The sequence below is a fragment of the Pantoea sp. MHSD4 genome, assembly GCF_021043305.1.
Classification (GTDB): domain Bacteria; phylum Pseudomonadota; class Gammaproteobacteria; order Enterobacterales; family Enterobacteriaceae; genus Pantoea; species Pantoea eucalypti.
In genome coordinates this window covers 57,672-114,530 of record NZ_JAJNDH010000010.1, presented here as the reverse complement: position 1 = coordinate 114,530, position 56,859 = coordinate 57,672, and the positions used below count along the sequence as shown (strand labels likewise).

Annotated in this window: 57 protein-coding genes (2 of these 57 running past the window's edge); 19 read left to right on the top strand and 38 right to left on the bottom strand. The window is 52.8% G+C overall.

Going from position 1 to position 56,859, the window contains the following annotated elements; all coding sequences use genetic code 11:
• On the top strand, positions 1-1,694 hold the 3' portion of the coding sequence (gene polA / locus LQK91_RS21230) for a DNA polymerase I (protein ID WP_105100096.1). It extends 1,093 nt beyond the left edge of the window; 1,694 of the gene's 2,787 nt are visible here — the last part of the coding sequence; its start codon lies beyond the left edge, outside the window; it ends in the stop codon at positions 1,692-1,694.
• 416 nt (positions 1,695-2,110) lie between these two features.
• On the opposite strand, the gene yihA is transcribed toward polA, so the two are convergent.
• Positions 2,111-2,746, bottom strand: a complete 636-nt coding sequence (gene yihA / locus LQK91_RS21225; protein ID WP_039660548.1) for a ribosome biogenesis GTP-binding protein YihA/YsxC — start codon at positions 2,744-2,746, stop codon at positions 2,111-2,113.
• Positions 2,747-3,297: 551 nt separating this feature from the next.
• On the opposite strand from yihA, the gene yihI reads away from it, so the two are divergent.
• Positions 3,298-3,822 carry a Der GTPase-activating protein YihI gene (yihI, locus tag LQK91_RS21220; RefSeq protein ID WP_003850736.1) on the top strand — a complete coding sequence of 175 codons (525 nt, stop codon included), beginning with the start codon at positions 3,298-3,300 and terminating at the stop codon, positions 3,820-3,822.
• A 233-nt stretch (positions 3,823-4,055) separates the two neighbouring features.
• On the top strand, positions 4,056-5,429 hold the full coding sequence (gene hemN / locus LQK91_RS21215) for an oxygen-independent coproporphyrinogen III oxidase (RefSeq protein WP_105100098.1): 1,374 nt from the start codon (positions 4,056-4,058) through the stop codon (positions 5,427-5,429).
• Positions 5,430-5,470: 41 nt separating this feature from the next.
• On the opposite strand, the gene glnG is transcribed toward hemN, so the two are convergent.
• The 3 genes from glnG to glnA all read right to left on the bottom strand — a co-directional run bounded on the left by glnG (position 5,471) and on the right by glnA (position 9,485).
• Positions 5,471-6,880: a nitrogen regulation protein NR(I) gene (gene glnG, locus LQK91_RS21210; protein ID WP_008926972.1), complete on the bottom strand. Its 1,410-nt coding sequence runs from the start codon at positions 6,878-6,880 to the stop codon at positions 5,471-5,473.
• A 7-nt stretch (positions 6,881-6,887) separates the two neighbouring features.
• On the bottom strand, positions 6,888-7,937 hold the full coding sequence (gene glnL, locus LQK91_RS21205; protein ID WP_008926971.1) for a nitrogen regulation protein NR(II): 1,050 nt from the start codon (positions 7,935-7,937) through the stop codon (positions 6,888-6,890).
• A 138-nt stretch (positions 7,938-8,075) separates the two neighbouring features.
• Complete coding sequence (gene glnA, locus LQK91_RS21200) at positions 8,076-9,485, bottom strand: glutamate--ammonia ligase (protein ID WP_003850740.1); 1,410 nt, start codon at positions 9,483-9,485, stop codon at positions 8,076-8,078.
• Between the two features lie 438 nt (positions 9,486-9,923).
• Between glnA and typA the strand changes: the two genes are divergently transcribed.
• The 5 genes from typA (at position 9,924) to fabY (ending at position 14,867) form a co-directional block, all read left to right on the top strand.
• Entirely contained in the window at positions 9,924-11,747 is a 1,824-nt protein-coding gene (gene typA / locus LQK91_RS21195; RefSeq protein WP_003850742.1) for a ribosome-dependent GTPase TypA, read from the top strand.
• 209 nt (positions 11,748-11,956) lie between these two features.
• On the top strand, positions 11,957-12,553 hold the full coding sequence (yihX, locus tag LQK91_RS21190; RefSeq protein ID WP_003851357.1) for a glucose-1-phosphatase: 597 nt from the start codon (positions 11,957-11,959) through the stop codon (positions 12,551-12,553).
• Between the two features lie 3 nt (positions 12,554-12,556).
• Positions 12,557-13,429 (top strand): virulence factor BrkB family protein, encoded by an 873-nt coding sequence (locus LQK91_RS21185; protein ID WP_003851355.1) that lies wholly within the window; start codon positions 12,557-12,559, stop codon positions 13,427-13,429.
• Positions 13,426-13,863: a D-aminoacyl-tRNA deacylase gene (gene dtd, locus LQK91_RS21180; protein ID WP_003851353.1), complete on the top strand. Its 438-nt coding sequence runs from the start codon at positions 13,426-13,428 to the stop codon at positions 13,861-13,863. The genes LQK91_RS21185 and dtd overlap by 4 nt, the downstream gene beginning before the upstream one ends.
• Before the next feature lie 56 nt (positions 13,864-13,919).
• Entirely contained in the window at positions 13,920-14,867 is a 948-nt protein-coding gene (gene fabY / locus LQK91_RS21175; RefSeq protein ID WP_003851352.1) for a fatty acid biosynthesis protein FabY, read from the top strand.
• Positions 14,868-14,903: 36 nt separating this feature from the next.
• Here the strand turns inward: fabY and LQK91_RS21170 are convergent, their stop codons facing one another.
• The 7 genes from LQK91_RS21170 to gmk form a co-directional block, all read right to left on the bottom strand.
• Complete coding sequence (locus LQK91_RS21170) at positions 14,904-16,583, bottom strand: AsmA family protein (RefSeq protein WP_008926969.1); 1,680 nt, start codon at positions 16,581-16,583, stop codon at positions 14,904-14,906.
• Positions 16,584-16,701: 118 nt separating this feature from the next.
• The gene (locus LQK91_RS21165) at positions 16,702-18,075 is read right to left on the bottom strand and encodes a nucleobase:cation symporter-2 family protein (protein ID WP_003851350.1); all 1,374 of its coding nucleotides are present in this window, start codon (positions 18,073-18,075) and stop codon (positions 16,702-16,704) included.
• Positions 18,076-18,179: 104 nt separating this feature from the next.
• Positions 18,180-20,258 (bottom strand): ATP-dependent DNA helicase RecG, encoded by a 2,079-nt coding sequence (gene recG / locus LQK91_RS21160; protein WP_105100099.1) that lies wholly within the window; start codon positions 20,256-20,258, stop codon positions 18,180-18,182.
• Entirely contained in the window at positions 20,255-20,953 is a 699-nt protein-coding gene (gene trmH / locus LQK91_RS21155; protein ID WP_003851348.1) for a tRNA (guanosine(18)-2'-O)-methyltransferase TrmH, read from the bottom strand. The genes recG and trmH overlap by 4 nt, the downstream gene beginning before the upstream one ends.
• Before the next feature lie 2 nt (positions 20,954-20,955).
• On the bottom strand, positions 20,956-23,064 hold the full coding sequence (spoT, locus tag LQK91_RS21150) for a bifunctional GTP diphosphokinase/guanosine-3',5'-bis pyrophosphate 3'-pyrophosphohydrolase (protein WP_003851347.1): 2,109 nt from the start codon (positions 23,062-23,064) through the stop codon (positions 20,956-20,958).
• A 20-nt stretch (positions 23,065-23,084) separates the two neighbouring features.
• A complete protein-coding gene (gene rpoZ / locus LQK91_RS21145) occupies positions 23,085-23,360 on the bottom strand; it encodes a DNA-directed RNA polymerase subunit omega (protein ID WP_003851346.1) in 276 nt (91 codons plus the stop codon).
• Positions 23,361-23,414: 54 nt separating this feature from the next.
• Complete coding sequence (gene gmk, locus LQK91_RS21140; RefSeq protein ID WP_033743562.1) at positions 23,415-24,038, bottom strand: guanylate kinase; 624 nt, start codon at positions 24,036-24,038, stop codon at positions 23,415-23,417.
• A gap of 240 nt (positions 24,039-24,278) precedes the next feature.
• Between gmk and ligB the strand changes: the two genes are divergently transcribed.
• On the top strand, positions 24,279-26,030 hold the full coding sequence (ligB, locus tag LQK91_RS21135; protein ID WP_003851344.1) for an NAD-dependent DNA ligase LigB: 1,752 nt from the start codon (positions 24,279-24,281) through the stop codon (positions 26,028-26,030).
• Here the strand turns inward: ligB and LQK91_RS21130 are convergent.
• From LQK91_RS21130 to LQK91_RS21095, 8 genes are all read right to left on the bottom strand, one after another.
• On the bottom strand, positions 25,968-26,585 hold the full coding sequence (locus LQK91_RS21130; protein ID WP_008926964.1) for a trimeric intracellular cation channel family protein: 618 nt from the start codon (positions 26,583-26,585) through the stop codon (positions 25,968-25,970). The two genes, ligB and LQK91_RS21130, sit on opposite strands and share 63 nt — an antisense overlap.
• A gap of 432 nt (positions 26,586-27,017) precedes the next feature.
• A complete protein-coding gene (locus LQK91_RS21125; protein ID WP_003851343.1) occupies positions 27,018-27,662 on the bottom strand; it encodes an oligosaccharide flippase family protein in 645 nt (214 codons plus the stop codon).
• A gap of 82 nt (positions 27,663-27,744) precedes the next feature.
• Complete coding sequence (locus tag LQK91_RS21120) at positions 27,745-28,011, bottom strand: hypothetical protein (RefSeq protein WP_003851342.1); 267 nt, start codon at positions 28,009-28,011, stop codon at positions 27,745-27,747.
• Between the two features lie 433 nt (positions 28,012-28,444).
• Positions 28,445-28,840 carry a hypothetical protein gene (locus LQK91_RS21115; RefSeq protein ID WP_008926961.1) on the bottom strand — a complete coding sequence of 132 codons (396 nt, stop codon included), beginning with the start codon at positions 28,838-28,840 and terminating at the stop codon, positions 28,445-28,447.
• A 136-nt stretch (positions 28,841-28,976) separates the two neighbouring features.
• A complete protein-coding gene (locus LQK91_RS21110; RefSeq protein WP_003851340.1) occupies positions 28,977-30,119 on the bottom strand; it encodes an alanine racemase in 1,143 nt (380 codons plus the stop codon).
• Between the two features lie 234 nt (positions 30,120-30,353).
• Positions 30,354-31,277 carry a kdo(2)-lipid IV(A) palmitoleoyltransferase gene (gene lpxP / locus LQK91_RS21105; RefSeq protein ID WP_003851339.1) on the bottom strand — a complete coding sequence of 308 codons (924 nt, stop codon included), beginning with the start codon at positions 31,275-31,277 and terminating at the stop codon, positions 30,354-30,356.
• Between the two features lie 560 nt (positions 31,278-31,837).
• Positions 31,838-32,326 (bottom strand): DUF943 family protein, encoded by a 489-nt coding sequence (locus LQK91_RS21100; RefSeq protein WP_008926959.1) that lies wholly within the window; start codon positions 32,324-32,326, stop codon positions 31,838-31,840.
• On the bottom strand, positions 32,326-33,138 hold the full coding sequence (locus LQK91_RS21095) for a DUF3289 family protein (protein WP_105100100.1): 813 nt from the start codon (positions 33,136-33,138) through the stop codon (positions 32,326-32,328). Before LQK91_RS21095 ends, LQK91_RS21100 begins: the two co-directional genes overlap by 1 nt.
• 342 nt (positions 33,139-33,480) lie before the next feature.
• On the opposite strand from LQK91_RS21095, the gene LQK91_RS21090 reads away from it, so the two are divergent.
• Positions 33,481-33,888: an H-NS family nucleoid-associated regulatory protein gene (locus LQK91_RS21090; RefSeq protein WP_033762398.1), complete on the top strand. Its 408-nt coding sequence runs from the start codon at positions 33,481-33,483 to the stop codon at positions 33,886-33,888.
• Between the two features lie 49 nt (positions 33,889-33,937).
• Here LQK91_RS21090 and LQK91_RS21085 read toward each other — a convergent pair whose 3' ends face one another.
• Positions 33,938-34,732 (bottom strand): hypothetical protein, encoded by a 795-nt coding sequence (locus LQK91_RS21085; protein ID WP_033762395.1) that lies wholly within the window; start codon positions 34,730-34,732, stop codon positions 33,938-33,940.
• A gap of 163 nt (positions 34,733-34,895) precedes the next feature.
• Between LQK91_RS21085 and LQK91_RS22135 the strand changes: the two genes are divergently transcribed.
• Positions 34,896-35,159, top strand: coding sequence for a DUF6387 family protein (locus tag LQK91_RS22135; protein WP_313904343.1), 264 nt, complete (start codon positions 34,896-34,898; stop codon positions 35,157-35,159).
• 33 nt (positions 35,160-35,192) lie between these two features.
• Positions 35,193-36,313, top strand: a protein-coding gene (locus tag LQK91_RS21075) for an IS3 family transposase (protein WP_105100101.1) whose coding sequence is annotated in 2 segments (ribosomal slippage) — positions 35,193-35,451 and positions 35,451-36,313 — 1,122 coding nt in all. Because the reading frame shifts where the segments join, the coding sequence is not laid out codon by codon here.
• On the opposite strand, the gene LQK91_RS21070 is transcribed toward LQK91_RS21075, so the two are convergent.
• The 3 genes from LQK91_RS21070 to LQK91_RS21065 form a co-directional block, all read right to left on the bottom strand.
• Entirely contained in the window at positions 36,306-36,548 is a 243-nt protein-coding gene (locus LQK91_RS21070) for a hypothetical protein (protein ID WP_231001663.1), read from the bottom strand. The genes LQK91_RS21075 and LQK91_RS21070 overlap by 8 nt on opposite strands.
• The gene (locus tag LQK91_RS22130) at positions 36,548-36,724 is read right to left on the bottom strand and encodes an Arm DNA-binding domain-containing protein (protein ID WP_337028857.1); all 177 of its coding nucleotides are present in this window, start codon (positions 36,722-36,724) and stop codon (positions 36,548-36,550) included. The genes LQK91_RS21070 and LQK91_RS22130 overlap by 1 nt, the downstream gene beginning before the upstream one ends.
• Before the next feature lie 199 nt (positions 36,725-36,923).
• Positions 36,924-37,787, bottom strand: a complete 864-nt coding sequence (locus tag LQK91_RS21065) for a YicC/YloC family endoribonuclease (protein WP_003851337.1) — start codon at positions 37,785-37,787, stop codon at positions 36,924-36,926.
• 156 nt (positions 37,788-37,943) lie between these two features.
• Here LQK91_RS21065 and LQK91_RS21060 point away from each other — a divergent pair, with 156 nt between their 5' ends.
• Positions 37,944-38,369, top strand: coding sequence for a DUF3574 domain-containing protein (locus LQK91_RS21060; protein ID WP_003851336.1), 426 nt, complete (start codon positions 37,944-37,946; stop codon positions 38,367-38,369).
• Positions 38,370-38,407: 38 nt separating this feature from the next.
• Here the strand turns inward: LQK91_RS21060 and LQK91_RS21055 are convergent, their stop codons facing one another.
• Complete coding sequence (locus tag LQK91_RS21055; protein ID WP_003851335.1) at positions 38,408-39,592, bottom strand: NupC/NupG family nucleoside CNT transporter; 1,185 nt, start codon at positions 39,590-39,592, stop codon at positions 38,408-38,410.
• Positions 39,593-39,742: 150 nt separating this feature from the next.
• On the opposite strand from LQK91_RS21055, the gene rph reads away from it, so the two are divergent.
• Positions 39,743-40,459 carry a ribonuclease PH gene (gene rph / locus LQK91_RS21050; RefSeq protein ID WP_003851334.1) on the top strand — a complete coding sequence of 239 codons (717 nt, stop codon included), beginning with the start codon at positions 39,743-39,745 and terminating at the stop codon, positions 40,457-40,459.
• A gap of 49 nt (positions 40,460-40,508) precedes the next feature.
• Positions 40,509-41,150: an orotate phosphoribosyltransferase gene (gene pyrE / locus LQK91_RS21045; protein WP_003851333.1), complete on the top strand. Its 642-nt coding sequence runs from the start codon at positions 40,509-40,511 to the stop codon at positions 41,148-41,150.
• Positions 41,151-41,185: 35 nt separating this feature from the next.
• On the opposite strand, the gene slmA is transcribed toward pyrE, so the two are convergent.
• The 3 genes from slmA to coaBC form a co-directional block, all read right to left on the bottom strand.
• Entirely contained in the window at positions 41,186-41,782 is a 597-nt protein-coding gene (gene slmA / locus LQK91_RS21040) for a nucleoid occlusion factor SlmA (RefSeq protein ID WP_003851331.1), read from the bottom strand.
• A 119-nt stretch (positions 41,783-41,901) separates the two neighbouring features.
• The gene (gene dut / locus LQK91_RS21035; protein WP_003851329.1) at positions 41,902-42,360 is read right to left on the bottom strand and encodes a dUTP diphosphatase; all 459 of its coding nucleotides are present in this window, start codon (positions 42,358-42,360) and stop codon (positions 41,902-41,904) included.
• Positions 42,338-43,558 carry a bifunctional phosphopantothenoylcysteine decarboxylase/phosphopantothenate--cysteine ligase CoaBC gene (gene coaBC / locus LQK91_RS21030; protein ID WP_003851326.1) on the bottom strand — a complete coding sequence of 407 codons (1,221 nt, stop codon included), beginning with the start codon at positions 43,556-43,558 and terminating at the stop codon, positions 42,338-42,340. The genes dut and coaBC overlap by 23 nt, the downstream gene beginning before the upstream one ends.
• A gap of 180 nt (positions 43,559-43,738) precedes the next feature.
• On the opposite strand from coaBC, the gene radC reads away from it, so the two are divergent.
• From radC to mutM, 4 genes are all read left to right on the top strand, one after another.
• Positions 43,739-44,395 (top strand): RadC family protein, encoded by a 657-nt coding sequence (gene radC / locus LQK91_RS21025; protein WP_003851323.1) that lies wholly within the window; start codon positions 43,739-43,741, stop codon positions 44,393-44,395.
• Positions 44,396-44,636: 241 nt separating this feature from the next.
• Positions 44,637-44,873, top strand: a complete 237-nt coding sequence (rpmB, locus tag LQK91_RS21020; RefSeq protein WP_006121249.1) for a 50S ribosomal protein L28 — start codon at positions 44,637-44,639, stop codon at positions 44,871-44,873.
• A 19-nt stretch (positions 44,874-44,892) separates the two neighbouring features.
• A complete protein-coding gene (gene rpmG / locus LQK91_RS21015; protein ID WP_003024094.1) occupies positions 44,893-45,060 on the top strand; it encodes a 50S ribosomal protein L33 in 168 nt (55 codons plus the stop codon).
• 69 nt (positions 45,061-45,129) lie between these two features.
• Positions 45,130-45,939 (top strand): bifunctional DNA-formamidopyrimidine glycosylase/DNA-(apurinic or apyrimidinic site) lyase, encoded by an 810-nt coding sequence (gene mutM, locus LQK91_RS21010; protein WP_003851319.1) that lies wholly within the window; start codon positions 45,130-45,132, stop codon positions 45,937-45,939.
• Here the strand turns inward: mutM and coaD are convergent.
• From coaD to rfaD, 11 genes are all read right to left on the bottom strand, one after another.
• Positions 45,936-46,415, bottom strand: a complete 480-nt coding sequence (coaD, locus tag LQK91_RS21005) for a pantetheine-phosphate adenylyltransferase (protein WP_008926955.1) — start codon at positions 46,413-46,415, stop codon at positions 45,936-45,938. The genes mutM and coaD overlap by 4 nt on opposite strands.
• Positions 46,412-47,188: a glycosyltransferase family 2 protein gene (locus LQK91_RS21000; protein WP_008926954.1), complete on the bottom strand. Its 777-nt coding sequence runs from the start codon at positions 47,186-47,188 to the stop codon at positions 46,412-46,414. Before LQK91_RS21000 ends, coaD begins: the two co-directional genes overlap by 4 nt.
• Entirely contained in the window at positions 47,188-48,462 is a 1,275-nt protein-coding gene (gene waaA / locus LQK91_RS20995) for a lipid IV(A) 3-deoxy-D-manno-octulosonic acid transferase (RefSeq protein WP_003851314.1), read from the bottom strand. Before waaA ends, LQK91_RS21000 begins: the two co-directional genes overlap by 1 nt.
• 92 nt (positions 48,463-48,554) lie before the next feature.
• Complete coding sequence (locus tag LQK91_RS20990) at positions 48,555-49,688, bottom strand: glycosyltransferase family 4 protein (RefSeq protein ID WP_003851312.1); 1,134 nt, start codon at positions 49,686-49,688, stop codon at positions 48,555-48,557.
• A complete protein-coding gene (rfaQ, locus tag LQK91_RS20985; RefSeq protein WP_003851311.1) occupies positions 49,681-50,757 on the bottom strand; it encodes a putative lipopolysaccharide heptosyltransferase III in 1,077 nt (358 codons plus the stop codon). The genes LQK91_RS20990 and rfaQ overlap by 8 nt, the downstream gene beginning before the upstream one ends.
• A gap of 73 nt (positions 50,758-50,830) precedes the next feature.
• Positions 50,831-51,817: a glycosyltransferase gene (locus tag LQK91_RS20980; protein ID WP_225613919.1), complete on the bottom strand. Its 987-nt coding sequence runs from the start codon at positions 51,815-51,817 to the stop codon at positions 50,831-50,833.
• Positions 51,818-52,141: 324 nt separating this feature from the next.
• A complete protein-coding gene (locus LQK91_RS20975) occupies positions 52,142-53,146 on the bottom strand; it encodes a glycosyltransferase family 8 protein (protein WP_105100102.1) in 1,005 nt (334 codons plus the stop codon).
• A 9-nt stretch (positions 53,147-53,155) separates the two neighbouring features.
• Positions 53,156-54,232, bottom strand: a complete 1,077-nt coding sequence (locus LQK91_RS20970; RefSeq protein WP_003851304.1) for a glycosyltransferase family 9 protein — start codon at positions 54,230-54,232, stop codon at positions 53,156-53,158.
• Positions 54,229-55,206, bottom strand: a complete 978-nt coding sequence (gene rfaC, locus LQK91_RS20965; RefSeq protein WP_003851302.1) for a lipopolysaccharide heptosyltransferase RfaC — start codon at positions 55,204-55,206, stop codon at positions 54,229-54,231. The genes LQK91_RS20970 and rfaC overlap by 4 nt, the downstream gene beginning before the upstream one ends.
• On the bottom strand, positions 55,194-56,249 hold the full coding sequence (rfaF, locus tag LQK91_RS20960) for an ADP-heptose--LPS heptosyltransferase RfaF (protein WP_105100103.1): 1,056 nt from the start codon (positions 56,247-56,249) through the stop codon (positions 55,194-55,196). The genes rfaC and rfaF overlap by 13 nt, the downstream gene beginning before the upstream one ends.
• A gap of 17 nt (positions 56,250-56,266) precedes the next feature.
• Positions 56,267-56,859, bottom strand: partial view of an ADP-glyceromanno-heptose 6-epimerase gene (gene rfaD / locus LQK91_RS20955; protein ID WP_010258257.1) — the 3' portion only. Its footprint extends 340 nt past the window's final position; only the last 593 of its 933 coding nucleotides appear in the window; the start codon falls outside the window, past its right edge; its stop codon occupies positions 56,267-56,269.

Here is a 56,859-nt window from a genome sequence, read left to right as displayed (position 1 = left end):
CTAACATCGTGGGTATCAGCTTCGCAGTAGCGCCCGGTGAAGCCGCCTATCTGCCGGTTGCTCATGACTATCTTGATGCGCCTGATCAACTGGATCGTGCAGCCGTTCTGGCACAGCTCAAGCCTCTGCTTGAGGATGAAAACGCCTGGAAAGTGGGCCAGAACCTGAAATACGATCGTGGCGTACTGAAGAACTACGATATTGAACTGGCCGGTATCAAATTCGACACCATGCTTGAGTCCTATATTCTCAACAGCGTGGTGGGTAAACATGACATGGATAGCCTGGCCGCTCGCTGGCTTAACCATAAAACGGTCACCTTCCAGGAGATCGCCGGTAAAGGCAAAAATCAGCTGACGTTCAATCAAATCGCGTTAGAGCAGGCCGCTCATTATGCTGCCGAAGATGCCGATGTGACTCTGCAGTTGCATCTGAAGATGTGGCCAGAGCTGGAGAAAGAAGCGGGCCCGAAAAAAGTGTTCGAACAGATTGAGATGCCGTTACTGACCGTCATCTCCCGGATAGAACGCAATGGCGTGCTAATCGATCAATCGATCCTGGCGCAACACTCCAAAGAGCTGACTGCCCGACTGGCTGAGCTTGAGTTGAAAGCGCATGAGCTGGCGGGAGAGCCTTTTAACCTCTCATCCACCAAACAGCTTCAGGTGATCCTGTTTGAAAAACAGGGCATTAAACCTACAAAGAAAACACCAGGCGGTGCGCCGTCAACCAGCGAAGAGGTGTTAGCTGAGCTGGCACTCGACTATCCACTTCCAAAAGTGATCCTGGAGCATCGCGGTTTATCCAAACTTAAGTCGACTTATACGGATAAATTACCGCTGATGATTAATCCGATAAGCGGGCGCGTGCATACCTCTTATCATCAGGCTGTTACCGCTACCGGACGCTTATCTTCTGCCGATCCGAATCTGCAAAACATCCCGGTGCGTAATGACGAAGGACGCCGGATCCGCCAGGCATTTGTCGCGGCCAAAGGCCATCGCATTGTGGCGGCAGACTATTCACAAATTGAACTGCGTATCATGGCGCATCTCTCTCAGGATAAAGGATTGCTGGACGCGTTTGCCCAGGGCGAAGATATTCACCGTGCCACGGCATCCGAAGTGTTTGGTGTGGCGCTGGATAAGGTCAGCGGCGAACAGCGTCGCAGTGCTAAAGCGATCAACTTTGGTCTGATTTATGGTATGAGCGCCTTTGGCCTGTCGCGTCAGCTGAATATCGGTGCGGGCGAAGCGAAAAAGTATATGGATCTCTACTTTGAACGTTATCCGGGCGTACTGCGCTATATGGAGAACACCCGTCAGCTGGCGGCGAGTAACGGCTATGTTGAAACGCTGGAAGGTCGTCGGCTGTGGCTGCCAGATATTAAATCCAGCAACGCCATTCGCCGGAAAGCCGCAGAACGCGCCGCGATCAATGCGCCAATGCAGGGAACCGCAGCGGATATTATCAAGCGGGCAATGATTGCGGTGGATGAATGGCTTGAACAGCAAAACGACAATGCCGTCAGAATGATCATGCAGGTTCACGATGAACTGGTATTCGAAGTGAAAGCGGAGGCCGTTGAAGAGGCCAGCCAGAAAATCCGTGCGCTAATGGAAGGTAGCGTGCAGCTCGACGTGCCTTTACTGGTTGAAGTCGGAGTGGGTAATAACTGGGATGAAGCCCACTGATTCAGCGTCTGAGGCCGGTTCCGTAAAATGGAATTGGCCGTCATCAGGCATAAGTAAATCGTTTAGTTAACGGGCTCAGCGCGGTCAATGCTGGTACTGAGATAAAGCGTTTTTCTAACTGCTTATCGGCTAAACACTTTTTCCGTCATTTAACTACATTGCAACGTTGTTTTTGTGACGCACGTGGTAAAAAAAGCCTTGTTTGATGTAAGTAAGCAACAAAAAAGCCTTTGTCACGCACAGAAAATCAGGTAAAGTTCGTCGCGTAGGGTACAGAGGTAAGATGTTCTATCTTTCAGACCTTTTACTTCACGTAATCGGATTTGGCTGAATTTAGCCGCCCCAGTCATTCTGTGACTGGGGCGTTTTTTATTGGGCTTTTTGCACCGCCGGTTTCAGCGGCACAGGGCTGCCACTCACTCTTCCGCGTCCTGATCCACCTCTGCCGGTTCAAACGTTGTGAACCAGCTGTCCAGTTTCTGACGAACCTTATCTACGCCGATTTTCTTTAGCGATGAGAAAAGTTCTACCTGCACATCACCCACAAATTCGAGTGCAGCTTCACGCACAACATTAAGCTGTGCTTTACGCGCACCTGAGGCGAGCTTGTCTGCCTTGGTGAGGAGCAACAGCACCGGAATGCCGCTTTCAACGGACCAGTTAATCATCTGTCGATCGAGATCTTTCAGCGGATGACGGATATCCATCAGGATCACCAGGCCTTTCAGCGCCTGACGTTTTTGCAGGTATTCACCTAACGCACGCTGCCACTTCAGCTTCATCTCTTCCGGGACTTCGGCATAACCGTAACCGGGCAGGTCGACCAGACGCTTGCCTTCTTTCACTTCAAACAGGTTAATCAGCTGCGTACGTCCCGGCGTTTTACTGGTACGCGCCAGACCCTTCTGATTGGTTAACGTATTTAGCGCACTCGATTTTCCCGCGTTCGAGCGGCCAGCAAAAGCCACTTCAATTCCGGTATCGGCAGGCAGATGGCGGATATCCGGCGCGCTCATGACAAAGTGGGTAACGTGATAATTCAATTCAGACAAGGTGACACTCCAGAAAACGCATTAAGGCAATGCGGCCGATTATACGCGTTATGGCGCGAAAGTGCTCAACCGCGTCTGATTAGTCAGATTTGTAAGAGATTTGCCATTACCACTGCGAGTTATTTCGCTTTTTACTTTAATTACTAAAAATAAAAAATCTTATTATTTAATATCTTATCTAGAATGGTTCTTTTTTTGAACTAACTATTTGTGGCGCTGACTTGAGGCTTTTACCAGATGGTCTACATTATTGTGCAGTGCACGGCAGCACCCATCAGGATGATGCGCTCAGGGATACCAGGAGGGTAGAGAGCGATGGAATGGAAATGAGTCAGGGATACGCTCAGACAGGGATAAGGAAAAGCTCAGGAGTTGAGCAGGCGCGGGATTGACCGGGATGTTACGAGCCGAAAAGGATTTAAAACATGATTCCTTCTTATGAAGGTATGAAATAAGGCGACAGCTTGAGCTGTCGCCTTTTTTCTTTGTCTGGTTTCTGCTAGATTTCGCCGCAATTGTATACTGAATAAAAAAAGCCGGGACCGAATACTATGAAGCAACCTGCACGAGCTGTTCACGGCAAACCTGCCGCCAAAGCCAAACGCAAATCGCGTGATGATATCAACAACGAAGCACGCGATCGCAAACGTGATAAAAAGCATCGTGGACATGCTTCTGGCAGCCGTGCTAATCCAGCGGCGTCCGATAGCAATGGCGGGAGTCAGGCTAATAACGTGAAAGATCCGCGCATCGGCAGTAAAAAGCCGGTGGCCCTGATCGCTGACGGAAAAACCGCAGCCGTTAAGCCAAAGAAAAGCGTGGAAAAACCTGCAGCTGAGAAAAAAGCACGCCTGACGCCAGAAGAAGAGCTGGCGAAGCTGGAAAATGATGAGCGTCTTGATGCGCTGCTGGATCGACTGGAAAATGGCGAAACCCTGTCGGCTGAAGATCAGGGCTGGCTGGATGCCTCGCTGGACCGTATCGACGAACTGATGGAGCAGTTAGGCATTGTGATGGATGATGCTGAAGATGAGCAGGCTGAAGAAGATATGTACCGTCTGCTGAAGGGCAACTAAGCAAATTTGATCGGCATGCGGTCTCCGCATGCCGCGCTTATCAGGTAAACGACAATGTTTTGGCCTGGATCAATTTTCGCGCTGCTGGCGACATGTTATCTGCTGTGGTTATTGTTTAAACTACGACGCCTGTCGCGGCTGAAGCAACGTTTACGTCGGGTCTCAACCCGCTCACCTTTCATCTCCTCTTCTTCGCGACCTTCTCTCAGACGCCGTCACCGGAAGGAGTGAGCATGCCATCGCAGCAGATTGAGTGGGAGCAGGCGTTAATTGAAAAGTACAATTACGCTGGCCCGCGTTATACCTCTTATCCCACCGCGCTGGAGTTCAGCGAGCAGTACGCGGAAACTGATTTCCAGCGTGCCGTCGCGCGTTATCCTGATCGTCCGCTGTCGCTCTATGTTCATATTCCCTTCTGCCATCGTCTCTGCTACTTCTGCGGCTGCAATAAGATCGTGACGCGTCAGCGCCACAAAGCGGACCGCTATCTGGACGTGCTTGAGCAGGAAATCATTCAGCGCGCGCCGCTGTTTCGCGAGCGTAAAGTCACGCAGCTTCACTGGGGCGGCGGCACGCCAACCTTTCTCGATAATACGCAGATTTCACGGCTGGTGGGTTTACTGAAGCAGCACTTCAGCGTGGCTGAGGACGCCGAAATGTCGATCGAGGTTGATCCGCGGGAAATTGAGCTGGATGTGATTGATCACCTGCGATCGCTGGGGTTCAATCGTCTGAGCATGGGCGTACAGGATTTTAATAAATCGGTGCAGGAACGGGTTAATCGGGTGCAGGATGAAGAGGTGATTTTCGGCCTGATGGCGCGCGCCCGTGAGCAGGGCTTCAGCTCTGTCAGCATCGATCTGATCTATGGCTTACCCCTGCAAACGCCCGCCAGCTTTGCCTGGACGCTGGAGCGGGTACTGGCACTGAGCCCGGACCGGCTTAGTGTATTTAACTATGCGCATCTGCCGTCAATGTTCGCGGCTCAGCGTAAAATTAAAGAGGATGAACTGCCCTCCGCGCAGCAAAAGCTGGATATCCTGCAACAGACCATTGTGACGCTGACTCAGCAGGGCTACCAGTTTATCGGGATGGATCACTTTGCAAAGCCGCAGGATGAGCTGGCCATCGCGCAGCGTGAAGGGCAGTTGCATCGCAATTTCCAGGGATACACGACGCAGGGCGACAGTGACTTACTGGGGCTTGGCGTCTCAGCCATCAGCATGACTGGCGACAGTTATGCGCAGAATCAGAAAGACCTCAACACCTGGTATGCATGTGTGGAACAGCAGGGAAATGGCCTGTGGCGCGGCATCGCCTTAACCGACGATGATTGCCTGCGGCGTGACGTGATTAAAACGCTGATTTGTAACTTCTCGCTGGATTTTGCCGCGACTGAAGCGCGATGGGGCATTCGCTTTAGCGACTATTTTGCTGAGGACATGGCGCTGCTGAAACCGTTAATTGCTGACGGGCTGGTGGTACAAACTGCTAAAGGGCTTGAGGTGACCGGCATTGGCCGGTTACTGATCCGCAATATCTGCATGTGCTTTGATCGCTATCTGCGTCAGAAAGTGCGTCAGCAGCAATTCTCCCGCGTTATATGACGAAACGGGCTGGCATGACATGCCAGCCCGCACCGAAACGCTTATTCCATGCCAAGCTCTTTCAGCTTGCGTGTCAGCGTGTTTCGTCCCCAGCCCAGCAAACGAGCGGCTTCCTGTTTGTGGCCTTGCGTATGACGCAGCGCAGTGGTGAGCAGCGTTCGCTCCATCTCCGGTTGTGCTTCCGACAGCAGATTCTGATGACCGGAACGCAGTGCGCGGTCGGCCCACTGTGCCAGCAGCGTTGCCCAACTGTCAGGCAGCGACTGCACCGGATTTTCCGGGGTGCTGGACTCAAACAGTTCGCTGGGCAGATCCTGAATCAGCACTTCCTGACCCGCAGCCATGACCGTCAGCCAGCGACAGGTGTTTTCCAGCTGACGTACGTTACCGGACCAGTGCAGCCGGGTTAAGGCTGTTTCGGTTTCCGGGTGCAGAATCTTCGCTTCCACACCCAGCTCACGAGCCGCCACCTGCAGGAAATAACGCGCCAGACGTGGGATATCCTCACGACGCTCACGCAGCGGCGGCAGATGCACACGAATCACATTCAGGCGGTGGAACAGGTCCTCACGGAACTTGCCTTCCTGCACACGCAATTCCAGGTTCTGGTGGGTTGCCGCAATAATACGCACATCCACTTTGACGGGTGCATAACCACCGACGCGATAGAACTGACCATCGGCCAGCACGCGCAGCAGTCGGGTCTGCACATCCAGCGGCATATCACCGATCTCATCCAGAAACAGCGTGCCGCCATCCGCCTGCTCAAAACGGCCCTGACGGATCTGGTTCGCGCCGGTAAAGGCCCCTTTCTCGTGACCAAACAGCTCTGACTCAATCAAATCTTTGGGTATTGCAGCCATGTTCAGTGCGATAAAGGGCGCTTTGGTGCGTGGGCTGTGGCGATGTAGCGCATGGGCCACCAGCTCTTTACCGGTTCCGGACTCACCGTTAATCAGCACGCTTATCGAAGAGCGCGATAAGCGCCCGATGATACGAAACACATCCTGCATCGCAGGCGCTTCACCAATAATATCGGTAGTTGGTCCGCTGACCGGCTGATTACGTGGCTGCTGCTGTTCCTGATAGTGGCTGATCGCTCGCTCTACCAGTGCAACGGCTTCGTCAATATCAAACGGCTTAGGCAGGTAATCAAATGCGCCCTGCTGATAGGCGCTGACGGCAGCATCCAGATCCGAATGCGCCGTCATTATGATGACCGGAAGCATGGGATGACGCTGTTTAATCTGCTTCAGTAGCGCCAGGCCATCCATACCGGGCATGCGAATGTCTGACAGTAAAACGTCCGGGGTCTTGGTTGAGAGGGCATCCAGCACCTCGCTTGCGCTGTCAAAAGTCGCGCAGCTCAAACCGGCTCCAGTGAGCGCGCGTTCAAGCACCCAGCGGATGGAGCTATCGTCATCGACGATCCAGACTATCCCTCGTTGCATAGAAACCTCACTGGCGAATAGGCAGGTAAACCGAAAATTCGGTGTGTCCCGGCCAACTGTTAAATTCTATTTTTCCTGAATGTTGATCAATCAGGCTACGGGCGATGGAGAGGCCTAAACCGGTTCCGCCTTCACGTCCGCTGACCATCGGATAAAACAGCGTATCCTGCAGCTGGGCCGGAATGCCGGGGCCATCATCTTCAATATCAATACGTGCTACCAGGCGATAACGCGTGCCGTGCAGCGTGAGCTGGAAAGCGGTGCGGGTGCGGATAATGATGGTGCCGCCATCGTCTCCCAGCGCCTGAAGCGCATTGCGCACCACGTTAAGCAGTACCTGTTCAATCTGATCGGGGTCGTGCGGCAGTTCCGGCAGGCTGGGGTCATAATCCCGTACCAGCGAGACATTCTCCGGCAGCTCCATCGAGACCAGATTAACTACGCGTTCAGCCACCTGATGAATGCTCTGCGTGATGTGCATACCCGGCTGCTGCGGCCCTAACAGACGATCCACCAGATTCCGCAACCGGTCGGCCTGTTCAATAATGACTTTGGTGTATTCGTTCAGCGAGGGATCGGGCAGGGCGCGGGATAAAAGCTGTGCCGCGCCGCGCAACCCTCCCAGCGGATTTTTAATCTCATGAGCCAGACCACGAACCAGATCGCGAGCGGCCACCTGCTGAGCGTGCTGTAACTGCTCCTGACTGAGCCGACGCTGATTATCCATCGGCGCCATTTCCATCAGAATTAAGCCATCGGGTAATCGCTGGGCGGTCAGCGACATAATGTGCGCGCGACCATCAACGACCAGCGTAACCTCACTGTCAGTGAATCCCTGGCCAGCCTCAAGACTCTCGCGCATCACCTCAATATTCAGCGAAAAGTAGCCGGTCAATTCCGGTAACGGCGTGCCGAACAGCTTGCGTGAGCTTTGCGCCAGTAATTGCTGCGCCGCCGGGTTGGCGTAATGGATAACCAGATCGTTATCCACCAACAAAATACTGTTGATTAAAGCATTGAGAATCTGCCCTGCATCGGGCAGAGAGCCAGTTGCCATAAAACGTACCTCTGCACCAATCAGGTGCATTTTAGTCTTAAAGCCGTAAGGAGGGCGAATGAACGGTAAATTCGCGGAGAAAAAAGCCCATCCGAAGATGGGCTAAAAGTTTCCACGGCAACAAAATCGTTTGACCAGTTAAACGCTGTAGTAAAGCTCGAACTCAACCGGGTGTGGCGTCATGCGAACGCGATCCATCTCTGCTTTACGCAGTTCGATGTAAGCATCGATCGATTCGTCAGTGAATACACCGCCGCGGGTCAGGAACTCGCGATCTTCGTTCAGTGAATTCAGCGCTTCTTCCAGAGAGCCCGCAACTTTTGGAATCTCAGCTTCTTCTTCCGGTGGCAGGTCATACAGGTTCTTGTCCATCGCATCACCAGGATGGATTTTGTTGATGATGCCATCCAGGCCAGCCATCAGCAGTGCGGTGAACGCCAGGTATGGGTTAGCCGCTGGGTCCGGGAAGCGCGCTTCGATACGACGGGCTTTCGGGCTGGCAACCACCGGAATACGGATTGACGCTGAACGGTTACGGGCAGAGTAAGCCAGCATAACCGGTGCTTCATAACCCGGAACCAGACGCTTGTAAGAGTTCGTGGTCGGGTTCGCCAGTGCGTTAATTGCTTTAGCGTGCTTGATGATGCCGCCGATGTAGAACAGCGCCATTTCAGACAGGCCGCCGTACTTATCGCCGGCAAACAGGTTCTGGCCACCTTTAGAGAGTGACATATGGCAGTGCATGCCTGAACCGTTGTCGCCAAACATTGGCTTCGGCATAAAGGTCGCGGTTTTGCCGTAAGCATGAGCAACGTTATGGACGACATATTTGTAGATCTGAATTTCGTCAGCTTTTTTGGTCATGGTATTGAAGCGGGTAGCCACTTCGTTCTGACCCGCAGTCGCCACTTCGTGGTGATGCGCTTCAACAACCAGGCCCATCTGCTCCATGGTCAGACACATGGCAGAACGGATGTCCTGTGATGAGTCGACTGGTGGAACCGGGAAGTAGCCGCCTTTCAGACCTGGACGGTGACCTTTGTTACCGCCTTCGTACTCTTTACCGGTGTTCCATGCCGCTTCGATATCGTCGATAGCCACATGTGAACCGGAAGTCGATGAACCGAAACGGATGTCATCGAACAGGAAGAATTCTGGTTCTGGTCCAAACAGCACGGTATCCGCGATGCCGGAAGAGCGCAGGTAATCTTCAGCGCGTTTTGCGATAGAACGTGGATCGCGGTCGTAGCCCTGCATAGTGCCTGGCTCAAGGATGTCACAACGGATAATGAGCGTAGAATCTTCGAAGAAAGGATCCATGACTGCCGTGGTAGCGTCAGGCATCAGCACCATGTCTGATTCGTTAATGCCTTTCCAGCCGCCAATAGACGAACCATCGAACATTTTGCCTTCTTCGAAGAAGTCAGCGTTAACCTGGTGAGCAGGGATAGTAACGTGCTGTTCTTTACCTTTGGTATCGGTAAAACGCAGGTCAACAAACTTAACTTCATGCTCGTTCATCATCGAGAGAACGTGTTCAGCGGACATACTCAACTCTCCTGGAAATGGTCTTTCATTATCTACATGGCGAGGAAACGTCGTTTCCGGAATTCGCAGCGGGAAAACAACTCCCTGACTACCCGCTTCCGGCACGCTCTTCAACCGACATCTGACTGGCGATTACGCTTGATTTAGATAAAGCGAATTCTGTGCCAACTTTTCTGATGCTGCTTAAATCGCCTTGTGATGCACCTTTTTGTCATAAAGCACCTGCACCAGGATGGTCCTGGTGCACTAAAGTGGTGCTTTATGATGATTTATTGGCACTGTTTTGGTGCATAAGACCAACTTAGTGCATTTTCTGCACCGGGAACAGGGCAAATTTGCACCTATCTAATAAACTTTCAGTGAAAAGTGTGATGGTGTTCAGTCTTCCGCTTAATCAGTGTACAATAACGCGCTATTTCTAATGCCTGAGGCAAAGCTGTGATCGAAAATTTGCGTAACATCGCCATCATCGCGCACGTTGACCATGGAAAGACCACCCTGGTTGACAAACTGCTGCAACAATCCGGTACTTTTGATGCCCGTACCGAAGCAACAGAGCGCGTGATGGACTCCAATGATTTGGAGAAAGAGCGTGGGATTACCATCCTCGCAAAAAACACCGCCATTAAGTGGAATGACTACCGTATCAACATCGTTGATACCCCAGGACACGCCGACTTCGGTGGTGAAGTTGAGCGCGTCATGTCCATGGTGGACTCGGTGCTGCTGGTTGTAGATGCGATGGATGGCCCTATGCCGCAAACCCGCTTCGTGACCAAAAAAGCGTTCGCGCATGGTCTGAAGCCGATTGTGGTTATCAACAAAGTAGATCGCCCTGGTGCGCGTCCGGATTGGGTTGTGGATCAGGTATTTGACCTGTTCGTTAACCTGGATGCGACTGACGAGCAGCTCGACTTCCCTATCATTTTCGCCTCTGCGCTGAATGGTATCGCGGGTCTTGAGCACACCGACATGGCTGACGATATGACCCCGCTGTATCAGGCAATCGTTGACCACGTTGCGCCTCCGCAGGTTGAGGCTGATGCGCCACTGCAGATGCAGATCTCTCAGCTGGACTACAACAACTACCTGGGCGTGATCGGCATTGGCCGCATCAAGCGCGGTAAAGTTAAGCCGAACCAGCAAGTCACTATCGTTGATAGCGAAGGCAAAACCCGTAACGGTAAAGTCGGTAAAGTCCTGACTCACCTGGGTCTTGAGCGTATCGACAGCGATCTGGCTGAAGCGGGCGATATCATTGCTATCACCGGTCTGGGCGAGCTGAACATCTCTGACACCATCTGTGATCCACAGAATGTGCAGGCGCTGCCAGCACTGAGCGTTGATGAGCCAACCGTAACCATGTTCTTTAACGTCAACACCTCACCGTTCTGCGGTAAAGAAGGTAAGTACGTGACTTCACGTCAGATCCTTGAGCGTCTGAACAAAGAACTGGTTCACAACGTGGCTCTGCGCGTTGAAGAAACCGAAGATTCTGATGCGTTCCGCGTGTCAGGTCGTGGTGAGCTTCACCTGTCAGTTCTGATCGAAAACATGCGTCGTGAAGGTTTCGAACTGGCGGTATCCCGTCCGAAAGTTATCTTCCGCGAGATCGATGGCCGTAAACAAGAGCCATTCGAGAACGTTACGCTGGATATCGAAGAGACGCATCAGGGTTCCGTTATGCAAGCCATGGGTGAGCGTAAAGGCGATCTGAAAAACATGGATCCGGATGGCAAAGGCCGCGTACGTCTCGACTACGTGATTCCTAGCCGTGGCCTGATTGGCTTCCGTAACGAATTCATGACGATGACTTCCGGTACCGGTCTGCTCTACTCTACCTTCAGCCACTACGACGATATCCGTCCAGGCGAAGTGGGCCAGCGTCAGAACGGCGTTCTGATCTCTAACGGTCAGGGCAAAGCTGTAGCGTTCGCTCTGTTCGGTCTGCAGGATCGCGGTAAGCTGTTCCTGGGTCATGGTGCAGAAGTCTATGAAGGCCAGATCATCGGTATTCACAGCCGTTCTAACGACCTGACCGTAAACTGTCTGACTGGTAAGAAGCTGACCAACATGCGTGCTTCAGGTACTGATGAAGCAACGACACTGGTACCACCGCAGAAAATGACGCTGGAACAGGCGATCGAGTTCATCGATGATGACGAACTGGTCGAAGTGACTCCACTGTCAGTGCGTATCCGTAAGCGTCACCTGACTGAAAACGACCGTAAACGTGCTTCACGTGGTCCTAAAGACGCATAATTGCGCCTTTAAAGAATAAAAAGCCCCGCATGCGGGGCTTTTTTTTGCCTGAAATTCGGATTTACTCAGCCGGACCAGCGAATATTTGTGCGAATGATGTCGCGCTTTACTCACCTTCTGGCGTTTACGCTTTTCTCTCAGCCCGTGCCTGTTCAGCCTGCACTTTTGCCGCTAGAGTGAATACTCCAGGGAACAGAAGGAGACACACCATGCTGTATATCTTTGATTTGGGCAATGTGATTATTGATATCGACTTCAACCGCGTGCTGGGTGTCTGGAGTGACTTTAGTCGTGTACCGCTGGCTTCGCTACAAGGCCATTTCCAGATGGACGAAGCGTTTGAGCAACACGAACGTGGCGAGATCAGTGATGAAGATTTCGCACTGGCGCTGTGCGAAAAGCTGGAGATCGCACTGAGCTATGAGCAGTTTGCGGCTGGCTGGCAGGCGGTCTTCGTTGACGTGCGTCCGGAAACCCTGGCGCTAATGAACCGGCTGCGGCTGGAAGGTCATCGGGTGGTAATCCTCTCTAACACGAACAAGCTGCATTGCGAATTCTGGCCAACGCAGTATCCGGACGTGCAGCAGGCAGCGGATAAAATCTACCTGTCACAGGAGATAGGTATGCGCAAACCGGAAGCGCGGATTTATCAGCATGTGCTGGATGCAGAAGGTGTGACTGCCGATCAGGCGGTGTTCTTTGATGATAATCCAGAGAACATTGAGGCGGCCCGTGCCCTGGGTATTGAAAGTGTACTGGTTACTGACAGTAAAACGGTACCCAACTGGTTTGCGGGTCTACAGTAACTCATGATGTCACGTAAATTTCGCCCCAGGCTGCATGCATTCTGGTTGTGGCTCAGGCTGTTATGGAAACGCATTGATGAGGATGGCATGACGACCCAGGCCGGTAATCTGGCTTATGTCTCATTACTGGCGTTAGTGCCGCTTATTGCAGTGGTCTTTGCCCTGTTTGCGGCGTTTCCGGTTTTCTCTGACATCAGCGTGCAGTTAAAACAGTTTGTCTTCAACAATCTGATGCCTGCTGCAGGTAACACGTTGCAACGCTATCTTGAACAGTTTGTTGCTAACGTAAACCGGATGACGGCGGTCGGGGCAGTCGGTCTTATCGTGACCGCCTTACTGCTGATGCATTCGGTCGATACGGCGTTAAACACCATCTGGCGCAGCAACAAAAAGCGACCGATGGTTTACTCCTTTGCCGTCTACTGGATGATCCTGACGCTCGGTCCGCTGCTGGCCGGTGCCAGCCTGGCAATCAGCTCTTATCTGCTTTCCCTGCGCTGGATTAATGCCACTGGCGTAACCAGTCTGGTCGATCAGATGCTGCGCATTTTCCCGCTTCTGCTGTCGTGGTTCGCCTTCTGGTTACTCTACAGCATTGTTCCCACCCAACGGGTGCCACCGCGTGATGCGCTGATTGGCGCGCTGGTTGCCGGGGCGTTGTTTGAGCTGGGTAAAAAGGGCTTTGCGCTCTATGTTACTATGTTCCCTTCATATCAGTTGATCTACGGCGTACTGGCCGTGATCCCCATTCTGTTTCTCTGGGTCTACTGGACCTGGTGTATTGTGTTGCTGGGCGCTGAAATAACCGTCGCGTTAGCTGACTATCGGCAGTTGAAGCAGCAACACCAACAAGAAGAGCAACGCGAGGAAACATGATTGCATTGATTCAGCGCGTGCAGCGCGCCAGCGTCAGCGTCGATCAGGAAGTGACCGGTGAAATTGGCGCGGGTTTACTGGTTCTGCTGGGCGTAGAAAAAGGCGATGACAACGCGCGAGCGGAACGTCTCGCAGAACGTGTACTGGGCTATCGCATCTTTAGCGATGAGCAGGGCAAGATGAACCTGAGTGTCCGCCAGGCGGGCGGAAGTGTGCTGGTGGTGTCGCAGTTTACGCTGGCCGCGGATACGCAAAAAGGGATGCGCCCCTCGTTTTCGGGTGGCGCTGAACCTGCTGAAGCCGAACGTCTGTATGAATACTTCAGCGACTGCTGTCGCCAGCAGGGGATTACTACGGCGAATGGCCGTTTTGCTGCAGATATGCAGGTCTCGCTGGTGAATGATGGTCCTGTGACGTTCTGGTTGCAGGTGTGAGATCGTCAGCTGAGCGGCAGGGAACAGGCCATACATCCGAGCGGGAGAAACATTACATGTATCACCTTCGCGTGCCACAGACGGCGGAAGAGCTGGATATCTATTATCAGTTCCGCTGGGAGATGTTACGTAAACCTCTGCGTCAACCGCAGGGGTCAGAACGTGACGCCTGGGATGCCCTGGCACATCATCAGATGGTGGTTGATGAACAGGGAAATCCGGTCGCTATCGGCCGTCTCTACATTAATGCCGACAATGAGGCCGCTATCCGCTTCATGGCCGTTCATCCTTCGGTGCAGGGTAAAGGGCTGGGAACGCTAATGGCGATGACGCTGGAGTCGGTAGCGCGTCAGGAAGGAGCTAAACGGGTAACCTGTAGTGCCCGCGAAGATGCTGTCGCATTCTTCGCTAAGCTCGGCTACGTCAACCAGGGCGAGATTACCGCGCCCCAGACGACGCCGGTTCGCCACTTTCTGATGATCAAGCCTGTCGTTACGCTCGATGATATCCTGCATCGTGCCGACTGGTGCGGACAGCTGCAGCAGGCCTGGTATGATCATATTCCGCTCAGCGAGAAGATGGGTGTCCGTATTCTGCAGTTTACCGGGCAGAAATTTATCACCACCATGCCGGAAGCGGGCAATCAGAATCCACATCAGACGTTGTTTGCTGGCAGTCTGTTCTCGCTGGCCACGCTGACCGGCTGGGGATTGATCTGGTTACTGCTGCGCGAGCGCCATCTGGGCGGCACCATTATTCTGGCGGATGCGCACATTCGCTACAGCCACCCGATTAGTGGCCGGCCTGGCGCGATTGCTGACCTCGGCTCATTAAGCGGCGATCTCGACCGTCTGGCGCGCGGACGTAAAGCACGTGTGCAGCTTGAAGTTGAGCTTTTTGGCGACGATGAGTGTGGCGCTGTGTTTGAGGGGGTCTATATTGTTCTGCCTGCCGATCCTGACGGGCCGCTGGAAGAGGGCGGTTCCGGCGCACGTATAAACTAATCATAAGGGCCGCCTCCGCGGCCCTTATTGATCCTGTTAACGCACCTGACCGGCCTGCATTGTCTGCTGTAACTGTTGACTGTCCGTCGTCACCGACAGAGTGCCATTCACGGTCGGGCGCAGTGGCTGGCCTGCGGGTAATGCACCGCTTAGTTGCAGCTGCATATTACTGTCACCGGTTAACGGCAATACGGGCCATCCCCAGTTCTGCAACACATTCACCGGCACTGCCCGACCCGTCAGTTGCAGTGTCAGAGGACGCGCTGGCTGCTGACCTACGGTGGCGGTTCCTTCGAGCAGGCCCTTGTTACTGAACGCACTCAGTTCAGTAACCTGAATCTGCTGCGGGTCAGCACTTAGCGCAATCGACGGATGACGCAGATCGGTGCGGTTAAAGGTCGACTCTGCCGCGTTCAGGCTGAGCTTACCCGACCAGATCCCCCACTGATGCTGCTGAGCCAGCAGCAGGTTTTCGCCAGCGCCATCCAGTGAAGTCAGCTGGAAGGGAAACGCCGGATTAATATCGATAATCAGGTTACGGTTAGAGGTGAAACGCGTTACCTCTACACTCTCCAGCCACGCGGGCAGTGTCGCCTGCCAGCGGTCACGCCAGTCCTGCGGCAGCGTGTATTCCAGTCCGGCAACGGCCAGATTTTTCAGCGTCAGGCGCTTATTGCTGCGCGACCAGTCACCGTCAGCCCGAATCACCCCGTTCGCCCAGCGTGAACTGAATTGTGTCAGCGCCACACCCTGCGGTGAGAAATCCAGGTTAAGGATAGGGTCATTAAGCTCGAATCCACCGTCGATAAAATTGCTGGCATTCAGCGCCAGTGAACCGTCGTTACTCTGCCAGTCATCTCCCTGCCAGTTAACGTTTCTCAGCGTCAGATCCAGATCTGTCACCGCCCAGTCAGGCCCCTGCAGACGGGCATCGGTCATGTCGAGGCGGGTAATGGCAATTGACGGAACAACCTGCAGGCTATGCAGGAAATCTTTCAGGCTGCTGGTAGTCTGCAGACGGATGTCGTTCAGTCGCAGCTGATTAATTTTCCAGTTGCCCTGGGCATCGCGCTCACCGTTACCGGTCATGGAGCCACGCGCCAGGTCGGCACCAATATTGTCAAAGCGCATCCGACCCTGGGAAACACTGCCCTGAATCAGGACGTTTTCACCCGGCACATTATTCAGCGTCATGCTGCCTGCGCTCATCTGGAAGCGGGCATCGCGACCCAGCATATCCAGCCCCGTGGGCTTCCACGGCAGGATGCCGCCATTAACCTGCTGAGCAAACAGCGGTAACGCGCTCTTGGGACTGTCGATACGCATATTATTGAGTTGCAGGCGATCGGCCTGAATCGGCAGCGTGCTGCCCTGCGCCAGATTAGCCAGATTCACTTCCCCATCGCGCAGCTCAAGGCTGCTGAAATGCAGCGGATCGCTGAACTGAATCAGCGCCAGGCCGAGATCAACCCGTTTCGCGACCAGCACCGCAGGCTGACCATCGTGACCAAAGCTGAAGTCATCCAGAATGATATGAGAGGGAGAAGAGAAATTGTGTTCAATTTTACTCAGGGAGAGATGCCATTCGGTTTTGTCGCTCACCCAACGGCTAAACCAGCCTGCACCCCACTGTGTCTGCAGCAGTACATAGATCACGACCAGGGTAAAAAGCAGCAGTAAAAGTAAGGTGAGGAAAAACTTTCCAATAAATTTCATAGCATCCTTCCCGAGTTAAATCCGGTGAGAGGTTGTTATGCCTGAATTACCGTTACAGCTCAACAGCCTGGATGTAAATCCGAATAATTAGCAGGCAGGCCGAAGCCTGCCTGTGGCCTTACTTCTCTGGCGGAAAAATCAGGTTGAGCACGATTGCGGTAATACCGCCTGCGGCAATGCCGGAAGAGAGCAGCGTTTTCAGCCAGTCGGGGGCAAACTGCAGGATCAGTGGCTGCTGAGACACGCCCAGACCCACCGCCAGCGACAGCGCAATAATCATGATGGCGCGACGATTAAGCGGCTCGCGTGACACGATGCGAACACCTGAGGCGGCAATGGTGCCGAACATCACAATGGTTGCGCCGCCGAGTACCGGCTCAGGAATCATCTGCACCAGACCGCTGACCGCCGGGAACAGCCCCAGCACAATCAGCATCAGTGCGACAACAAAGCCCACGTAGCGGCTGGCCACGCCGGTCAACTGAATCACACCGTTGTTCTGACCGAAGCAGGAGTTAGGGAAGGTGTTAAACAGCGCGGAGACAAAGGAGTTGAGGCCATTTGCCAGCACGCCGCCTTTCAGGCGTTTCATATAGAGCGGGCCGCTGACCGGCTGTTCCGACACATCCGAGGTGGCAGTGATATCGCCGATGGTCTCCAGGGAGGTCACCATAAACACCAGCATCAGCGGGATGAGCAGATTCCAGTCGAAGCCCAGCCCGTAATAGAGCGGGGTCGGCACCACGATCAGCGGCTGATCAGCAGGGATGCCCGCTGCCGGCAGCATGCCCATCGCCCAGGCCAGCAGATAGCCCACGGCCATCGCAATCACCAGGGAGGCGACGCGCAAATAGGGGTTTTTCTGCCGGTTAAGCAGCACGATCACCAGTAGCACGGCGCCAGCCAGCATCAGATTCTTTGGTGCGCCAAAGGTATGGTCACTCATCGCGCTAAAACCGCCGCCAATCGAGGTCAGTCCTACCTGAATCAGCGACAGCCCAATAATCATCACCACGATACCGGAAACCAGCGGCGTGATAATCCGGCGAGCCAGATGCAATACGCGTGACAGCACCATTTCGGTACAGGAGGCCACCATCAGCGTGCCAAATAGCGCCGCCATCATGGTGGGCACGTCAGCGCCGCCATTCTTCAGCGCCATCCCGCCCATGATCAAAGGCGTCACAAAGTTAAAGCTGGTGCCCTGAATCGACAGCAGACCCGAACCCACCGGTCCCCAGGTTTTGATTTGCAGCAGCGATGCCACACCTGAAGCAAACAACGACATGCTGATAACGTGCCGGGTATCTTCTGCGGGCAGGCCCAGCGCCTGACAGATCAGAATGGCGGGCGTGATGACCGCGACAAACATCGCCAGCAGATGCTGACCAGCGGCAAACAGCGTTTGCGGCAGAGGTGGACGATCTTCAAGACGATAAATCAGTTCGCTTTGCGTGGCGGAAGGCTGGTCTGGCTGAGGATTGGTGGACATCTTCTGTTCTTCCCAAAAAATAATGTGGCGATTGTAATCATCCGCCGGGCAAAAGCAATCGTTTGCCCGGCACGGATATAAAAGCCGACTTGATGGGATCTCATTCAGACGTTGGTAAAACGGGTGTTCTCTGGCAGCCAGCGTTCAATCAGAGCGCTGGCCTGCTCGGGATAGTGCTGGTGGATGTGGCGCGCCACACGCTGAACTTCGGGCACCATCGCCGCATCGCGCAGCAGGTCGGCCACTTTAAATTCGGCGTTGCCGGTCTGACGTGTGCCCAGCAGTTCACCCGGTCCGCGAATCTCCAGATCGAACTGGGCAATAACAAAGCCGTCATTACTGTCGCGTAGTACCTGTAAACGCTTCTGCGCCGTCTTGCTCAGCGGCGCTTTATAGAGCAGTACGCAGTGTGATGCCACGGCACCACGACCCACACGGCCTCGCAACTGATGCAGCTGTGCCAGCCCTAACCGCTCAGGGTTTTCGATAATCATCAGGCTGGCATTCGGCACGTCCACGCCGACCTCAATGACGGTCGTCGCTACCAGCAGCTGGAGTTCATTCGCTTTAAACGCCTGCATGACCGCCTGTTTTTCAGCGGGTTTCATGCGGCCATGCACCAGTCCGATATTTAAGTCGGGCAGCGCGGTTTTCAGGGATTCCCAGCTGGCTTCTGCCGCCTGTGCTTCCAGCAGCTCTGACTCTTCAACCAGCGTGCAGACCCAGTAGGCCTGACGTCCCTCCCGGCAGGCATGCTCAACCCGCGCCACAATCTCCTCGCGTCGCGTATCGGGGATGGCCACGGTGGTCACCGGAGTACGTCCCGGCGGCAGTTCGTCGATGGTTGAGGTATCGAGATCGGCATACGCGGTCATCGCCAGGGTGCGCGGTATCGGTGTGGCGGTCATGATCAGCTGATGCGGATGGAAACCCTGCATCTCACCTTTTTCCCACAAGGCCAGTCGCTGGTGAACGCCGAAGCGGTGCTGCTCATCAATAATGACCAGCGCCAGACCATTGAACTGCACCTGCTCCTGAAACAGAGCGTGTGTGCCCACGACCATTGCCACCTGACCGCTGGCTATCGCCTCCTGCTGTGCCTGGCGGGCTTTGCCTTTCTGTTTTCCGGCCAGCCAGCCGACTTCAATCCCCAGCGGCGCAAACCACTGGCGGAAGTTACTGGCGTGCTGTTCAGCCAGCAGTTCGGTCGGTGCCATCAGCGCAACCTGCTTGCCATGGGCGATAACGTTCAGCGCAGAGAGCGCAGCCACCAGTGTCTTACCCGAGCCGACGTCGCCCTGCACCAGCCGCATCATCGGGAAATCATTGGCCAGATCTTTCTCTATCTCCGCCACCACGCGCTTTTGCGCATTGGTCGGCGAGAAAGGCAGCGCGGCCAGCAGCTGGTCACTGAGATTGTGTCGCGGCGGCATCGGTAACGCGTAATAGCGCTGAGCGCCTGCGCGCACTGCCAGCATGCTGAGATTATGCGCCAGCAGCTCTTCAAGAATTAATCTGCGTTGTGCCGGATGACGGCCACTTTCCAGCTCGCTGAGCCGGAGATCGGGCGGCGGACGATGCAGTGTGCGCAGCGCATCTGGCAGGCTGATTAAGCCGCCGCTTAACTCCTTCGGCAACAGCTCGGCAATCGGGCAGCTTTCCAGCAGCGTCAGCGCCTGGTCAGTGAGATTACGCAGCGTGGCCTGTCGAATGCCTTCGGTCGTGGGATAAACCGGTGTTAAGGTCTCTTCCAGCGTCACATTGCTCTGCTCGCCCTGGATGCGGTACTCGGGGTGAATAATCTCAGCGCCGCGCTGACCGCGCTTAATTTCACCATAAGCGGTAACACGCCGTCCCGGCGACAGATTGTTCTTCATCCCGGCATTAAAATTGAAGAAGCGCATTGTCAGCACGCCACTGCCATCGCTGATCTGACACACCATCATCCGGCGACGACCAAAAGTGATATCTGTGTGCAGCACTTCGCCTTCTACTGTGGCCCAGATACCGGGAAGCAGATCATTGATAGCATAGAGTTGGGTGCGGTCTTCGTAGCGCAGCGGAAGATGAAGCAGGAGATCCTGAACGGTGTGCAGGTCAATTTTGGCCAGTTTTGCTGCCTGGCTGGCACCGACGCCGGTCAGTGTACTGAGCGGAATGGCATCCAGCAGACGGCCTTTCATCGTCTTTTACCGGTCGACTGCATGGTTGCCCACCAGCTGGGATCGGCGTCGACTTCGCCCTGCGCATTGATGCGCGGATAGGGTAGACCTTTCTGCTTTGCGACCCGCGCGAGCACCGGGAATCCGCCTTCGAACAGCAGGCGTTGCTGCTCATCCTCGTCCAGCAGGCTGTAATCGCGCAGGTAAAGACCGGCGTTCTGCCGCTGTCGCTGGGCTTCATAGAGGATAAGCGCGCAGGCGACCGAGACATTCAGCGACTGCACCATACCCACCATGGGGATCACGATCTGACGATCAGCCAGCGCCAGCGCTTCTTCGGTGATGCCGGTTTTTTCCTGCCCCATCAGAATGCAGGTGGGAAGGGTATAATCGATCTCACGAAAATCCACCGCATCGGCGGAGAGATGGGTCGCTAAAACCTGCATCTTCTGCTGTTTGAGCTGTTTTACGGCATCGCCGATGGTGGGATGGGTGACCACTTTCACCCAGCTGTTGCTGCCGGCAGACGCGGAAGCCTGCGTGCGCATCCGCTGGCTCGGCCAGACGGCATGCACTTCGTGGATGCCAACGGCGTCGGCCGTGCGGATCACCGCTGAAACATTGTGTGGTTTATGCACCTGCTCCATGCAGACCGTCAGGTCGTGCTGGCGCAGTGCCAGCATCGCCTGAATCCGGGCAAAACGTTGATCGTTCATGCCTAATTACGGTTACGGTGGACTTTGATCACATCCGGCATCACGCGAATTTTACGCATGATATTCGCCAGATGAACGCGGTCACGTGCGGTGAGGCGGATAAAGGCGCTATAGACGCGACCATCACGCTCTTCGGTATTCAGGCTCTGAATATTCGAACCCGCCGTGTTGATGGCCGCCGTCAGATTAGCCAGCGCGCCCTGATGGTTAAACATGTCGACTTTGATTTCTGCTACGAACTCCTGCTCGGTGACTTTATCCCACTCGACCGGCATGAATTTTTCTGGCTCTTTCTGGTAGCCACGAATGTTCCGGCAGGATTCATGATGCACCACCAGCCCTTTGCCAGGACTGACATGGGCAACAATCGGGTCACCAGGAATCGGTCGGCAGCATTTGGCGAAGGTAATCAACACGCCATCTGCGCCTTTAATCGGCAGTTTACCGCGCTTGCTGGTGCTGGTGATGGCCTTGCTGTCAGCCTGCAGCAGGTTCTTCGCCACCACCACGCTCATCGCATTACCGAGGCCAATTTCCGCCAGCAGATCATCAAGGGAAGTCAGCTTCATGCGGTCCAGTTCCTGTCTGATATTCTCAGCCGGGATTTCAGCCAGTTTACGGCTACCGCCCAGCGCATGGCTGAGCAGGCGGCGACCCAGATTAACCGAGTCTTCGCGCTTGAGGTTCTTCAGGAGCTGACGAATTTTGGCGCGGGCTTTGGAACTGACGACAAAATTGAGCCAGGCGGCGTTTGGACGAGCGCCTGGCGCGGTGATGATCTCAATCGTCTGACCGCTGGTCAGGGTTTGCGACAGCGGATAAGGCTGGCGGTCAACGCGTGCGCCGACGCAGGCGTGGCCGATATCGGTGTGCACCGCATAGGCGAAATCTACCGGCGTCGCGCCGGTTGGCAACTCAACAATGCGGCCTTCAGGCGTAAAGACGTAGATCTCATCAGGGAAAAGATCGGACTTCACGCTTTCAATAAATTCAAATGAACTGCCCGCACTCTGCTGCAGCTCGAGCAGGCTTTGCAACCAGCGCTGCGCGCGAATCTGTGCAGTGGTGCCACTTTCGCCCGCCTGTTTATAAGCCCAGTGCGCAGCGACTCCCATTTCTGCCATCTGATCCATATCCTCAGTGCGAATCTGCACTTCAACCGGCACGCCGTGCGGGCCGATCATGGAGGTATGGAGCGACTGATAGCCGTTGGCTTTGGGGATGGCGATATAATCTTTAACGCGGCCCGGACGCGGCTTATATAAGCTGTGCATCTGGCCCAGAACGCGATAGCAGGTATCCAGATCTTTCACGATGACGCGAAAGGCATAGATATCCATGATCGAGTGAAAACGCTGCTCTTTCAGCGTCATTTTGCGGTAAATCGAGTAAAGATGCTTTTCGCGACCGCTGACGCGGCAGGGAATGCCCGCTTCCTGTAAACGGCCATCAATCTCAGAAAGAATCTTCTGGATCATCTCTTTACGATTACCACGCGCAGCTTTCACCACCTCTTTAATCACCCGATAACGGTTCGGGTAAAGTGCTTCAAAACCGAGCTCTTCCAGCTCTGTTTTAAGGTGATGAATACCCAGGCGGTGTGCCAGCGGACTATAAATCTCTAACGTTTCCAGCGCGATGCGGCGACGTTTGTCCGGGCGTAAAGACCCAAGGGTGCGCATATTATGGGTGCGGTCAGCCAGCTTGATGAGAATGACGCGGATATCCTGCACCATCGCCATAATCATCTTGCGGAAGTTCTCAGCCTGCGCTTCTTTCTTATCGCGGAATTTCAGCTTATCCAGCTTTGAAACGCCTTCGACCAGCTCCGCCACGCTTTTACCGAACAGCTGTTCCATATCCTGGTAAGTGGCGGGCGTATCTTCGATCACGTCATGCAGCAGCGCGGCCATGAGCGTTTCATGGTCGAGCTTCATTTCCGCCAGAATACAGGCCACGGCAACCGGATGGGTGATATAAGGCTCACCACTGGAGCGTGTCTGTCCCTCGTGGGCATCACGTGCGACAAGGTAGGCTTGCTGGAGGCGCTTGATCTGCTCCTCTGGCAAGTATTTTTCAATCAGTTGATTGAGACTTTCAAACAGATACAAGGGCGACCTGCAGGTGGCTGTTAACGACGACCTTCAGCGATAGCGGTAACGGCCTGTAACTCAGCGGCTTCCTGCTCTTGCTGTTCCTGACGATCACGCACATCTAAAATCTGATTGGTGACCAAACCTTCTTCGATTTCGCGCAGGGCGATAACGGTAGGTTTATCGTTCTCTTCCGGAACCAGCGGATCTTTGCCGCCAACCTGCATCTGACGTGCACGACGTGCAGCGACCAACACCAGGTCAAAACGATTACCAACTTTTTCTACTGCGTCCTGAACGGTTACGCGTGCCATAGGTGTGCTACTCCACAGATGAAGAAATGACTGCGCATCATACTGAAACTGTATTCAGACTGCCAACAGTTTGCTGATTAAAGCATCGTGACGCGCCTTCTGACGCGCCATACGCAGACGTTCTGCGCGAATAATGGTTTTCAGATCGGACAGCGCCAGATCAAAATCATCATTCACAATTAAATAGTCATACTCGGCGTAGTGGCTCATTTCCGCTACTGCCTGAGCCATGCGACGTGTGATCACCTCTTCGCTGTCCTGACCACGACCGCGCAGACGGCGATCGAGCTCTTCTTTCGAAGGCGGCAAAACAAAGATGCTGCGTGCGCCAGGCATTTTAGCGCGGATTTGCTGCGCGCCCTGCCAGTCGATGTCGAGGAACACGTCAACGCCGGTTGCCAGCACCTGCTCAATGGCATGGCGTGACGTACCGTAGTAGTTGTCAAAAACCCGGGCATGTTCGAGGAAAGCATCTTCCGCGATCATCTGCTCAAATTCATGTTTCTCAACAAAAAAGTAATGTTCGCCATGGGTTTCACCCGGGCGCATACCGCGCGTCGTGTGCGAAACAGAGACCTGCGTGTCATACAACGGCTGGGTCTTTAACAGTGCCTGAATCAGGCTGGATTTCCCTGCACCGCTGGGAGCCGAAACAATATAGAGCGTGCCTTGAGCCATGGTTTTCTTGAATTGATTAAAAGCGGAGTCGATTTCCTGCACAGTATACACAGCTTCCCGTTGCCACGCAGCGTTTGCGCAGCGAGAACACCCAATCTTTTGCGCCTCTGCGCGCAAATCTCTGTCGGGCAGCTGTAATGGTTCACGGATTACCCTGGCATCTCTTCCGGAACGAAACCTCGCCTCTGGCTGACGCTAATGCATTGCTGTTGAATGCCACAAAACGTCAGAGGAAAGAGTATGAAAGGATTCGGCTGGCCGCTATCTGCGATTATTCTGTGGTTCGCCCTATGGCCTGCGCACAGTGCCGTTTGTCCGGTCTGGACACCCGTACGGGCGACTGAAGAGATTGGCCGTTTGCAACAGCAACTGCAACACTGGGATGACGCTTACTATCGCCAGGGGCAGAGTCCGGTGACTGACACGGATTACGATGCGCTGCAGCAGCGGCTTGTTACCTGGCAACACTGCTTTAGCGCTTCTCAGCCCACTTATTCCCCGCAACTGCCTGGCAAGGGTGAGCACCTGCATCCAATCGCCCATACTGGCGTAAAAAAGATGCGCGACAAGCTGGCACTGGCTTACTGGATGCAGGGGCGACGCGATCTCTGGGTGCAGCCAAAAGTTGATGGCATCGCCGTTTCACTGGTGTATCGCCATGGCAGGCTGGTCTCGTTGTTAAGTCGTGGCGATGGATTGCGCGGTGAAGAGTGGCTGGCTAAAGCCGCCTGGATCCCGGCAATTCCGCTGCATATCGAGACCCCTCTCGACGAGGTTGTACTGCAGGGCGAGCTGTTTTTGTTGATGAACGGTCATCAGCAGGCGATTGATGGCGGCAAAAATGCGCGCTCACTGGTGGCCGGCGCGATGATGAGCAGGCAGCGGACTCCGCTGCTGGATTCGCTCGGTGTTTTCATCTGGGCATGGCCAGATGGTCCCGCCACAATGACGGAGCGCCATGAGCAACTCAGCCGCTGGGGGCTGGGCATTGCAGCAGAATGGAGCCACAACGTTAAAGATGAAGAGGACGTAGCCATCTGGCGTGAGCGCTGGTTTCATGCTGCGCTGCCTTTTGTCACAGACGGCGTGGTGGTTCATCAGAGTCTGCGGCCTGCAGGCAAAAACTGGCTGCCAGGCGAGGGTATATGGGCGGTTGCCTGGAAATATCAGCCTCCTGAAGTCAGTGCTGAAGTGCTCTCCGTCGATTTCCCCATTGGCCGAACCGGAAAAATAGCGGCGGTACTTAATCTTCAGCCAGTGCAACTGGATGATAAAACGGTCAGGCGGGTTAATGTCGGATCGCTACGTCGCTGGCAGGAGAGCGATATCGTCGCGGGCGATGTGGTCACGCTGAGTCTGGCGGGTCAGGGAATTCCCAGGCTGGAGCGGGTCATCTGGCGCGTGGCAGAGCGACATTATCCTCAGCCTCCCGAGGCGTCGCGTTATACGCCATTGAGTTGTTATACCTTCAGCGCTGAGTGCCAGAAGCAGTTACTGGCGAAATTACGCTGGCTCAGCCAGAAAACGGTGCTGAATATTCCTGGGGTTGAGCGCAGCACCTGGCTGCGCTTACTGGAAAGCGGCAGTATGACGCATCTGTTCGGCTGGCTGACGTTAACACCAGAACAGATTGCCGCCGCGACGGATCTCTCTCCGGAACGTGCGGAGCAGCTCTGGCACAGCTTTAATCTCACTCGTCAGCAACCGTTTCGTCGATGGGTGAAGGCCCTTGGTGTTTCATTGCCGCAAAAGGCCCTGAATGCGCTGCCCGATCAGCAGTGGGAGAGCGTAATGCGGCGGGATGTTATGGCCTGGCAAACTCTGCCGGGCGTTGGTGCGGGGCTGGCAACGCGCCTGGCTGAGCAGTTTCAGGATGCCCGTCTGCAGGCCCTCATCGCGTTCCTGCAACAGCAGGGTATTCCTGCGTCCTCAATGCTCGGGGTGGGGATAGTTGAAAATCGGCAAACCGAGACGGAAGCGCAGCGCCAGTAAACGGGCAAAAAAGCCGAACAGCAGGGTAATGATAATCACCGCTTCATGCGCCAGCGTGGTTTTCAGCAGCAGGATATACATCCAGCCCGAGGCGAAAGCGATACCGGCGTACAGCTCTTTCTGAAACACCAGCGGAATGCGATTACAGAACATGTCACGCAGTACGCCGCCAAAGACACCTGTAATCACTGCGCTTATCGCGGCAATAATCATGGCGTGTCCGGAATCAAGTGCAACCTGCGCGCCGATAATCGAAAAGACCACCAGACCTAATGCATCCAGCACCAGAAAAACTTTGCGCAGGTGGGTCATCAGGGGCGCCAGGAATGTGGTGACAACCGCCGCAGCCGCCACAATCATGATGTATTCGGGATTTTTCACCCAACCCAGCGGATAGTGACCCAACAGGATATCGCGCACCGAGCCACCACCGATTGCGGTCACTGACGCAATAATAATGACCCCGAACAGATCCATTTTGCGACGACCCGCCGCCAGCGCACCTGTCATGGCTTCAGCAGTAATACCAATAATGTAGAGAACGGTCAGTAACATAGCAGACTCCAGTAAGACGGCGGCAAGGCTACAGCATTGCTTAACAGGCGGCGACAGAGATTTCAGGCGGTCGGCGTCCGGGATTTGCGCAGTGTATACCAGTCCGGCCCGGCATCAGCATAGAAAGACTTTTCAGTGCAAAACCGGTGATGAATGCTGGTGAAGGTTAAGATGAGATAATGTGCAGAGGAGTTGCGCGGGCCTGGCTGGTGTTAACTGACTCAGAACCAGCAGGAGATTTACAACCCATAACGGCCAGAAATTTGCAGATCAGACATTGGTCTGTAAAGGAGATAGAAAGAACGGGATGCTGCAGCTAAAGAAAGGAGTAAAAATATATCGACAGGATTAACAAAAAGAAAGGCGTGCTGGTTAACAGCACGCCAACGCATCGTTTCGGATGCTCAGAGCCCACCATACAGACTTATTTTATTATTTGTTTCTTGCGCGAATTTTAGCAAAAGCATTCAGACTAAAGTGATATTCCGGCTGGAACCATGAACGACCATAGTAGCAGTAAATCAGCATGCGAATGGAAGCCATCGCAAGGTAACCCCAGATCGCACATAATACAGAAGGTGTCAGCCAGACGGTAAATAAGGTGACTGCAAGTCCGGCTAATACTGAGGACGTTTCAGCAAAAGCAATGCGTGTATATTGCTTTTCACGCTGTAATACCGCACGGTAATGCTGACCCTGAGGGATGATAATAAACACCACTGAGACCATCTGCAGCATGAGAGCCAGTTCGGGCTGATTAAACAGGCTGTTCAGCAGGTGACTGCCCGTAAATAAAAGACCAAACACCGCGACACCCATCAACATATTACCCCAGTAAATGGTTGAGAGGTCATTGATTGAGAGCATACAGCGACGGATCAGTGTATTTGAGAAGCCGCGATCGGCCAGAGTATCAATAAACAGTAAGGCAATTATGGCAATCGCCAGCAGGTTAAGCTCATTCGCCTGCAGAATCTGCGCCAGCAACGAGAGTTGCAACACGCCAATGCCAATAATTTTGATTGAAGAGAGCAGAGACCATTTTGCGCTATTAAGACTGCTTTCACGTATTGCCATAATATACTCGTTAGAGTTCATCAACTCTGTGAGAATTAAATAATTGTGTAACGGCAAGAAGAGGTTGCTGTGACACCGTTAGTTAGTGCAATTTTTCCGGCCGAAGTCCTGAAATACCTCTCCAGGCTTGCCATGTTATTATTGATTCAATCAAATGATGCTCAGATAAAAAATAGATATCCCTGGTAAATTCCCTGTTTCGTGTCATGGCGGAATCCCCTGCAGTTAACAGAAATTCCGCCAGATCACGAATAAATCCTTTTGTATTTTTATATTCTCCTGCCAGCATCCTTGCGGCAATCTCAACGAATTCTTTTTCTGATAACAAAGGATAGGTTGAGCGGTCCATGACTTTTTCCTGCTTTATCATTATGGGTATTGCTGTGTGTGGAATGATTTATACATTGTTTTATTTAATTTAACACCATAAGAAAAGTCTGATTGCACGACCGCAGAAATAAATGGTTTCACTTTATGCATGATAAATATTAAATCTTCAGGAGAGCAGTGATAAACAATTGTTGATGATTAATGTATGTCTCTAAGGCAGAAGGTCATCAGGGGAGACAGAGAAGCCTGAAATCCGGGAAGATCAGCTATGTGAAAGCGGGTTAAGCCAGGAATTTTCCTGGCGGAGATGCTTAAGCAGGGTTGGTGGTAAATGTGTATCGGGGATGAGTAATCAGATAAGCGCTTTATGCTTTAATGTCAGAAGTTTTTCTATTTTTTTTCGTTAGCGACCAGCGATAAGTACAGAGAAAAACGTACGCTAAGTCCTTGATTTACTGTGTCAGAAGCTGATTGAGTTTCTCCAGATCATTGCTAACCCATTCAATATCCTGCTTAAATCTCTCATCTGAAGTAAATGGCTGGCGATAAACCGTAACCATTACCTCGGCACCCTGTTCATTAGCGATCACGCGCATCGGCACATAGATCTCCTTTCCTGAGCCGTTATCAATCCAGTGATCCATTACGCCAAACGGATTGTATGGTGAGAACCTGAGCTTCACATTGCCCAGGGGGCCTTTAGCACGCCAGCGATGTCCATCGGGTTCTAATGCACTGTGCGTTAACCCGGATGCCCATTTTGCGAAAAATTCCGGCTTCCAGATAGTTTCATAAAGATCTAACCAGTGACGTGGGATCGTCAGGCTCAGCGTGCGAGAGGAGAGCATGTAACCTCCAATGGATAAGCGAAAAAGGCATTAAAGCATGGGGCCAGACTTGTTAAAACGGTGTAACAGTAGAAGTGTGGTGTTGACAGGGTTTCGTACAAAAGGCAGACAACGGATGAGGCTGTCTGCCGCAGAATCAGATGAAGTTGCCACGCGCAGAAACGGCATGATCTTCGCTATGACCACTGGCGTGGCGCAGAACAAAGCCATCCGACTGCGCCATCACTGCGCAACTGTGATTCGGGAAGATACGCAGCAGCGTGCCGACTTCAGGGCGGCGATCCTGAAACAGCAGAAAACCGTGCTCCTCGGATAACTTCGTCACTTCATAGGTATTGCCCGCTTCGTCTGCTGCAACACCAAAGCCGCTGGCATTGGTGCCGTGCGGCCCTTTATCCGAACTCAGCATTTTTGATCCGGCGTCAACAATGGCGAAATGATCGTTTACCGCCACAACGCGGGTAATGACGCTCATTGCCAGTTGATCGACGTGGCTTAACCCAAGGCGGCAGGCAGTAAGATCCAACAGTGCATAGTTACCGGGCCGGATTTCATTAATGCAGGGCGCAATCTCTGCTGCCAGCGCAGTAGGAGTTGACCCCACTGAGAGAGGGCAGTCGGTAAAACCCGCAGCCTGCAGTTTTGCCTGAACGCGCTGCATCAATGCCGTTTCCTGGCGGGCGACCTCCGCAATGGCTGCGGCATGACCCGCACCATAAGCGTGACCGGCATGTGACACTAATCCGGCAAAGCGTAATCCCTTGTCCTGTAATGCCTGGGCAATCAGCACGGCGTCATCTGTATCGGGATTGACGCCAATGCGATGTAACCCAACATCCACTTTAATCGCCACCGCCAGCTCGCACCCTGGCTGATGCTGGCAGGCCTCAGCGATCGCCGCCACGCCCTGCAGGCTGTCCGCAATCAGGGTGAGTCTGACCTGATGAAGCACGGCGAGGCGCAGTAATTCAGCCACGCTTTGCGGATGTACAACCGGATAGGCTAACAACAGATCGCGTATACCACCCCGAATAAAACTGATGCCTTCGCTGGGTTTTGAGACGGTGATCCCCTGCGCGCCAGACTCAATCTGTCGCCGGGCAATCCAGACGCTTTTATGCGTTTTGATATGCGGACGCAACGCGACGCCAGCCGCACGGGCTTTGCGCTGCATATGCTGCAGGTTGCATTCCAGGCGTGCTGCATCCACTTCAATGTAAGGTGTGAGGCGATCGTCAATCAGCGGACGCTGCCACTGCTGTGTGTCATTGATATCCATAAGGTGTCCGTTAATAACGAGATAAGAAGATTCATCATTCCCTAATAATCTCTCTGATACCAGCCTGCTTACCGCAGAACAGGCATGTTGAGCAGCAGAAACAAGAGCCATTGCTATAACGCGAGAGGCATGATGAGGAGAGGGGGATCGGGAAAGAGGAAAGGGAGGAACAAAAGGAGTGAACCCGGAGATTAAAACAAAAAAGCAGGCACGCGGCCTGCTTTATCAGTTTACTCAGATATAGAGTGACTGTTCACCCGGCGGACGGGTTTTGAATCGGCGATGTAGCCAGAGGTACTGTTCGGGTGCACGCAGGATCTGATTTTCGATCACTTTATTCATGTAAGCGGCAGCAGCAGCCTCATCGGTATGAGGATAATTTTCCAGCATCGGTTCGATGATTAAATGGTAGCCATCATTTCCTGGATTACGAATCAGCATAATCGGTACCATCGCTGGCTTCGCCAGACGCGACAGAACAAAAGTCCCGTTGGTAGTGGCAGCTTTTTCCACCGCAAACAGTGGCGCAAAGGTGCTGCCTTTAGGGCCGTAATCCTGGTCTGGTGCAAACCAGACCGATTCACCCTGTTTCAGAGCATGAACCATACCGCGCAGATCACGACGGTCAATCATCGCTTTATTAGAACGCATGCGGCCTTTGGTCTGCACATACTCCATCGCCTGATTATTGTGCGGGCGATACATCGCCATCATCGGCTGACAGAGTCCACTGATGCGTCCGCCCAGCTCCAGCGACATGAAATGTACGCCAATCAGCATCACACCGCGCTTTTCGTTCTGCGCAGCGTGAAGATTATCCATACCTGAAACGTTAAACAGGCGTTTTACTGCCCGGTCAGACCAGAACCAGGCAATACCGGTTTCAGCCAGGGCCATGCCTAGCGATGCGAAGTTACCAGCGATCATGTGTTCAATTTTTTCTTCACTGATACCCGGGAAGCAGAGTTCGATGTTACGACGGGTAATACGCTCGCGGCGCTGCAGGAAATGGCGAGAGATTTTGCCGGCACCGGCACCGAGACGCATGAGAACAGGATAAGGAAGCTGGACCAGCAGCCAGAGTACGCCAAGGCCAAACCAGGTAAACCAATAACGCGGATGCAGCAGCGAACTGCTAAATTTTCCGGTGTTTTTCATTAACAACCTTCATGGAAGTTGAGGGGGGTATCGCATAAAGAGCACTTCCATGAGTCTTAAAGCGGTACGGCTGTATTGAATTCGACCGATACTTTATCAAAAAGTGCCTTCAAAAAAAGGGAAACTCCGTGATTCACAGGATTGATCTGTTTCATGGAGACAGTGCGTCGGGAACGTAAAAAGAATTAAATCCAGAAAAATTATTTTAAAATCAGCAATTTAAAAAGAAATCATCCTAAATGCAAAGCATGATTAAAGTGTGTTCCGGAAGTGTCTGGAAATGAACGTTTATCAATCTTTACGTGATAATGAAGCCGCAGGTGGGAGTCAAAAGCCACATAGGGAGGTGAAACCCGAAAGATAATGCCTGAAAAATGAACAAAGCGCCATTGCTGACGCTTTATAACTGACCTGCCGGGCGGGAAATTACTCGATATTCTGAATCTGTATGTTGATTGTATTTATATTGTTTATGATGATCATATACTTAAGTTTATTTTTCAGGCTATTTTATATTTTACCCCCCAATCCACTCCCCGTTGAGAGAAGTGACCATTTGGTCAGCTCACAGGCTTTATGGTTGTCGTAAATCGCTCACCTTTGACCAGTTCACCAGAAGGTTTTCGATAGTATGACTCGCCATCAAGTCGGTAGTAAGTATATCCATCCTTTGTTTTAGTGATGTCCATCATCCAGTTTGACTTGTCTATACAATTCTCATCTGATTTCATGTCATCAAAGCACAGTAAGTAATCAGTATCATGGTCTGGAAAAGCACCTGAATTCTTGGGGGCGAGTTTTTGATACTTACCATTAAAGTCCCAGATTGAAACATTGTAAGTTTCACGGGAAGAAATGGTTTTGACTCCATTATTATCCCACCACTTTATTTTGTCACTATCAGAGAAAGGGATGTTTTTAACCAAAAAATCTTTTCTGGTATCAGAGTCATGAATTGCAAGCACTTTTGGAGAATTAAAGAAGTTAACATAGAATAATGCTAACATTATCAATGCCACAATAAAAACTGTAGTCTTTTTGAATCTCATTAATTTCTCCTGCTATTTATTTGAAATTCAGCTTTCATATTAGTTAAGAAAGGTTTAAAAGCGAAGTGTTCCCATCTTTGAAGGACAAACCAAATACGAAATGCTCTGATAAAATGAAATTTAGGATTCATGATGTCAGTTTTATCGAGACCGAAATGGTCTTGCCCTGTAAATGTTATTTTTGCTACATAACCACTGTCAGTTATATCGATCTGATTTATCTGTATGTTTGTAGCATGAATATCATGTATCGACATTCCTAATCCATTGAAACTATCAGTCCATCTATTGAACTTAGGAAGTATGGAATTTCTTATTGCTGGTGTTATTAACTCTATATCTGAGTCTGATAAGCTTTTTTGTCCGGTAACGATGATCTTATCTAATGAAGACTTAATTACAGTCAATGGAGACAGTGGAGAAGATTGCCCGCAGATAATTAGATTTTTATATGCACTATCAAGGAAAGGGCTGGAATAACTTTTTCCATTCCCGTGATAGAGATGCTTTACAAGATTGTTGAATATTTGGTGCTGCCCAAGATAATATGCAGGCATAGAAACACGAAGAAACTCATTGAAAAGAAGTTCAGCCATTTCTGTTCTGGATTTTGGGCGGGTATCCCGGAAAGAGTTGAATATAGATACTTCTTTTCCAGTCCAGGGATCAACCACATCAGAAACATCATCCAAACCCAAATCGCTTCTTAGTTGCTTTTCACTAAGGTCTCCACACTTCATATCATCAGTGCTGTAATCATTGAACCTGTGCCGTGTCTGATAAACGGTAAAGGGGAACTTCAATGCTGACATAATAATTTCCTTATGAAATGATTCAGACTGAAAATCCATACTTATTGCATTCTTACAGATGATATCATTGAAGATGATAATGTAATCAGAGCCGTCTAATCATAAACTTCTTGATAAAAAAATGGAAGGTGAATAATAATATACTTATTATAATCAATGATTTATACGGTTTTGTGAAAAGGTGGAACTGTGAGGTGATTGGTATGCTTATTGCTTAAATATCAAGCATTGAGAGTTATGCCTTGATCTTGTGATGCTTGAAAATTGGCTGAATCTGTAGTGTAAAATGAGAATGTATCATATCGGAAGCAATCTTATTTTTAATCACAGGAATGATTAGTCATGAGTGAATCTCTAAGAAATCTCAACAACATACGCACTCTTCGGGCACAAGCTCGTGAAACCCCATTAGAATTACTTGAAGAGATGCTTGCGAAACTCGCCACAGTTGTAGAAGAACTCCGAGATGAGCAAGATTATGTTCGCAAGGAACAGGAGGAGAAACAAGCCAAACTTAAAGCTATCCATGCTCAGCTCTTCGAAGATGGTATTGATCCTCAGGAACTTTTAAATGGACGTTCTTCTAAGAATGGAACTCGTGCTAAGTCTGTTAGAAAAGCTCGTCCTGCAAAATATCAGTATACTGACGAGCAAGGTAATCAGAGAACGTGGACGGGGCAGGGAAGAACTCCAATAATTATCTCGGATGCTATTGCAGGTGGGAAAAAACTAAAAGATTTTGAGATTTAAAAACATTTAACCCAGCCTAAAGAATAGCTATCAATAGGCTGGTTATAACTTAGTTAAGCAGTTTTGCTAACCAATTTCTCTTATATCTTGAACTAATCTCATTTTCTAAGACAGAATTGTAACTGTTATACAAACCATAATAACTATTATTCACTTTGTTTTCAATATTAGCTTGGAAAGCGAAAGAGGATAGTAATGGTTTGAAAACCGTATTTATAGCATCCTCTGTCTTTTTAGATGAAGAAAACCTTTCATCAGTTAGATCACCTGCGATAAAAAACTCATTGATTATTTCAGAGACATTTACACCAGAAAGAGCGGTCTTAACTTCATTACCTTTTTGCTGAGATTCAGCATCGAGTTTGGTGAGAGATTCGCTCAACTTATTATTGAATTTATGAAATTGATCTACAGTTCCTGTTACCAGGGCTATATTAATGAAATCTTGATACATTTCCTGTCTACAAGTAAGAAGTTCTTTATGGTGCTTTTCAGAATTATCATTATATTCAGAAGTCTTTTTGAGCAAAGCAACCAAATATGATTTATATTCTTCTGTCAGCCTCGGGCCTGAACCATCTTTAAAAGCATTATATCTGCTAATTAATTCATTATAAAGACCAATTTTTTGAACATAATCATTAGAGAGGGATTTAGATATACCACTACACTGTCTTTCCTTGTTTATTAAAGGTGAATAATACTCCTTCATGATATCTGCTCTAAAGTTCAGATCGCTTTTATAAGATTCAAGTATGATTCCAAAAACTAAAGTTCCTAACACTAAAGGGATAAGGCCTAAAAATAATGTTTTAAAAAAAGATTCGTTGAGGGGCTTACTCATATATCCATCCTTAATATGTTAAACGCAATACGCACTAAAAAATCATAAGTTTATATGAACGAATAGGTTTGCTCAATCTTTAAAAAATGCATTAAATTCAATAGTTTGTGTTTATTTGGTTATTTATTTTGCCATTTAACTCAGTATATATTAAGTTTGGCTTATGTATAAATTGTTATACATTATCTGGATGTTAATGCTAAAAAGATTAATAACAGAGAACAAAGCTGATCTTCTTATTATATTTTGGACCTTTCGACAAAGTTTTTTAAGGTATGACATCATGAAGAACTGGACCACAGAACATACGAAGGAAATTAAGGAATGGTTTTCCGTTGGAAACTATGAAGTATTTAAAGATCTGACCCTGAAGGCTTACTATCATGAACTGACCTGCTCCCCGTTGATTAACACACCGCGATGTTAGTAATGTCTTCATCAGTCACATGAGGACATTCCCATGAAGAAGCGATTTTCCGACGAACAGATCATCAGTATTCTCCGCGAGGCCGAAGCCGGGGTTTCAGCCCGGGAACTCTGCCGTAAGCATGCTATTTCAGACGCCACCTTTTACACCTGGCGCAAGAAGTTTGGCGGCATGGAAGTCCCCGAAGTGAAGCGGCTCAGGTCACTTGAAGAGGAGAACGCCCGCCTTAAGAAGCTGCTCGCTGAAGCCATGCTGGATAAGGAGGCGCTTCACGTGGCTCTGGGCCGAAAGTTCTGACGACGGACCAGAAACGGGAAGCCGTGGAAGCCATGTGTGAGACAACGGGTCTGTCGCAACGCCGTGCCTGCAGGCTGGCCGATCTGTCACTTTCAACCTGCCGTTATTCGGCTCAGCGCCCGGCTGCTGACGCGCAGCTGTCTTTACGTATCACAGAGCTGGCACTTGAACGCCGCCGATTTGGTTACCGGCGCATCTGGCAGTTATTGCGTCGGGAGGGCTTTCACGTCAACCACAAGCGGGTTTACCGCATCTATCACCTTAACGGTCTGGGTGTAAAACGCAGGCGGCACCGTAAGGGGCTGGCGACTGAACGGCTTCCGCTTCTGCGCCCGGATGCGCCGAACCTGACATGGTCGATGGATTTTGTCATGGATTCACTTGCCAGCGGCCGCCGGATTAAGTGCCTGACCTGCGTGGATGATTTCACGAAGGAGTGCCTGACGATCACCACGGCATTCGGGATTACAGGCGTTCAGGTGACACGTATTCTGGACAGCATTGCGCTGTTTCGTGGCTATCCTGCAACGATAAGAACCGATCAGGGCCCGGAATTTACCTGCCGCGCGCTCGATCAATGGGCCTTTGAACATGGCGTTGAGCTGTGCTTAATCCAGCCGGGCAAGCCAACGCAGAATGGATTTATTGAGAGTTTCAACGGTCGCTTTCGGGATGAATGCCTGAATGAACACTGGTTCAGCGATATTCTTCATGCCCGGAAAATCATTAATGACTGGCGGCAGGACTATAACGAGTCCAGACCTCATTCATCGCTTAAATACCAGACGCCGGCTGAATTTGCAGCAAGCTGGAGAAATGGAAAATTAGAAGGTAAACAAACCGACATTACTAACTGAGCGTTGTATCTAATACTGGGGGCAGGTCAGGAGCAATGTCTTTTCGGTAAACCCTTTCAGGTATGCCCGGATATTTTAATCTTTTAACAAGATCTTTATGCCAGTCTTCAAACAGCTCATTCACTGTAGTCAGTTCTTCAGGTCTGTTTAGCTTCCTTTCTGCGATAGGATCATCTCCAGCCAGAACCTTTTTGCGAACATCTTCTGCAAGACTACGGGCTTCTGCGAGTGACACTATAGAAACCTTGCTAAAGTGATTTCTCGTCTTTTTGAGTGTGCTGTGTATCTCAGCATCCAGTAAGGTTCACCTTTTGAGGGGATCTTCAGGTATAAGCCTCGCTCATCTCCAAACTTACCAACACCGCCTGCTTTTATCAGAGACTGAACGGCTTTTGCTGTTAGTGAACCCATATACCTGACCTGTCGTTTTTAGTGGGGGGTATCTGGTTATAGACTGTTATATTTTTCTAGTAAAGCAAAAGTACTCCCCATTTTACCCCCCATTATTTCGTGGATTTAAGCGGAGAAGCATCTTCATCAGTGGAATTTTACTTCCATAAAAAAGCCCATTTAACATGGGCTTATGGCTTTATATGGATGAGGGTGGAAATTATTCGATGTTCTGAATCTGCTCGCGCATCTGTTCAATCAGCACTTTCAGTTCGATCGCGGAAGTGGTGATCTCGGCGTTGATCGACTTTGATGCCAGCGTATTCGATTCCCGATTGAACTCCTGCATCATGAAATCGAGACGGCGCCCTACAGCCTCTTTCTTTTTCAGGATGTTGTAGGTCTCTTTAACGTGTGCATCCAGACGATCCAGCTCTTCGGACACATCAACACGCTGCGCCATCATCACCAGCTCCTGCTCAAGGCGATTGTTTTCCAGCTGGACTTCAGCATCTTCCAGTTTGGCGACCAGGCGTTCACGCTGCCATTTGATCACGTCAGGCATCTGCGCGCGCACTTTGCTGACTTCCTGCGAAACGCCTTCCAGACGCTGTTCAATCATCGCTTTCAGCGCGGTGCCTTCGCTTTCGCGCGCCGCAATGAAATCGTCCAGCGCGCCATCCAGTGCCTGTAACAATTGTGTGTTGATGGCATCCAGATCCTGCTCCTGCGCAGACATCACGCCCGGCCAGCGAAGAATATCCAGCGGATTAATCGCGCCTTCGTCGCTCTGCATTTTTACCCAGTTAGCAGCCTGCACCAGCTGTTTCGCCAGCGTTTCATTCAGCATCAGTTCGCCCTGAGCGCTGGGATCGGCATCATAACGCAGGTTGCACTCAATTTTACCGCGCGTCAGACGCTGGCGAATGCGCTCGCGGATAACCGGCTCCAGCCCACGAAACTGTTCAGGCAAACGGATGTAAGTTTCCAGATAACGCTGGTTAACAGAACGCAGCTCCCAGGCTGCGCTGCCCCATTCGCCTTTGGCTTCGCTGCGGGCATAAGCGGTCATACTGCGGATCATAAGCGGTACTCAATTTACGGAAAGATGGGTGAAGTATAGCGAGGCGAGCCACGCCATAACAGGCATAAGCGTCTTACAGGAAAATAACGAACTATTTCCGCTTTCAGCGGCAGCCACATATGATGACCACTGGTCACCTATGAGGATAACTGATTTATGTCCCGCGTTATTGCATTCCCTGTTGTAATGGCTCTGCTGCTGGTGGGTTGCCAGACGCGCCACGCGCCGCCGACTAAACCGCACCCCATCTGTGCCGGTGGCGACATGATGATGCAGACCACGTTGTGGTTCGGACTCAGCAAGCCAGATGGCGGCAGTGTGAGTTCACTCGACTGGATGAACTTCGTGGATAATGAAGTCACGCCACGTTTCAAAGCGGGACTGTCGGTCTATGACGCCAAAGGTCAATGGCTGGGCGAGAACGGTCAACTGGCAAGAGAGAACAGTAAAGCGTTGATGCTGATCCACGGTATCGATCCCGCGACCAATCATGATATTGAGGCGTTACGTACCCTCTATAAAAAACGGTTTGGTCAGGAGTCGGTTATGCGGGTAGATGCACCCGTCTGTGTCGGGTTCTAGGGCGAAAGCGGGCGGCGAAGCTGCCGCCCGCTAAATAGTCAGATAAACAGACCGGCAAAGGCCGCAGAGAGCAGGCTGACCAGTGTGGAGCCATAGACCAGCTTCCAGCCAAAGCGGGAAACCACATTTCCCTGTTTCTCGTTCAGGCCTTTTATTGCGCCCGCCACAATGCCGATCGAGGCAAAGTTAGCAAAAGAGACCAGGAACACCGACAGAATACCCAGCCCGCGCGCACTCATGCCCGCCGCGACTTTCTGCAGTTCAATCATCGCCACAAACTCATTCGCGACCAGCTTAGTCGCCATGATGCCTGCCGCCTGCAGGGCATCGGCTTTCGGAATCCCAATCAGCCAGGCCAGAGGATAGAACAGATAGCCGAGCAGCTGCTGGAAGCTGTAGCCAAACACCGCCGCAAACAGCGCGTTAACGGCAGCAATCAGAGCAATAAAGCCAATCAGCATCGCCAGAATAATCATCGCCACTTTGAAGCCTGCCAGGATGTACTCACCCAGCATCTCGAAGAAGCTCTGCTCTTCATGCAGCTTTTCCAGCGCGATAGGCTGCTCATCCCGGCTTTCCATCGGGTTGATGATCGACAGGATAATAAAGGTGCTGAACATGTTAAGCAGCAGTGCAGCAACCACATACTTCGGTTCAATCATCGACATATAAGCACCGACAATCGACAGCGAAACGGTGGACATCGCGGTCGCTGCCATGGTGTAGAGCCGGCGCGGTGGGATATCACCCAGAATCCCTTTATAGGCGATAAAGTTTTCTGACTGACCGAGGATCAGTGTGCTGACGGCGTTGAATGACTCCAGCTTGCCCATGCCGTTAATCTTCGACAGCAGCGTTCCGAAAACACGAATCAGTAGCGGCAGGATGCGCCAGTGCTGCAATATGCCAATGAGTGCCGAAATAAAGACAATCGGACAGAGCACACCAAGGAAGATAAACGCCAGCCCCTGTTTGCTCATTCCGCCAAAAACGAACTCCGTGCCCTGCGCCGCAAACCCCAGCAACGTCTCAAAGAAACCGGCAAACGATCCGACCAGTGCCAGCCCTCCGGCGGAGTGAAGGAAGAACCAACCCAGCGCGGCTTCCACCACAATCAGTTGAATAATAAAGCGCAGACGAATCTGTTTACGGTCATGACTGACCAGCAGCGCAAGGGCGAAAATCACCACCAGCGCCAGCAGGAAATGAAGAATGGCGGCCATATGTCTTTTTTATCAGAGAGAAAGGAAAGCGCATTTAGCCACAGCTGGCCGGAAATTTCATCTGATGCCTGCTTCAGGCAGGCGCAAGAGACAGCGGGCAAGGAAGTCCGTATAATGCGCAGCCAATCATTAGCAAGCCGGAGAATACCCATGCGTCCAGCAGGCCGTAGCGCACAACAGGTGCGTCCAGTCACATTGACCCGCAATTACACCAAACACGCAGAGGGTTCCGTTCTGGTGGAATTCGGCGAAACGAAAGTGCTTTGCACTGCCTCCGTAGACGAAGGGGTTCCGCGTTTCCTTAAAGGCCAGGGCCAGGGTTGGGTCACAGCCGAATATGGCATGCTGCCGCGTTCGACCCACAGCCGTATGGCGCGTGAAGCCGCAAAAGGTAAACAGGGTGGCCGTACGCTGGAGATTCAGCGTCTGATTGCCCGTTCACTGCGCGCCGCGGTTGATCTTAAAGCGCTGGGTGAATTTACCATTACGCTCGATTGTGACGTAATCCAGGCCGATGGCGGCACCCGCACCGCATCAATCACTGGCGCCTGTGTGGCTCTGGCTGATGCGCTGAACAAGCTGGTAGCCAGCGGCAAACTGAAAGCAAACCCGATGAAGGGTATGGTCGCCGCGATTTCAGTGGGCATCGTCAAAGGCGAAGCCCTGTGCGATCTGGAGTATGTTGAAGACTCAGCCGCAGAAACTGACATGAATGTCGTGATGATGGAAGATGGCCGCATGATCGAGGTGCAGGGCACCGCCGAGGGCGAACCCTTCAGCCATGAAGAGCTGCTGACGCTACTGGCGCTGGCGCGCGGCGGAATTGAGGAACTGATTCAGGCGCAGAAAGCAGCGCTGGAAAATTGATGTAACAGGCGACCTCAGAGTCGCCTTTTCTTTATTTGAGGAGTGAGAGATGAAAGCCTGGCAGCGTCAGTTTATTGAATTCGCCCTGAACAAGCAGGTGCTGAAGTTCGGTGAGTTCACTTTGAAGTCCGGGCGTAAAAGCCCCTATTTCTTTAATGCCGGTCTGTTTAACAGCGGACGGGATTTAGCGCTGCTGGGACGCTTCTACGCGCAGGCGCTGGTGGATGGCGCTGTTGATTTCGATCTGCTGTTTGGTCCGGCCTATAAAGGCATTCCGATTGCTACCACCACGGCAGTGGCGCTGGCTGATCATCATGACCGCGATGTGCCTTACTGCTTTAACCGTAAAGAAGCCAAAGATCACGGTGAAGGTGGCCTGCTGGTAGGCAGTCCGCTGCAGGGCAAAGTGATGCTGGTGGACGACGTGATCACAGCGGGCACGGCGATTCGTGAGTCGATGGATATTATCGGCGCGCACAACGCCACCCTGGCAGGTGTGCTGGTTTCGCTAGATCGTCAGGAGCGTGGACGCGGAGAGATGTCGGCAATCCAGGAAGTGGAACGTGATTACGGCTGTAAAGTGACCGCGATTATTACCCTGGCAGACCTGATTTCCTGGCTGGAGGAGAAGCCTGAGATGGCCGATCACCTGGCTCAGGTCCGTGCTTATCAGAAAGCGTACGGGATTTAACAGAGGCGGGCGCAATGCCCGCCTTCTTTGACGCTTTACGTTAGCTGAGCAGCCATGAGTGGCCAGCGGACCTCAAAGTCTGCGGTAGGACTGAAACGAAACTCAGAACGGACATACCGCGACAGCAAACCTTCACAGAAAGCCAGCAACTGACTTGCCAGCAATGCTTCATCAGCCTGAAAAGCCTCGCCCTCACGCATTTTCCGCTCACGCATGACCTGTCGCAGTTGCACTTCAATCCGCTCAAACAGTTGATTGATACGTCCCTGCAGTCGGTCCTGCTCAAACATCAGAGCATGGCCGGTCAGTATGCGCGTCAGTCCCGGATTACGCTCACCAAATCCCAGAATCAATTGCACGATCAGACGCAGACGCGTCATGGTCTCTTTTTCATCCTTGAGGATCAGATTGATGCGGGTAATCAGACTGTCTTCGATAAACTCAATCAGACTATCGAACATGCGTGTCTTGCTGGGGAAGTGACGATACAGCGCCGCTTCGGAAACACCCACTGTGGCTGCCAGTTTGGCTGTGGTGATACGCTGACTGCCATCGCCCGACTCCAGCATCTGCGCCAGCGCCTGCAAAATCTCTTCGCGACGATTCCGCTTCGCGACTTTTTTTTCTGCCATGACCTTAAAGACCCCTGAAATTCACCTAAATACAGGCAACACCTACGCATCTGCCACAGGAACGCGTCCTGCAGCGATGAGGAAAAATAACGGGCGTAAGTGAAAGTCGGTAATGCGGGTTACTGGCGACCGGAGTGGCCGAAGCCGCCTTCGCCGCGCTGGCTGGCGTCGAAATCTTCAACCAGATTAAATTCAGCCTGGACTACCGGTACAAACACCAGTTGTGCCATGCGATCGCCGGGCTGCAGCGAGAAACTTTCCTGACCACGATTCCACACCGATACCATCAGCTGTCCCTGATAGTCCGAATCAATCAGACCCACCAGGTTGCCCAGCACGATGCCATGCTTATGGCCAAGGCCCGAGCGCGGCAGGATTACAGCGGCCAGATCGGGATCAGCGATATGAATCGCCAGGCCGGTCGGAACCAGCGTCGTGGTGCCTGGTGCGATGTCGAGAACATCATCAATGCAGGCGCGTAAATCTAACCCAGCGGAACCTGAAGTGGCATAGGTCGGCAGTGGAAACGCTTTGCCGACGCGCGCATCCAGAATTTTAACGTCTATTTTTTTCATCATAACGGCTGACAATCTCGTCTATTAATTGTTGGCCAAGGAGAGACTTATCGCTGAGCGGTAAGCGTTTTTCTCCATCCTGCCAAAAAAGGTGAAGAGCATTGGTGTCGCTATTAAACCCCTGTCCGGCTTTAGCGACATCGTTAGCGCAGATCAGATCCAGATTCTTGCGCACCCGTTTTTGCCGGGCGTATTCTTCCACATTCTGTGTTTCAGCAGCAAATCCAACGACGAATGGCCGGTTTTCCTGAAGCGCAGCGACGCCGGCAACAATATCGGGATTCTTTACCAGGTTCAGCGTGACGTTATCATCGCCGCCCTGTTTCTTGATTTTATCGGCCGCAATATCGGCTGCCCGGTAGTCTGCCACGGCTGCGCTTGCAATGAAAATATGTTGTTTATCTATCTCACTCATCACAGCGGCCTGCATCTCCAGCGCGCTGGTAACATCAACGCGTCGCACACCCGCAGGTGCAGGCAGGCTGACCGGGCCGCTGACCAGCGTGACCTGAGCACCACGTCGGGCAGCCGCAGCGGCAATCGCAAAGCCCATTTTACCGGAGCTGTGATTCGTGATGTAGCGCACCGGATCCAGCGCCTCTCGGGTCGGGCCGGCGGTAATCATAATGTTGAGATGTTGCAGATCGTTGACGGGCGTAGCCCACAGCAGCGCATGGTCAACAATCGCCAGCGGGTCCAGCATCCGGCCTGGCCCGACGTCGCCACAGGCCTGGCTGCCGCTGTCCGGCCCCCAAATCAGCACGCCCCGCGCGTGGAGCGTCTGAAGGTTTTGCTGGGTCACCGCTGCGCGATACATCTGCTGATTCATGGCTGGCACGACCGCCACGGGTGAGGCCGTGGCCAACACGGCAGTGGTCACCAGATCGTTTGCCATGCCAGCAGTCACACGGGCAATCAGATCGGCAGTGGCCGGAGCCAGCACAATCAGGTCGGCCCATTTTGCCAGTTCAATATGACCCATCGCCGCTTCTGCAGCGGGATCAAGCAGATCGTCAAACACCGGATAGCCGGAGACGGCTTGCAGGCTGAGCGGAGTGATAAACGCTTTGGCACCTTCCGTCATCATCACGCGCACATCAGCGCCGCGATCGCGCAGGCGCCGCACCAGCTCAGGTGCTTTATACGCTGCGATACCGCCGCTCACGCCAAGAAGAATTTTTTTACCGGCTAATCCCATCATGATGTTGGCCTCACTAAGCTCTCTGCCGCTCGCGGCGGCGAATGCACGGACTTTATCACAAAAGCGTGGATGCGCCTTTTCACCGACTGCGTTTGCGAGCCGTCTCGTAGATTGCCGTTCCATTGATAGCCGCACTCTGCAGGATGAGCCATTCTGAGGCGCATCTCAGGGAGAGCGAAAATGAAAATCAAGGGACCACGGGAAAAACTCCAGAAACTGGGCGCAAACTCGCTCACCGATACCGAATTGCTGGCCATTTTTCTCCGCACCGGATCGCCAGGGCAGAACGTCCTTGAACTGGCCGGAGAGATGCTGGAGGGGTTTGGCTCGCTTTATCTGCTCATGACATCAGACAAAGCGGCATTCGGTGAAGTCAAAGGTATCGGCGATGCCAAGCTGGCGCAACTTCACGCGGTTGCCGAACTGGCGAAGCGATTTTTCGCCAGCAAACTGGTTCGCGAAAGCGCCATGGAGAACCCACAAATCACGCGCCAGTATCTGCAAAGTTTGCTGGCTCATCAGGAGCGTGAGATCTTTATGGCCCTGTTTCTGGATAACCAGCATCGGGTGCTACGGGCACAAAATATGTTCTCGGGTTCTATTAATAGTGTGGAAGTTCATCCTCGTGAGATCGTTCGGGAGGCGCTGAAACTCAACGCAGCTGCTCTGATACTGGCGCATAATCACCCGTCGGGCATGGCCGAACCGAGTCGCGCAGACCGCGAAGTGACCCACAAAGTCAGTGAGGCCTGCCAGCTATTCGATATACGCTTGCTCGATCATCTGGTGATTGGGCATGGCGAATATGTCTCCTTTGCCGAGCGGGGATGGCTCTGATAGCGGGAAATTTCGCGCCAGGTGGCGGCTTTTTGCCCGATCATTCGGGATCTTTATCTGTTCGGGACTTGAGCACTTGGGCTGAGCGGCGTATACTACGCCACCTTTGAGAATCTCGGGTTTGGCGGTTAGGCCAGCTTAGCGGGTTCCATGGAATTCGCCTGGCGGGCTGCAAGCCTGACGAGGCGGCCCAAACCTAATTTTTAAAGCTCGAGCTGATTTGATTTTTGGAGATATTGACATGTCACGAGTCTGCCAGGTAACTGGAAAGCGTCCGGTGACGGGTAACAACCGTTCCCACGCAATGAACGCGACGAAACGCCGTTTCCTTCCGAACCTGCACTCACACCGTTTTTGGGTTGAGAGCGAGAAGCGCTTCGTTACTCTGCGTGTATCTGTTAAAGGTATGCGTATTATTGATAAAAAGGGCATTGATACGGTGTTAGCCGATATGCGTGCCCGTGGTGAGAAGTACTAAGGTACTAAGGAACTGAATCATGGCTAAAGGTATTCGTGAGAAGATCAAGCTGGTTTCCTCTGCTGGTACAGGTCACTTCTATACCACCACGAAGAACAAACGTACTAAACCAGAGAAGCTGGAACTGAAAAAGTTCGATCCGGTTGTACGTCAGCATGTGCTCTACAAAGAAGCTAAAATTAAGTAATTTTAGTGTTCTGCTAAAAACCCGGCTCCGGCCGGGTTTTTTGTTTGTGTAAAACGCTGAGGAGAGGCTATGCCAGAGTTGCCAGAGGTTGAAACCAGCCGCCGCGGTATCGAACCGCATTTGGTCGGTGAAACCATCCTTCACGCCGTGGTGCGTAATTCACGTTTGCGCTGGCCCGTTTCGCAGGAGATCCTGGCGCTGAGCGATCAGCCGGTTCTCAGCGTGCAGCGCCGGGCGAAATATCTGCTGCTGGAGCTGCCGCATGGCTGGATTATTATCCACCTTGGCATGTCCGGCAGTCTGCGCGTGCTGTCAGAAGAGTTGCCAGCCGCGAAGCATGATCATGTTGATTTAGTGATGAGCAACGGCAAAGTGCTGCGCTACACCGACCCGCGCCGCTTTGGTGCCTGGCTCTGGAGCAGCGATCTGGCGGGCAGTAGTGTGCTGGCCCATCTCGGGCCGGAGCCACTCAGCGAGCAGTTTGATGGGGCTTACCTGTTTGATAAGTCACGCGGCAAGCGGACGCTCATTAAGCAATGGCTGATGGATAACAAAGTGGTGGTGGGCGTGGGCAACATTTATGCCAGTGAGTCACTGTTTACCGCCGGGATCGTTCCCGATCGTGCTGCCGGAAGCCTGTCTCAGGCCGAATCAGAACTGCTGGTGAATACCATCAAAGCGGTGCTGCTTCGTTCGATTGAGCAGGGCGGAACCACGCTGCGTGACTTCTTACAGACAGACGGTAAGCCGGGCTACTTTGCACAGCAGTTGCAGGTCTATGGCCGGGCGGGTGAACCCTGTCGGGCATGCGGTACGCCGATTGTCAGCGGCAGGCATGGGCAACGCAGCACTTACTGGTGCCCGAACTGTCAGCATTAAGCCAGTTTAGCCAGCAATGCCTGATGCACTGGCGCGGGCAGAAAGGCGCTAACATCGCCTTTGTGACGCGCCACCTCTTTGACCAGTGAAGACGAGATAAACGAGAAGCCTTCAGACGGCATCAGGAAAACGCTCTCCAGTGTTGGCAGCAGGTGACGATTCATCTGCGCCAGCTGCATTTCATATTCAAAATCTGACACCGCTCGCAATCCACGAATCAGCACGTTCGCCTGCTGGTCACGGGCGAAATTCGCCATCAGGTCGCTGAACCCGACCACCTCAACGTTAGGCAGATGGGCCACCACTTCACCGGTCAGCGCCACGCGTTCATCCAGACTAAACATCGGTTTTTTGCTGGGGCTAGCGGCAACAGCCAGAATAACCTCGTCAAACATCTGTGCTGCCCGCGTCACGATGTCGACATGGCCAAGCGTCACAGGATCAAATGTACCGGGATAGATGGCTTTCGTGGTCATACTCGCCCTTTTGCCGAAGCGTGATTCAGCGCCCAGAGGGCTGAATATTTATTGAAGGTATATTGCGCGTTGACCACCGCCAGAATCCAGCCCTGCCTGCCGTCGAGAAAACCGGCACGCAGCAGCAGCGTTTTTACAAATGCGCCCAGCGTGTGGCTGAATACAGAAAAGAGGCCGCAGCGCTTACCGCGCTGATGGCGTTCTGTGGCCCAGGCTTCAGCATAGGCCAGTTGCTTGCGCTGAAAGGCGATTAAATCGCGGCAGGTCAGATGTTCCAGATCGCCAGGCAATGCCACTACCGGCGCGCCGTCACTCTGCAGGGATTCATGCACCAGATTGTCATTGTAGCGGAAGGTGCGGGGATAGAGGCGCATCACGCGATCGGGATACCAGCCACTGTGGCGCATAAAGCGACCGAGAAACAGGTTGCTGCGGCCCAGGCTATAAACCGTGCGGCTGGGTGGGGCAACCAGCACCTGCTCAATTGCAGCACGCAGTTCGGGTGAAACGCGCTCATCTGCATCGATCATCAAAATCATGTCGCCGGTAGCATAGCCCTGCGCGCGCTGGCGCTGGATACCATAACCCTGCCAGTTATCACTGTGATAGACCTGCGCCCCGGCCCGGGTGGCGATGTTGACGGTGTCATCCCTGCTGCCAGAGTCCAGCACGATAATTTCATCGGCCCAGCTGACCGAGGCCAGGCAGTCAGGCAGCAGTTCCGCTTCATTTTTGGCGATCATCACTACGGAAAGACGTTGGCGTACTGACATTAGTGAGTCCGGGGTGGCAGATGCGGTTCGAGTAACTGTAGCAAACGCTGGAGCGCACCCTGATTCTGGTGCAACACGTCTACCGCATGGCGTCCGTAATAACGGCGGTAATCATCATCCTGCAAAAGATTAGTGACTTCTTTTTCCAGCGAAATCACGTCGGTGACCGTAATCAATCCCTGGCCTTCCTGCAGCTTGCTGCAGATATCTTTGAAGTTCCAGATATGGGGCCCCATCAGAACCGGAAGTGCATGGGCAGCAGGTTCGAGCGGATTGTGTCCGCCCCGTTCAACCAGGCTGCCACCGACCAGAGCCAGATCGGCAATGCCGTAGAGCAGCATCAGTTCGCCCATGGAGTCGCCGATGACCACCTGCGTTGAGCCGGAAGGGATCTCGCCGCTGCTGCGCAGGATAAAACTAAAGCCGCGTTCCTGCGTCAGTTCGCGGGCATCGTTGAAGCGCTCGGGATGGCGGGGAACCAGAATCAGCAGCAGATCCGGAAAGGTCTGCAGCAGGCGGCGATGAGCATCCAGCACAATGGCCTCTTCGCCTTCGTGTGTGCTGGTGGCTATCCACACCGGTCTGCGCGGCGCCCACTGACGACGAAGCGTCACCGCTCTGGCGGCCAGTTCTGGCGTGACGGAAATATCAAACTTCAGACTGCCGGTAATGGCCAGTTGTGAACGTTTCAGGCCCAGGCTCAGGAAGCGGTCGCCATCTTCAGTGTTCTGCGCGGCGATTAGCGTAATGCTCTGCAACAGGCGTCGCATAAACTTACCCAGCTTGCGGTAGCCTTTGGCGGATCGGGCCGAGAGGCGGGCATTGGCAATCACCAGCGGAATATTACGCTGGTGCAGAATGCGGATAATGTTCGGCCATAGCTCGGTTTCCATGATGATCACCAGCCGTGGATTGACCGTATCAAGAAAACGATTAATTGAACCCGGCAGATCATAAGGCAGATAGACGTGATGTACATCTTTACCGAAAGCAGATTGCGCACGTTCAGAGCCGGTCGGCGTCATCGTGGTAACGGTAATCGGCAGAGTCGGGTAACGATGACGAAGTGCGCGCACCAGCGGGATCGCGGCAAGGGTTTCCCCCACAGAGACCGAGTGCAGCACAATGCCGTCAGGCTTCACTTTGCCGACACAATAGCCATAGCGTTCTGCCCAACGTTTGCGATAGGCAGGCGCTTTACGACCGCGCAGCCACAGGCGCAGCCAAATGAGTGGCTGAATTAAGTAGAGCAAGGCGGTGTAAATGGTCGTCATAGTTACCGTTACAGCAGGTTCGCGTCTAAAAACAGATTAAAATCAGATGACGGCATGTTATCAGAAACCCCGCATGCACTCATCCCACATTGTCAGTTGCTACCCAGTACCTGCTGATAAAGCGAAGTCAGTGACTGCGCCAGTCGTTGTGGGCCATAAGGTTCAATTTTACGCCGTGCTGCCTCACCCATTCGTGAATCCAGGGAAAGTGGCGGTATTGTATTAACAGCCTGATTTAACCCCCTGATATCCAATGCATCGCAGACGAAGCCTTCCTGACCAGCGGTAATAAATTCTGCGCCACCACAGCCGGTGCTGGTAATCACGGGCAAGCCGCAGGCCATCGCCTCGAGCACCACATTCGGGAACGGGTCGTAGAGCGTAGGCAGCAGAAGGCCATCCGCCGCGTGATAATAGGGTTGTACATCCTGCTGTACGCCGACAAAGCGCAGTCGGTCCAGACAGTTAAGCTGATTTGCCAACTGCTGATAACGTTGCAGCTGCTTATCCTGACCCACCACAATCAGATAGCGATCGCTGGCGGCCAGCGCCTGTATGGCCGCTTTCAGCCCTTTACGCTCAAAGCCGGAGCCGACATAAATCAGTACGGTAGCGGCATCGGGCAGCCCCAGTTGCTGACGGATCGCGCGACGAGCTGTTTCCGTGGCGGGCTGGAAACGGCTGGCGTCGATAGCGTTATGAATAACGTGGATTTTTCCGGCGTCGAGCGGGAAACAGCGCAGAATATCGCGCTTTACCATTTCTGAATTACAGATCACCGCTTTTAGCGTCGGAGAGGTAAACATTTCGGCTTCCGCCTGCAGCACATAGCGATGATAGGGACTAAGCGTTGCGCTCAGCCGTTGCCATGATGAGACGATGCGGGCGCGCTGTTCCAGCCAGACGCGATGCACACCATCACCCGCGCGGAAAATGTCACAGCCTGCGATACGCTCATGGCTTTGCACAATATCGAACTTTTCCCGCTCCCAGCAGGCGCGGGCTGCACGGGCAAAACCGCGCTCACGGGATACCCGTCCCAACTTTGAAGGATTACAGATATGCAGATGCCAGTCAGGATTGGGCGTGCCTTGCCAGCTGCGGGTAATGATATTGAGATCGAGCTGTTCGCTGCCCAGCGCTTCCAGCGCGCGTGAGATAAAGCGCTCAGCACCGCCATCCGGGCGATATTTCTGCCGGACAATCGCCAGCCGTAACTTACTCATTCAGGTAGCTCCTCGCTGCCGCGACCACATCCTTTACCGGAATGGCCGAGAGATAACGCTTGTCAGTTTTGGTGTCGATAGAATCGGGCGAGGGCAGCGGGCCATAATCGCCCGCCCAGATAACATGATTGTTGTCGCCCCATGGCCGCCAGTGCTGCAGCTTGGTCGGACCAAACAGCGCAATACAGGGGGTTTCAAGTGCGGCAGCCATGTGCATCGGTGCGGAGTCGACACCAATAAACAGCCGGGCGTGATCGATTAGCGCCGCCAGTTGCGGCAGCGTGAACTGACCCGCCAGCGAAACCACATCCTGCGATACACAGAGCGCCCTGATACGGTTAATCATCGCCAGCTCCTGCTTGTCCGGCCCGGCGGTAAGCACCACTTTGCGGCCCGGCTGCGCCAGTTGATCAAGCGTGGCGGCAACGCTCTCCTCTTCCCAGCATTTAAAGCCCCAGCGTGAGGTCGGCTGCACCACAATATAGGGTGCGGTGACATGATGTTCCGCCAGTCTGGCCTGCACAATTTGCTGGTCAGCGTCGCTGTAGTGCATTGAGACGCGTGCGTGATCACTGCTAATGCCGAGAGGTGCCAGTGCAGACATATTCTGCTCAACGGTATGCAGTTTGCTGTGATTATGTGTCGGGACCAGCCGGTTATGACACCATCTCCACAGCACGTTATCACGTTTTTTATAGGCAAAACCGATGCGAACGGGTGCCGCAGAGAGCCGCGTCATCTGAGCAGCGCGCCACTGATCGGCCAGATTTATCACCAGATCATAATGAGCGGCACGCACGGCGCGAATTAATGCACGCTCATGGCCCAGCTTACGCCAGGTGCCCTCCTGCTTCCATTTGCGATCGATGACGTGCAAATGGCGGATAGCCGGATGCGCTTCCAGCATCGGACGCGTCTCTTTATAGAGCAACACGTCAATGCTGGCCTGCGGATAACGCTCATGAAGCGCATTGATGACGGGCGTTGTGAGCAGCATGTCACCATGATGGCGCAGCTTAATCAGTAATATATTTTTTGGAGAGAAGTTTGCTGGAATCAGGCTGGCCATAAACAAGAGTTCTCAGAATTCAGTGAGCCGATTGTAGGGCAAACCCTTTTTAGGATAAAGCCAGCCTCAAAGGTTATTTATTACGCCAGCGATAGAGTCGTGCCAGCCATAACAGCAACTGATACCACTGCTTAATGCCTCTGGCATTACGTAACATGCGCAGGTGTGTCCGGGTTGTGAACAGGTCGGCAATGATCGCCTGGCGTGCGCGGGGGTCAGGCTCGCGTCTCACACTGTGACAAACGCTGAGCGCTTCATGGGTCACCTGATAGTGAAATGACGGGTAGATCTTCACGCGGTCACGATAACGATGGTTAAGCTCTTCCAGCAGTCGCGCAATCTTCAGGTAGTGACGCTGATATTCAACGTTGCGCTCGCCAGTGCGTTTGCGATTGCTGATGGAGGCGTCATGCATATAGTAGCGATAGAGTACGGCTTCGGTATACCGCACGCGTTTTGCCAGCAACATAAACTCGGTGGTCCAGGGAATATCCTGATGGTGCAAACCCGGTTCGAACTGCAACTGATGCTGCTCAATCAGTTCCCGGCGATAGATTCCCAGCCAGACCACATGCATATACCGATGGGTTTTCAGCGCGGTATTGAGCCAGTCGGCCCCACTCAGCACCGGTGTGCTGCGCAAACGATCCAGCGGAATCAGCGGTTTTACTCGCTGGCTATGTTTGAAAAACCACTCGGCGTTGCACTGTGCCGCATCCAGATTGTCCGCTTCCGCCAGCGTCACCAGCGTCTGATACATATCGGGCTGCATGGTGTCATCCGCATCAGGAAAGGTGACATATTTCCCGCGGGCTATCGCCAGCCCGGCGTTGCGGGCACGCGATACACCGCCATTTTCCTGATGAATCACACGAATATGAGCATGCTGCTGTGCATACTGGTCGGCACGCTCGCCAGAGCCATCGGTGGAACCGTCATCGACAATTATGATTTCCAGCGCAGTCAGCGTCTGCGCCAGTAGCGCCTGCATGAACTCATCAAACATGCTGCCCGCGTTATACATCGGGGTAATGATACTCAGCAGAGGAGACGTACTCATGACAATATCTGCACCGGCGTTATATTCACTGCGAAAGGGCGTTGCCTCGTCATAAATCATTTCCAAATCAGCAGAATGAAATCAGGGAATGCATGATTATAAAACGGTGTGGCTTCCCTGCTTTACTAAAAACCACGCCCGACAACAATAATGCGCTATATGCGCTTTTTTTACGCAATGAGGCCTTAAAGGTAAACAGATTATTATGCCGGTGTTCATTTGGCTTTTTATAAATGGTCGTGGCAAACAGCAGGTGGGATAAATGACGGGAAAGTCAGGCGCTGCAATAACAGCGCCCGAATCAATCTGATAAACCTGAGTGCGCTACTGTTCGCTCTGCTTAAAGAACTTGAGACTGACATACTTCATCATCCAGCCCATGCTTTCGGCATACTGCTTCTGATGCCACTTAATGCGGGCAAATCGCTTTATCTGTTTATAGTTGTCAGGCAAATCAAGCGGTTGTTCAGACCAGGGTGAGCGCTGGTAATAGCCGTAGTAGCGCCGGGCAAGGTCGCTGCCGGCCCACGCATGCCAGGGTTTGCATTTCCCGGTGTAGTGAATCATCACCGTGTCAGTGGGCACAGTAGAGTGGTCCCAGACTTTATTGGCGATGATGTCGTAAATCTGGTTATAACGGTCCGGCAGGATCAGAATCTCATCCTGAAGCACGATATTCAGCGCATCCTGATCGGGAAAGCCAAATTCAGCGCCCCGCGACACCAGCACGTCGGTAATACGCGCAGAGGTCTGCCTTTCGAGCCAGCGCGGAATATTGATCAGCATAAAGCCGGAGTTGAAATAGTGATGATGCTTCAGCCCGAGCTTCGCGCACTGATTCTGCCGCGCTCGCGGCGTGTCATTACAGGCCGCCAGCGTGTAATCCGTGAGATCCAGGGTAAACAGGGGAGAGTAATCGCCCACCACCAGGGTATCCGCATCAATATAGATCACCCGATCGCTGTAGCTCGCCACGGTTTCAGGGATCAGGAAGCGGTAGTGAATACTTTTGGGATAACGTCCGACGGAAGGCAGCTGCTCAACCCAGGCACTGCTAAAAATATGCAGTGTGATCGCCAGACGGTGGCCCGCGGCCAGCGAGCGCAGTTTTTCCACATCCTCATCGCGAAGCGAGTCTGAGAAAACATGGGCATGGAAAGCCGTATCGGGATGATGGCTGAGAAGTGAAAACAACGTAATGCCCAGGCCGCGCGCGTAGGCATGGTTAATGCCAAACGCAACGTGAACCGGATTATCATCCGTGTCAGCAAGCGTGTTAACCAGCAGCTGACTTTGCTGAACGGCCTCAGTAAGAGGGGTAATTGCCATTACGCTTCACTATTCCAGATTATGAGTAATAAACGTTTGTATTCTAGTCAGTTTATCATGATCCAGCTCGAATAATTTTTCAGCGGGTTGCTCAAACCTATAAGGAGCGGAAAAAATGAACGACGATGCAGCAATATTTTCCGGTCCTATAAACAGTGCATTATGGACCGGACGCTGTTCTCTGATATCACATGGCCCATAAAGCACGATCACCGGGATCTGCTGCGCATCCGCAATATAGGCATTGCCAGAGTCAGAGCAGATGTAGAAATCCATTTGAGAAATGGCCCAGGGAACCTCTTCCAGCTTTAGCTCACCAATCAGACTGACAATATTCTCTTTTGGGCCGGTCAGGCTCAGTAACTCATCCAGCCATGGCTGCTCGGCTGGCGGGCCAAACACATAAAAGGTGCAGGGCAGGTCAGACAGCGACGTCATCAGCTGCTGCCAGATGCTGGCAGGAATCGTCTTGGCCTTGTTACCGGCAGAAATACTGATGCCTATTTTAATGCCGCTGCGTGGATTCAGCAGCGCAGCGGGCGGCGCAGGCGGCTGCCAGAGTGGCGAGGTCGCATGTTTGGGAAAATCGGTATAGCGATAGTCGCGGTTAATCAGCTTCAGGTAACTGTCGAGCGTTAAATCTGTCTTCGCGTGGTCGACAATGCCGCTGGCGCTGCGATAGAAGGTTTTATGGTAGGACTTACGCACATAGGTGCGCAGAAACTGCTTGTTCGGTGCGTTGCATAACGCGGCAAAGAACAGGTTTACGCTATTTGGCTGCACCAGATAAACGTTGTCATAGCGGTTCATCAGGGTGAACGCGAGCTTCAGTTTGGTAAAAAAGCTGCGCTTTGCGTCTTCAATCAGAAAATAGCGGCTGACTGTGTCATCGTGACGCGCCAGCGGCTCCACCGCTTTGCTGATCAACAGCTCAGACTGACCCAGCGCGCGCAGCATCGGGGTGATATTGATAAAATCACCGATCTTCGCCGTCTGGATGATTAAGCTGCGACCCGTTGGCCGGTAGAACAGCCGCATAATCGCCCGGAAAGGCAGCAGCAGCAGGTAGATCAACACATAGTTCATGGCGTGTTTTCCGTAATAACGGCCTGCAGTTTTTCTGCCACCGAGTCAGCGGTCAGCTCCGCCAGACGATGATTCGGGGCGCTCAGAGCCTGTTGGTTCTGCCCGTAACCGCCAATCAGGCCGGGATCGGTCGGGCCATACAGCGTCAGATTGGGACGATCCAGTGCCGCCGTCAGATGGCTCAATCCGGTATCTACCGAGACCACCGCCCGCGCGCCTGCCAGCTGCTGGGCTATCGCGTCCAGCGTCAGCTTAGGCAGCACATCGACATGTCCGAATCCTTCTGCAAGCCGCAGTGCACGTTGATGCTCATGCTCAGCACCCCAGGGCAGTTTCACCCGCAGACCGCTCGGCTGCATCAGTTCAATCAGCTGTCGCCAGTGTGATTCCGGCCAGTGCTTGTTGTCACGGGTTGTAGCATGCAGAAAGACCAGGTAATGCTGTGCGTCAGCGGGCAGATGATGCAGGAAGTGCCCGGCAATTGCGTAGTCACCCTGGTGTTGCGGCTTTTCATAGCCCAGGCTTTTGGCGAAGAGTTCGCGCGTTCGCTCAACCGCGTGCTGCCGTTTACTCACCTCATGGCGGACGTCATACCACCAGCTGGCAAACGGCTCACGCGCGCTGCGGCTGTCCTGTCCATGCTTCACCCCTTTCGATAAACGGGTGACCAGTGCGGCACTCTTGATCAGCCCCTGCGCATCAATCACGACATCATACTCACGTGACTGTAACTCGCGCTTAAACTGCACGCGCTCTTCACGCTGCTGACTGCCAAACCAGTGTTTGCGCCAGCGGCGAATCGCGACCGGTAACACCTTATCGACGGCGGGATGCCAGCCAGGGATCTGCGCAAAATTCTCTTCCACCACCCAGTCGAAACGGATGCCGGGAATAGCATGCATTGCATCGGTCAGAGCAGGGAGCGAATGCAGAACATCGCCCATGGAAGAGGTTTTAACAATCAGGACGTGCATGGCACCTCCTGTGGCACGAGCAGTTCGCTCAGCGTCTGATGTACGCGCTCAGGCTGGATATCGATCAGGCTCTGGTGATAACCCTGTTCGGCATCGCCTTTGCGCACTTTGTGATAGCCAGTAATCAGGCGAATAATGCGCGCCTGACGTGCCAGCGGCGGCGTGAAGTCAGGGCTGCTGGGGCCATAGAGCGCGACGAGTGGACGATCCAGCGCCGCGGCAATATGCATCAGTCCGGAGTCGTTGCTGACCACAGCACGGCATTGCGCCAGCAGAATGACCGCCTGTTCCAGCTGGGTTTCGCCTGCCAGATTACGGCAATGGCCGCGCGCCGCTTCAGGCAGCGCAGCGATAATCTCTTCACCTGTCGGGCGATCTTTAGCAGAGCCGAACAGCACGATCTGGAAGCCGTCAGCAATCAACTGGCTCGCCAGCGTGGCGTAATGATAGTGTGGCCAGCGTTTGGCCGGACCAAATTCAGCGCCCGGACAAAAACCGATAATCGGACGGGGCGCCGCAAGCTGAAACTGTGCAGCCGTTTCAATCTTTTCCTGCTCTTCAACCTGCAATTTCGGCCATAACAGCGGCTGTGGCAGTTGCGCCGCCGAGGCAACAGGCGTGTCGTAGCCCAGCGCAACGTAGCGCTCAACCATCAGCGGAAAGGCGGCTTTATCCAGCACCCGCAAATCGTTCAGCAGGCCATAACGCATTTCACCGCGCCAGCCGACGCGGCGTTTTATTCCGGCGAAGAAGGGGACCAGCGCCGACTTAAAGGAGTTAGGCAGCACATAAGCACGGTCGTAGTGACTGGCGCGCAGCACTTTTCCCAGACGGCGACGCTCACCAATTTCCAGTGCGCCATGCCCTAGCGGCATCGCCAGCGCCTGATTCACCTCCGGCATGCGTGAAAGCAACGGACGGCACCACGCAGGTGCCATCACGTCGATCACTGCATCCGGATGTTCGGCCTTGAGTGTGCGATAGAGACTTTGCGACATCATCATATCGCCGACCCATGACGGGCCGATTACCAGAATTTTCATCGCCGGAGCAGCTTCCTTTATGCGTTGCGGTTCAGCCAGACCATATAGTCAGCAACGCCCTGGGCCACTGTTTTAAATGGCTTGTCGTAACCCGCGGCGCGTAGCTTAGTGAGATCGGCCTGGGTATAAGCCTGATAACGTCCTTTGAGTTTTTCCGGGAACGGAATGTACTCAATCTGGCCTTTCTGATGGAATTTCAGGACCGCATCAGCCACTTCCTGGAAGGATTCGGCGCGGCCTGTGCCACAGTTGTAAATTCCGGAGACGCCATTTTCCCAGCACCACAGGTTCACTTCCGCCACATCATCAACGTGAATGAAGTCACGTTTAAAGCCGTCACTGCCTTCAAACAGTTTTGGATTTTCATCGTTGCTGATCTGCGTGTTCAGATGGAAAGCCACACTTGCCATGCTGCCTTTATGGCCTTCACGCGGTCCGTAGACGTTGAAATAGCGGAAGCCGCACACCGGCGAATTCGCTTCCGGCAGCATCTGGCGGACATAGTGGTCGAACAGCATTTTGGAGTAGCCATAGACATTCAGTGGCTGCTCATACTGGCGCTCTTCAATGAAATTCTCGTTGCGTCCGCCGTAGGTCGCAGCAGAAGAGG

Bases quoted from the DNA above. Each gene is read 5' to 3' on its own strand.
- LQK91_RS21000 (WP_008926954.1), bottom strand. From the start codon at position 47,188: ATGTCAGTACGCCAACGTCTTTCCGTAGTGATGATCGCCAAAAATGAA.
- LQK91_RS22135 (WP_313904343.1), top strand. From the start codon at position 34,896: ATGTATAAATTGTTATACATTATCTGGATGTTAATGCTAAAAAGATTA.
- LQK91_RS20975 (WP_105100102.1), bottom strand. From the start codon at position 53,146: ATGGCAATTACCCCTCTTACTGAGGCCGTTCAGCAAAGTCAGCTGCTG.
- rfaC (WP_003851302.1), bottom strand. From the start codon at position 55,206: ATGCACGTCCTGATTGTTAAAACCTCTTCCATGGGCGATGTTCTGCAT.
- LQK91_RS21055 (WP_003851335.1), bottom strand. From the start codon at position 39,592: ATGGCCGCCATTCTTCATTTCCTGCTGGCGCTGGTGGTGATTTTCGCC.
- LQK91_RS20980 (WP_225613919.1), bottom strand. From the start codon at position 51,817: ATGAGTACGTCTCCTCTGCTGAGTATCATTACCCCGATGTATAACGCG.
- gmk (WP_033743562.1), bottom strand. From the start codon at position 24,038: ATGGCTCAAGGCACGCTCTATATTGTTTCGGCTCCCAGCGGTGCAGGG.
- LQK91_RS21065 (WP_003851337.1), bottom strand. From the start codon at position 37,787: ATGATCCGCAGTATGACCGCTTATGCCCGCAGCGAAGCCAAAGGCGAA.
- recG (WP_105100099.1), bottom strand. From the start codon at position 20,258: ATGAAAGGCCGTCTGCTGGATGCCATTCCGCTCAGTACACTGACCGGC.
- fabY (WP_003851352.1), top strand. From the start codon at position 13,920: ATGTATCACCTTCGCGTGCCACAGACGGCGGAAGAGCTGGATATCTAT.
- mutM (WP_003851319.1), top strand. From the start codon at position 45,130: ATGCCAGAGTTGCCAGAGGTTGAAACCAGCCGCCGCGGTATCGAACCG.
- LQK91_RS21185 (WP_003851355.1), top strand. From the start codon at position 12,557: ATGATGTCACGTAAATTTCGCCCCAGGCTGCATGCATTCTGGTTGTGG.
- LQK91_RS22130 (WP_337028857.1), bottom strand. From the start codon at position 36,724: ATGGGTTCACTAACAGCAAAAGCCGTTCAGTCTCTGATAAAAGCAGGC.
- slmA (WP_003851331.1), bottom strand. From the start codon at position 41,782: ATGGCAGAAAAAAAAGTCGCGAAGCGGAATCGTCGCGAAGAGATTTTG.
- rfaF (WP_105100103.1), bottom strand. From the start codon at position 56,249: ATGAAAATTCTGGTAATCGGCCCGTCATGGGTCGGCGATATGATGATG.
- waaA (WP_003851314.1), bottom strand. From the start codon at position 48,462: ATGACGACCATTTACACCGCCTTGCTCTACTTAATTCAGCCACTCATT.
- lpxP (WP_003851339.1), bottom strand. From the start codon at position 31,277: ATGAAAAACACCGGAAAATTTAGCAGTTCGCTGCTGCATCCGCGTTAT.
- trmH (WP_003851348.1), bottom strand. From the start codon at position 20,953: ATGAACGATCAACGTTTTGCCCGGATTCAGGCGATGCTGGCACTGCGC.
- rpmB (WP_006121249.1), top strand. From the start codon at position 44,637: ATGTCACGAGTCTGCCAGGTAACTGGAAAGCGTCCGGTGACGGGTAAC.
- LQK91_RS21125 (WP_003851343.1), bottom strand. From the start codon at position 27,662: ATGGCAATACGTGAAAGCAGTCTTAATAGCGCAAAATGGTCTCTGCTC.
- LQK91_RS21060 (WP_003851336.1), top strand. From the start codon at position 37,944: ATGTCCCGCGTTATTGCATTCCCTGTTGTAATGGCTCTGCTGCTGGTG.
- dut (WP_003851329.1), bottom strand. From the start codon at position 42,360: ATGATGAAAAAAATAGACGTTAAAATTCTGGATGCGCGCGTCGGCAAA.
- LQK91_RS21095 (WP_105100100.1), bottom strand. From the start codon at position 33,138: ATGTCAGCATTGAAGTTCCCCTTTACCGTTTATCAGACACGGCACAGG.
- rfaQ (WP_003851311.1), bottom strand. From the start codon at position 50,757: ATGGCCAGCCTGATTCCAGCAAACTTCTCTCCAAAAAATATATTACTG.
- coaD (WP_008926955.1), bottom strand. From the start codon at position 46,415: ATGACCACGAAAGCCATCTATCCCGGTACATTTGATCCTGTGACGCTT.
- rpoZ (WP_003851346.1), bottom strand. From the start codon at position 23,360: ATGGCACGCGTAACCGTTCAGGACGCAGTAGAAAAAGTTGGTAATCGT.
- hemN (WP_105100098.1), top strand. From the start codon at position 4,056: ATGCCATCGCAGCAGATTGAGTGGGAGCAGGCGTTAATTGAAAAGTAC.
- coaBC (WP_003851326.1), bottom strand. From the start codon at position 43,558: ATGATGGGATTAGCCGGTAAAAAAATTCTTCTTGGCGTGAGCGGCGGT.
- LQK91_RS21090 (WP_033762398.1), top strand. From the start codon at position 33,481: ATGAGTGAATCTCTAAGAAATCTCAACAACATACGCACTCTTCGGGCA.
- radC (WP_003851323.1), top strand. From the start codon at position 43,739: ATGAAAATCAAGGGACCACGGGAAAAACTCCAGAAACTGGGCGCAAAC.
- glnA (WP_003850740.1), bottom strand. From the start codon at position 9,485: ATGTCCGCTGAACACGTTCTCTCGATGATGAACGAGCATGAAGTTAAG.
- rph (WP_003851334.1), top strand. From the start codon at position 39,743: ATGCGTCCAGCAGGCCGTAGCGCACAACAGGTGCGTCCAGTCACATTG.
- LQK91_RS21100 (WP_008926959.1), bottom strand. From the start codon at position 32,326: ATGAGATTCAAAAAGACTACAGTTTTTATTGTGGCATTGATAATGTTA.
- LQK91_RS21170 (WP_008926969.1), bottom strand. From the start codon at position 16,583: ATGAAATTTATTGGAAAGTTTTTCCTCACCTTACTTTTACTGCTGCTT.
- LQK91_RS21130 (WP_008926964.1), bottom strand. From the start codon at position 26,585: ATGTTACTGACCGTTCTCTACATTATTGGTATTACTGCTGAAGCCATG.
- LQK91_RS21115 (WP_008926961.1), bottom strand. From the start codon at position 28,840: ATGCTCTCCTCTCGCACGCTGAGCCTGACGATCCCACGTCACTGGTTA.
- pyrE (WP_003851333.1), top strand. From the start codon at position 40,509: ATGAAAGCCTGGCAGCGTCAGTTTATTGAATTCGCCCTGAACAAGCAG.
- rpmG (WP_003024094.1), top strand. From the start codon at position 44,893: ATGGCTAAAGGTATTCGTGAGAAGATCAAGCTGGTTTCCTCTGCTGGT.
- yihX (WP_003851357.1), top strand. From the start codon at position 11,957: ATGCTGTATATCTTTGATTTGGGCAATGTGATTATTGATATCGACTTC.
- LQK91_RS20990 (WP_003851312.1), bottom strand. From the start codon at position 49,688: ATGAGTAAGTTACGGCTGGCGATTGTCCGGCAGAAATATCGCCCGGAT.
- LQK91_RS21165 (WP_003851350.1), bottom strand. From the start codon at position 18,075: ATGTCCACCAATCCTCAGCCAGACCAGCCTTCCGCCACGCAAAGCGAA.
- yihI (WP_003850736.1), top strand. From the start codon at position 3,298: ATGAAGCAACCTGCACGAGCTGTTCACGGCAAACCTGCCGCCAAAGCC.
- glnL (WP_008926971.1), bottom strand. From the start codon at position 7,937: ATGGCAACTGGCTCTCTGCCCGATGCAGGGCAGATTCTCAATGCTTTA.
- LQK91_RS21120 (WP_003851342.1), bottom strand. From the start codon at position 28,011: ATGGACCGCTCAACCTATCCTTTGTTATCAGAAAAAGAATTCGTTGAG.
- LQK91_RS21110 (WP_003851340.1), bottom strand. From the start codon at position 30,119: ATGGATATCAATGACACACAGCAGTGGCAGCGTCCGCTGATTGACGAT.
- dtd (WP_003851353.1), top strand. From the start codon at position 13,426: ATGATTGCATTGATTCAGCGCGTGCAGCGCGCCAGCGTCAGCGTCGAT.
- LQK91_RS20970 (WP_003851304.1), bottom strand. From the start codon at position 54,232: ATGAACTATGTGTTGATCTACCTGCTGCTGCTGCCTTTCCGGGCGATT.
- glnG (WP_008926972.1), bottom strand. From the start codon at position 6,880: ATGCAACGAGGGATAGTCTGGATCGTCGATGACGATAGCTCCATCCGC.
- LQK91_RS21085 (WP_033762395.1), bottom strand. From the start codon at position 34,732: ATGAGTAAGCCCCTCAACGAATCTTTTTTTAAAACATTATTTTTAGGC.
- ligB (WP_003851344.1), top strand. From the start codon at position 24,279: ATGAAAGGATTCGGCTGGCCGCTATCTGCGATTATTCTGTGGTTCGCC.